51 protein-coding genes, 1 tRNA gene and 6 pseudogenes (1 of these 58 only partly in view) are annotated in these 57060 nt (G+C 68.2%); 39 read left to right on the forward strand and 19 right to left on the reverse strand.

Annotated features, from left to right (window positions below; genetic code table 11):
* On the forward strand, positions 1–263 hold a 263-nt coding region (locus MKL01_RS30925; protein ID WP_243909011.1), incomplete at its 5' end, for a hypothetical protein.
* A gap of 903 nt (positions 264–1166) precedes the next feature.
* Here MKL01_RS30925 and MKL01_RS30930 read toward each other — a convergent pair.
* From MKL01_RS30930 to MKL01_RS30940, 3 genes are read right to left on the reverse strand one after another with little or no spacing between them, the layout of a single operon-like run.
* Positions 1167–1775: a restriction endonuclease gene (locus MKL01_RS30930; RefSeq protein ID WP_243909012.1), complete on the reverse strand. Its 609-nt coding sequence runs from the start codon at positions 1773–1775 to the stop codon at positions 1167–1169.
* An 18-nt stretch (positions 1776–1793) separates the two neighbouring features.
* On the reverse strand, positions 1794–2339 hold the full coding sequence (locus MKL01_RS30935) for a hypothetical protein (protein WP_243909013.1): 546 nt from the start codon (positions 2337–2339) through the stop codon (positions 1794–1796).
* Positions 2340–2371: 32 nt separating this feature from the next.
* Positions 2372–2887: a hypothetical protein gene (locus MKL01_RS30940; RefSeq protein WP_243909014.1), complete on the reverse strand. Its 516-nt coding sequence runs from the start codon at positions 2885–2887 to the stop codon at positions 2372–2374.
* 103 nt (positions 2888–2990) lie between these two features.
* Here MKL01_RS30940 and MKL01_RS36045 point away from each other — a divergent pair, with 103 nt between their 5' ends.
* The 13 genes and pseudogenes from MKL01_RS36045 to MKL01_RS31005 form a co-directional block, all read left to right on the forward strand.
* Complete coding sequence (locus tag MKL01_RS36045) at positions 2991–4586, forward strand: restriction endonuclease (protein WP_243909015.1); 1596 nt, start codon at positions 2991–2993, stop codon at positions 4584–4586.
* Positions 4587–5007: 421 nt separating this feature from the next.
* Complete coding sequence (locus MKL01_RS30950) at positions 5008–6492, forward strand: PAS domain S-box protein (RefSeq protein ID WP_243909016.1); 1485 nt, start codon at positions 5008–5010, stop codon at positions 6490–6492.
* Between the two features lie 180 nt (positions 6493–6672).
* Positions 6673–6837, forward strand: a complete 165-nt coding sequence (locus MKL01_RS30955) for a hypothetical protein (protein ID WP_243909017.1) — start codon at positions 6673–6675, stop codon at positions 6835–6837.
* Positions 6838–6945: 108 nt separating this feature from the next.
* Positions 6946–7201 (forward strand): annotated as a pseudogene (locus MKL01_RS30960) (GlsB/YeaQ/YmgE family stress response membrane protein).
* 66 nt (positions 7202–7267) lie between these two features.
* On the forward strand, positions 7268–8224 hold the full coding sequence (locus MKL01_RS30965) for a PhnA-like protein (RefSeq protein ID WP_243909018.1): 957 nt from the start codon (positions 7268–7270) through the stop codon (positions 8222–8224).
* A gap of 2 nt (positions 8225–8226) precedes the next feature.
* On the forward strand, positions 8227–8727 hold the full coding sequence (locus MKL01_RS30970) for a YsnF/AvaK domain-containing protein (protein WP_243909019.1): 501 nt from the start codon (positions 8227–8229) through the stop codon (positions 8725–8727).
* Positions 8724–9632 carry a YsnF/AvaK domain-containing protein gene (locus MKL01_RS30975; RefSeq protein WP_243909020.1) on the forward strand — a complete coding sequence of 303 codons (909 nt, stop codon included), beginning with the start codon at positions 8724–8726 and terminating at the stop codon, positions 9630–9632. The genes MKL01_RS30970 and MKL01_RS30975 overlap by 4 nt, the downstream gene beginning before the upstream one ends.
* A gap of 111 nt (positions 9633–9743) precedes the next feature.
* A complete protein-coding gene (locus MKL01_RS30980) occupies positions 9744–10130 on the forward strand; it encodes a hypothetical protein (protein WP_243909021.1) in 387 nt (128 codons plus the stop codon).
* A gap of 48 nt (positions 10131–10178) precedes the next feature.
* Positions 10179–10874: a general stress protein gene (locus tag MKL01_RS30985; RefSeq protein WP_243909022.1), complete on the forward strand. Its 696-nt coding sequence runs from the start codon at positions 10179–10181 to the stop codon at positions 10872–10874.
* Positions 10875–10954: 80 nt separating this feature from the next.
* Positions 10955–11443 carry a YidB family protein gene (locus MKL01_RS30990; protein ID WP_243909023.1) on the forward strand — a complete coding sequence of 163 codons (489 nt, stop codon included), beginning with the start codon at positions 10955–10957 and terminating at the stop codon, positions 11441–11443.
* Positions 11444–11824: 381 nt separating this feature from the next.
* On the forward strand, positions 11825–12019 hold the full coding sequence (locus tag MKL01_RS30995; RefSeq protein ID WP_243909024.1) for a hypothetical protein: 195 nt from the start codon (positions 11825–11827) through the stop codon (positions 12017–12019).
* 105 nt (positions 12020–12124) lie between these two features.
* Positions 12125–12475, forward strand: coding sequence for a DUF3618 domain-containing protein (locus tag MKL01_RS31000; RefSeq protein WP_243909025.1), 351 nt, complete (start codon positions 12125–12127; stop codon positions 12473–12475).
* Between the two features lie 839 nt (positions 12476–13314).
* Positions 13315–13902, forward strand: a pseudogene (locus tag MKL01_RS31005) (transposase); the annotation flags it as partial.
* Between the two features lie 260 nt (positions 13903–14162).
* Here MKL01_RS31005 and MKL01_RS31010 read toward each other — a convergent pair.
* The 4 genes from MKL01_RS31010 to MKL01_RS36315 all read right to left on the reverse strand — a co-directional run bounded on the left by MKL01_RS31010 (position 14163) and on the right by MKL01_RS36315 (position 16233).
* Positions 14163–14720 (reverse strand): hypothetical protein, encoded by a 558-nt coding sequence (locus tag MKL01_RS31010; protein WP_243909060.1) that lies wholly within the window; start codon positions 14718–14720, stop codon positions 14163–14165.
* A 132-nt stretch (positions 14721–14852) separates the two neighbouring features.
* Positions 14853–15038: a hypothetical protein gene (locus tag MKL01_RS31015; protein WP_243909026.1), complete on the reverse strand. Its 186-nt coding sequence runs from the start codon at positions 15036–15038 to the stop codon at positions 14853–14855.
* The gene (locus MKL01_RS31020) at positions 15039–15230 is read right to left on the reverse strand and encodes a response regulator (protein ID WP_243909027.1); all 192 of its coding nucleotides are present in this window, start codon (positions 15228–15230) and stop codon (positions 15039–15041) included.
* Between the two features lie 691 nt (positions 15231–15921).
* The gene (locus MKL01_RS36315; RefSeq protein ID WP_409566385.1) at positions 15922–16233 is read right to left on the reverse strand and encodes a PilZ domain-containing protein; all 312 of its coding nucleotides are present in this window, start codon (positions 16231–16233) and stop codon (positions 15922–15924) included.
* Between the two features lie 507 nt (positions 16234–16740).
* Here MKL01_RS36315 and MKL01_RS31025 point away from each other — a divergent pair.
* From MKL01_RS31025 to MKL01_RS31065, 9 genes are all read left to right on the forward strand, one after another.
* A complete protein-coding gene (locus MKL01_RS31025) occupies positions 16741–19221 on the forward strand; it encodes an ATP-binding protein (protein WP_409566386.1) in 2481 nt (826 codons plus the stop codon).
* The gene (locus tag MKL01_RS31030; RefSeq protein WP_243909029.1) at positions 19221–19895 is read left to right on the forward strand and encodes a LuxR C-terminal-related transcriptional regulator; all 675 of its coding nucleotides are present in this window, start codon (positions 19221–19223) and stop codon (positions 19893–19895) included. Before MKL01_RS31025 ends, MKL01_RS31030 begins: the two co-directional genes overlap by 1 nt.
* A 231-nt stretch (positions 19896–20126) precedes the next feature.
* A complete protein-coding gene (gene bcsS, locus MKL01_RS31035) occupies positions 20127–20870 on the forward strand; it encodes a cellulose biosynthesis protein BcsS (RefSeq protein ID WP_243909030.1) in 744 nt (247 codons plus the stop codon).
* A gap of 92 nt (positions 20871–20962) precedes the next feature.
* The gene (bcsA, locus tag MKL01_RS31040) at positions 20963–23692 is read left to right on the forward strand and encodes a UDP-forming cellulose synthase catalytic subunit (protein WP_243909058.1); all 2730 of its coding nucleotides are present in this window, start codon (positions 20963–20965) and stop codon (positions 23690–23692) included.
* A gap of 7 nt (positions 23693–23699) precedes the next feature.
* Positions 23700–26009: a cellulose biosynthesis cyclic di-GMP-binding regulatory protein BcsB gene (locus tag MKL01_RS31045; protein ID WP_243909031.1), complete on the forward strand. Its 2310-nt coding sequence runs from the start codon at positions 23700–23702 to the stop codon at positions 26007–26009.
* A gap of 32 nt (positions 26010–26041) precedes the next feature.
* Positions 26042–27118: a glycosyl hydrolase family 8 gene (locus MKL01_RS31050; protein WP_409566387.1), complete on the forward strand. Its 1077-nt coding sequence runs from the start codon at positions 26042–26044 to the stop codon at positions 27116–27118.
* On the forward strand, positions 27103–28983 hold the full coding sequence (locus tag MKL01_RS31055; protein WP_243909033.1) for a hypothetical protein: 1881 nt from the start codon (positions 27103–27105) through the stop codon (positions 28981–28983). The genes MKL01_RS31050 and MKL01_RS31055 overlap by 16 nt, the downstream gene beginning before the upstream one ends.
* On the forward strand, positions 28980–29990 hold the full coding sequence (gene bcsN, locus MKL01_RS31060; protein ID WP_243909034.1) for a cellulose biosynthesis protein BcsN: 1011 nt from the start codon (positions 28980–28982) through the stop codon (positions 29988–29990). The genes MKL01_RS31055 and bcsN overlap by 4 nt, the downstream gene beginning before the upstream one ends.
* A 7-nt stretch (positions 29991–29997) precedes the next feature.
* Positions 29998–31356 (forward strand): response regulator, encoded by a 1359-nt coding sequence (locus tag MKL01_RS31065; RefSeq protein WP_243909035.1) that lies wholly within the window; start codon positions 29998–30000, stop codon positions 31354–31356.
* A gap of 389 nt (positions 31357–31745) precedes the next feature.
* Here the strand turns inward: MKL01_RS31065 and MKL01_RS31070 are convergent, their stop codons facing one another.
* Positions 31746–32012: a hypothetical protein gene (locus MKL01_RS31070; RefSeq protein WP_243909036.1), complete on the reverse strand. Its 267-nt coding sequence runs from the start codon at positions 32010–32012 to the stop codon at positions 31746–31748.
* Between the two features lie 581 nt (positions 32013–32593).
* Complete coding sequence (locus MKL01_RS31075; RefSeq protein ID WP_243909037.1) at positions 32594–33085, reverse strand: helix-turn-helix domain-containing protein; 492 nt, start codon at positions 33083–33085, stop codon at positions 32594–32596.
* Positions 33086–33614: 529 nt separating this feature from the next.
* Between MKL01_RS31075 and MKL01_RS31080 the strand changes: the two genes are divergently transcribed.
* From MKL01_RS31080 to MKL01_RS31120, 9 genes and pseudogenes are all read left to right on the forward strand, one after another.
* Positions 33615–34271, forward strand: a complete 657-nt coding sequence (locus tag MKL01_RS31080; protein WP_243909038.1) for a hypothetical protein — start codon at positions 33615–33617, stop codon at positions 34269–34271.
* 244 nt (positions 34272–34515) lie between these two features.
* Entirely contained in the window at positions 34516–34671 is a 156-nt protein-coding gene (locus MKL01_RS31085; protein ID WP_243909039.1) for a hypothetical protein, read from the forward strand.
* A 454-nt stretch (positions 34672–35125) separates the two neighbouring features.
* Complete coding sequence (locus MKL01_RS31090; protein ID WP_243909040.1) at positions 35126–36094, forward strand: hypothetical protein; 969 nt, start codon at positions 35126–35128, stop codon at positions 36092–36094.
* A 77-nt stretch (positions 36095–36171) separates the two neighbouring features.
* Positions 36172–36591, forward strand: a complete 420-nt coding sequence (locus MKL01_RS31095) for a hypothetical protein (protein ID WP_243909041.1) — start codon at positions 36172–36174, stop codon at positions 36589–36591.
* 44 nt (positions 36592–36635) lie between these two features.
* Positions 36636–37142 (forward strand): annotated as a pseudogene (locus MKL01_RS31100) (metallophosphoesterase); the annotation flags it as partial.
* A gap of 94 nt (positions 37143–37236) precedes the next feature.
* Positions 37237–37428, forward strand: coding sequence for a hypothetical protein (locus MKL01_RS31105; RefSeq protein WP_243909061.1), 192 nt, complete (start codon positions 37237–37239; stop codon positions 37426–37428).
* A 66-nt stretch (positions 37429–37494) separates the two neighbouring features.
* Positions 37495–39441: an AAA family ATPase gene (locus MKL01_RS31110; RefSeq protein WP_243909042.1), complete on the forward strand. Its 1947-nt coding sequence runs from the start codon at positions 37495–37497 to the stop codon at positions 39439–39441.
* Positions 39438–40406: a hypothetical protein gene (locus MKL01_RS31115; protein ID WP_243909043.1), complete on the forward strand. Its 969-nt coding sequence runs from the start codon at positions 39438–39440 to the stop codon at positions 40404–40406. Before MKL01_RS31110 ends, MKL01_RS31115 begins: the two co-directional genes overlap by 4 nt.
* Positions 40407–40423: 17 nt before the next feature.
* Positions 40424–41335 (forward strand): 3'-5' exonuclease, encoded by a 912-nt coding sequence (locus MKL01_RS31120; RefSeq protein WP_243909044.1) that lies wholly within the window; start codon positions 40424–40426, stop codon positions 41333–41335.
* A 148-nt stretch (positions 41336–41483) separates the two neighbouring features.
* Here MKL01_RS31120 and MKL01_RS31125 read toward each other — a convergent pair.
* Positions 41484–41559: transfer RNA gene (locus MKL01_RS31125), tRNA-Ala, on the reverse strand.
* Positions 41560–41680: 121 nt separating this feature from the next.
* On the opposite strand from MKL01_RS31125, the gene MKL01_RS31130 reads away from it, so the two are divergent.
* From MKL01_RS31130 to MKL01_RS31140, 3 genes are read left to right on the forward strand one after another with little or no spacing between them, the layout of a single operon-like run.
* Positions 41681–41971, forward strand: a complete 291-nt coding sequence (locus tag MKL01_RS31130; RefSeq protein WP_243909045.1) for a YggT family protein — start codon at positions 41681–41683, stop codon at positions 41969–41971.
* A gap of 47 nt (positions 41972–42018) precedes the next feature.
* Positions 42019–43062 (forward strand): MaoC family dehydratase, encoded by a 1044-nt coding sequence (locus tag MKL01_RS31135; protein WP_243909046.1) that lies wholly within the window; start codon positions 42019–42021, stop codon positions 43060–43062.
* 35 nt (positions 43063–43097) lie between these two features.
* A complete protein-coding gene (locus MKL01_RS31140) occupies positions 43098–43727 on the forward strand; it encodes a GNAT family N-acetyltransferase (protein ID WP_243909047.1) in 630 nt (209 codons plus the stop codon).
* Between the two features lie 38 nt (positions 43728–43765).
* On the opposite strand, the gene MKL01_RS31145 is transcribed toward MKL01_RS31140, so the two are convergent.
* The 4 genes and pseudogenes from MKL01_RS31145 to MKL01_RS31160 all read right to left on the reverse strand — a co-directional run bounded on the left by MKL01_RS31145 (position 43766) and on the right by MKL01_RS31160 (position 46090).
* The gene (locus MKL01_RS31145) at positions 43766–44398 is read right to left on the reverse strand and encodes an outer membrane protein (RefSeq protein ID WP_243909048.1); all 633 of its coding nucleotides are present in this window, start codon (positions 44396–44398) and stop codon (positions 43766–43768) included.
* A 248-nt stretch (positions 44399–44646) separates the two neighbouring features.
* A pseudogene (locus MKL01_RS31150) lies at positions 44647–44896 on the reverse strand (IS3 family transposase); the annotation flags it as partial.
* 197 nt (positions 44897–45093) lie between these two features.
* Positions 45094–45681: pseudogene (locus MKL01_RS31155) on the reverse strand (aminotransferase class V-fold PLP-dependent enzyme); the annotation flags it as partial.
* 136 nt (positions 45682–45817) lie between these two features.
* Positions 45818–46090: a hypothetical protein gene (locus MKL01_RS31160; RefSeq protein WP_243909049.1), complete on the reverse strand. Its 273-nt coding sequence runs from the start codon at positions 46088–46090 to the stop codon at positions 45818–45820.
* Positions 46091–46857: 767 nt separating this feature from the next.
* Here MKL01_RS31160 and MKL01_RS31170 point away from each other — a divergent pair.
* Positions 46858–49023, forward strand: coding sequence for an ATP-binding protein (locus tag MKL01_RS31170; protein ID WP_243909050.1), 2166 nt, complete (start codon positions 46858–46860; stop codon positions 49021–49023).
* 252 nt (positions 49024–49275) lie between these two features.
* Here the strand turns inward: MKL01_RS31170 and MKL01_RS31175 are convergent, their stop codons facing one another.
* The 4 genes from MKL01_RS31175 to MKL01_RS31190 all read right to left on the reverse strand — a co-directional run bounded on the left by MKL01_RS31175 (position 49276) and on the right by MKL01_RS31190 (position 54437).
* The gene (locus tag MKL01_RS31175; RefSeq protein WP_243909051.1) at positions 49276–50460 is read right to left on the reverse strand and encodes a cupin domain-containing protein; all 1185 of its coding nucleotides are present in this window, start codon (positions 50458–50460) and stop codon (positions 49276–49278) included.
* 470 nt (positions 50461–50930) lie between these two features.
* Complete coding sequence (locus MKL01_RS31180; protein WP_243909052.1) at positions 50931–52694, reverse strand: GMC family oxidoreductase; 1764 nt, start codon at positions 52692–52694, stop codon at positions 50931–50933.
* A gap of 17 nt (positions 52695–52711) precedes the next feature.
* Entirely contained in the window at positions 52712–53473 is a 762-nt protein-coding gene (locus MKL01_RS31185; protein ID WP_243909053.1) for a gluconate 2-dehydrogenase subunit 3 family protein, read from the reverse strand.
* 679 nt (positions 53474–54152) lie between these two features.
* A complete protein-coding gene (locus MKL01_RS31190) occupies positions 54153–54437 on the reverse strand; it encodes a hypothetical protein (protein ID WP_243909054.1) in 285 nt (94 codons plus the stop codon).
* Here MKL01_RS31190 and MKL01_RS31195 point away from each other — a divergent pair.
* The gene (locus MKL01_RS31195; RefSeq protein WP_243909055.1) at positions 54436–54915 is read left to right on the forward strand and encodes a GlcG/HbpS family heme-binding protein; all 480 of its coding nucleotides are present in this window, start codon (positions 54436–54438) and stop codon (positions 54913–54915) included. The two genes, MKL01_RS31190 and MKL01_RS31195, sit on opposite strands and share 2 nt — an antisense overlap.
* Before the next feature lie 61 nt (positions 54916–54976).
* Here the strand turns inward: MKL01_RS31195 and MKL01_RS31200 are convergent.
* Positions 54977–55258 (reverse strand): annotated as a pseudogene (locus MKL01_RS31200) (DDE-type integrase/transposase/recombinase); the annotation flags it as partial.
* Positions 55259–55535: 277 nt separating this feature from the next.
* Between MKL01_RS31200 and MKL01_RS31205 the strand changes: the two are divergent.
* Both MKL01_RS31205 and MKL01_RS31210 read left to right on the forward strand, forming a co-directional pair.
* Entirely contained in the window at positions 55536–56330 is a 795-nt protein-coding gene (locus MKL01_RS31205) for a DUF4239 domain-containing protein (protein WP_243909056.1), read from the forward strand.
* 357 nt (positions 56331–56687) lie between these two features.
* Positions 56688–57060, forward strand: the 5' portion of a protein-coding gene (locus MKL01_RS31210; protein ID WP_243909059.1) for a metal ABC transporter permease. It continues 296 nt past the right edge of the window; the window shows 373 of its 669 coding nt (coding positions 1–373); it begins with the start codon at positions 56688–56690; the stop codon falls past the right edge of the window.

Here is a 57060-nt window from a genome sequence, read left to right on the forward strand (position 1 = left end):
TGTGCCGTCTGCACCTCGATCTGGCGCAGCTTCAGCACCACCTGCTCCGCGCTCGTCTTCTGACCTCGCCGCATGTCCGACTCCTTCGATCCTGGCTGATCCTCTCAATCAGCCCGGTCCAAAGCCAGCCGGTCAGGTCAACCCGGTCGCCGGGCATTCCAGTCAGACACACGCGATCGGTCGGTTACGCTCAAGTTCAACGTGCGAGCCTGTCGATAAACGTGGGTCGTCGCGGTGACCTCATCCACTACTTCGACGAATGACAGCACGGCGTCCATACTGTCCGCATGGGCTGTGATCGGCGCAACGACGGTCGCGAGGAGTAGGATAAATCGTGCGATACGCGATTTTGAAACCGGGCCCATGCGAGTGGTCCACCATTACGACCGTCAAGGTATCGCAGTCGATGCTGTCAATCGGGATAAATCTGCCGCTACATATTGCTCTATATATGCCGGAATAAATTAAGAATGAGGATTATAAGATTCACATTCAGCATCAGGACGATCGCGCCAGAACACGCAACTCTGAGCCAAAAACTGGATCGGTTGCCGGGAACGTTCGACGGCGGGCCAGCCTGTTCGAACACCGGCTGGAAAGGCGCCGCGACGCAAGTATACGAGAAGGTACTTCACCACCCACCACGATAGGCACACCCCTATGGCCGCCATCGGGACGTAAACGACTAGGCCCGCGGGTTGGTCGCTCGAATGCACCATTCGCGTCCGATACCAAGCCTGACTTGACCGGCTCCTAACGGGCGGGAGCGGGCGATAGGGCAACGTCCGCTTGATTAGAGTTTACCCTCCAAAGCGGACTGGCGGAAATCCACCCATCTCGGTCGCAAGCGACAGCCAGCCGAGTTGCCCGTGAGCGGACATTCCGAGGGTCAGCGAAGGGTCGAAAGCGGCTGCGACTGCGAGTGCAGGCTGGAGATCAGCGGTATAGTCCCTCCGCATGGAGGCGCCTGAGCAGCGCGCAGGTTTGCTCCTGGGCTGCAACGCCGCCCTCTCGCTTCTCGAAGCCATACTTACACATCGGTATCAGCTTCCGCGTCGCCCGATCCATCGCCGAGCCCTCCTAGAGGATCAGAACCTAGCGGTCGGTGAGATCCTTGAAGAAGCACCAGAGCGCTCGCGCATCATCCATGGTCGGCTCCTTGCCTGTCACCGTAGCTTAAATTCAGCGATCAGGTCGGGGCGCGCGGCCAGCACTCGCTCCAGCCGGCTCTCCGGCCACATCTCGATGCGGGGCAAGGCTCCGCCCGCATTGTGTCGTTCGATCCATTGCACAGCCTGTTGGCTGAACCGGCCCGTGGTCGCGATGATGAGCATGTCGACCCTCGGGTCGGTCCAGAGGCACATCTGATCCTTGGCAGCGCCGATGTCGGCGACCGGCACGCTCTTCGAGAGCCAGTGCTTGCATTGGATGATCACGCGCTCCCGCCGTGTGTCCGCGAGTGCGTCGGGGATGATGCGCGTAACCGACAGGTCGCGACCGCAATCGGGCGCGTTCGTCCGCATCAGCCATTCGGGGTTCTCGTACCCGGGCTGATCGCTGAGCAGCGTGTAGATCAGGCGCTCGAAGCCCTCCGCATCGAGCTTGGCCCAGTCGAGCTTGGTCAAGATCGGCCCGCGCGGCTTCGCGGCCACCAGCTCACCGAGGTCGGCGGCGGCGACTGGCACCGGCTCGTTGGCGCCGTACAGTCCCTTGTGGAGGCTGGCCTTCACCGCCGGCCAGTCGGCCTTCCTAATGTCATTCAGGTCGCCGACCATGCCGAAGCCCAGGTGTCGTCAGAGGATGGGCCATGCAGGCGGCTTCTGCACGCTACTACCGAGCAGGACCTCGATCTGGTTGGCAAGCTCGCGCATACGCTGCCATGCTGGCCGCGCTTTTAACTCCGTGTAGGTCGGCAGATCCGTATCGACCGGCTCGACGCTCTGCAGGCATGTATCGAACTCGTCCATCGCGCCGAGAAGCACGTCGCGGATCAGGGCGCGGCGCTTCTGATCGAGGCGGAAGCGGTACTCGCCGATCTGCCGCCCCTCAGACCATAGAGCCGCCTCGAACCGCGCTGTCTCCAGCGGCTCGTCCAGCTCCAAGAGGTCGATACGGGTAGCGGCAACGCCGTCGAGGTCGGGTGGACACAGATTGGGCTTCCAGCCGTCGATCGCCGGAAGCGCCCACAGCACGCTGTCGAAAGAGCGGGCGCGGTCCTCATACTCGGGATTGTGGTCGAGTGACACGGCCGCGGGAAAGAGCGCCTTCAGCTCGTCCCAGAGCCGCTGCAGCTTGAGGAGGTTGGCCTCGGTCGCCTCGAACTGCTTGAGGGCCTCCATGATTGGACTCAAGGCGTCCTCCCTTCTGGATCTTACGGCCTAACTGGCCATACCTGCAGCCCGAACAACGACGTTGGGTGCAACGCGATCACGGGGCGTTGGGCGAGGTGCCAAGCCGTCCGTGTGCGGGCATTGGCGAGGTAGCGCCGGACGGCCCTCGCCTCATCCTCCCCGACTTCTACCTCGATGGAGCGCCCGAGCACGTCGACACGGCGCCCGGCGTAGCCTGTGTCGTCGGGGTGGTAGCCAAGCGCTGAAGGGCCGAAATCGCACGTCTTCCGCCAGCGGACGGGGAAGCGCCCGCGTGGGTGTGATCGGAAGAAGCCCCACACGTCGAGATCCTTTACCTCATGGTGGCCGTCCACCCAGTGCTGCGCCGCGCCCTGGCAAAGGGCAAGCAACAGGAGCCGGCCCCGGTAGCGACCGGAGGTGTCCGGGCGGCGGTCGAACAGACCTTCGAACACGGGTAGTGCGAGCTGCACGAGGCGGCGCAGGTGCTCTTCGGCGATGGGCTCGCAGCAGCGCGAGACGCCGTCACACGGCATCATTTAGTTACAACGCAACATCCGAGTTCTGAAAATAGAATTCTCCTCCCTCTCGACAACCCTAGCTTGAGGGTTGCATCCTCTAACCAACAATCGGAGGATCGCAGTGGCCCGGAGCTTCATCAGCACCGTCAGTAGGATGGCGAGGGAAGCCGATCGAGCCCGCCGAAACCAGGAACGTGCCAAGGCGCGCTATGTGCACGCCGCCGCGCAGGAAGCGAGACTACAGGAACGAGTCGCTGCTCAGACGGCCCGACAGTTGGATAAGCTGGAGCGCCAAGCCTATCTCGAAGCGCGTCACGAAGAGGTCCAGTTCGAGAACGATCTTCTCACTCATCAGATCGAGGAGTTGAACGGTATCTTGGAAGCCGCGTTGTCGACTGATCTGACGGTAGACTTCGACGCTTTGCTAAAGCACGTCTCTGACGGGGACTTGAATAGCGATCTGTCGTTACGACTGACGCCCGTCCCACCCTTGGATACGCTGCTACCTGCGCCGCTCGGTTTCTTCGCACGGCTGATGCCGGGCGCGCAGGGCCGCCATCGACACTTGGTGGAACAGGCTCAGACGTCCCACGAAGCACTTCTGGCTGATCTCGAAGCGGTCCGGCAGCGACGTGGTGCGGCGCTCGCCGATCTGCAGGCCAAGGCGGAGCGCCACAACGTCGAGATCTCGGCGCTACGAGACGCCTATCGTGCTGGCGATGCGGAAGCGGTCGTCTCCTACTTCGAAGCCGTGTTCCAGCGATCCGAGTACCCCGACAGCTTCCCGCAGGACCACAGCATCGCCTTTGCGCCAGAGTCCAAGCAACTCGTCGTCGACTACGAAATCCCCGCGATGGACGAGGTGGTCCCCACTGTCGAGAAATATCGCTACGTCCGGGCCAACGATGAGATCGTCGAGACCAAGCGCAGCGAGAAGGCTCGGCAGGCCCTCTACGCTCAGGCGCTGGCGCAGACCGCCTTGCGCCTCCTGCACGAGGCCTTCGACTCGGACGAAGCCCAGGTGGTCGAGAGCGCGGTGGTGAGCGTGTTCGTCTCGACGATCGATCGCGCGACAGGCCGGCCGATCCGCCCCTGCCTCGTCTCCGTGCGCGTCTCGGCCGAGCAGTTCGCGCAGCTCAACCTCGACCGCGTTGAGCCGGCCACATGCCTGAAACAGCTCCGCGCCCACGTCTCGGGACACCCCTCCGAACTCGTACCGGTGAAGCCAATCGTCGACATAAACATGGTCGATCACCGCTTCATCCAGGAGGCGGACGTGCTGTCGACCCTCGACAGTCGGCCGAACCTGATGGAGCTGACGCCCAGCGAGTTCGAGTCGCTGATCACCAACCTGTTCGAGCGCATGGGCCTCGAAGCGCGCCTGACGCAGGCATCGCGCGATGGCGGCGTGGATTGTGTGGCCTTCGACCAACGCCCGATCTTCGGCGGCAAGGTCGTGATCCAGGCCAAGCGCTACAAGCACACGGTCGGGGTCAGCGCCGTTCGCGACCTTTACGGCACGGTGATGAACGAAGGTGCATCGAAGGGCATCCTCGTCAGCACCAGCGGCTACGGCAAGGCGGCGTTCGAGTTCGCCAATGGCAAGCCACTTGAGCTGATTAGCGGCCCGAACCTTCTCTCGCTTCTGGCGGAACACGCCGGTATCGAGGCGAAGATACAGGCTCCAGAGGGGTGGATCGATGGCGCCGTCGTGTAGGCGGCCTTCGGCCCGCTTAGTGTGACAGGTACGGCGCAGATATGCGGACGGCAAGGCTGAGTTCCAGCTGCACCGTTCCACAATGCTTGCCCTATTGGAACGCCGCACTCCGCGTCCTGCTGCACGGCCCGGACCATCTGATCATTGGCCGACCAAAGATCCTGCATCTCGTCGAGATAGACCTCTTTCAGGCTGTTGGGTGCCGACATCGTTTCCTCCGTTCGGTTGTCGATACCTCGCAAACCGAAGGGACATCACGCCGTTCCGGCAATCGGCATCGCCGTTCGTTCCGCTTGGGGTCTCAGAGTACGATGCAGCTGGAAACCCTCGGCTGCCGTCGAAGATTTTCCTCCAGCCACCGTCGTTCGCATCGGGGCTTTCCATGCGTGCGAACGTTGGCGTTTCGCAAGGAGAGACGCCGATGGCGGATGAGACGCGCCACACGCAGATGCGGCAGATCGTGGCCGGTCTGTCCGAGGGCGTGATCCTGATCGAGCTGGATCAGACCATCGCCTATGCGAACGATGCCGCCGTGATGATGCATGGGGTTGCGGATGCCGGCGATCTCGGCGCCACCGTGTCCGAGTACCGCGCGAACTTCACGCTGCACTACCGCAATCATCGAGAGATCGGCCCGCTGCAGCATCCGCTCGACCGGGTGCTCGCCGGCGAGGTGTTCCGCGACATCGTGGTCGAGTTGGTCCCCAAGCGGGATCCGTCCCATAGGTGGATGCACCGCATCCGCAGCTTAGTGACTATCGACGCCGATGGCACACCGAACGGCCTCGCCCTGGTGATGCAGGATGTGAGCGAGCGCTACCAGGCCGAGGCCCGGTTCGAGCGGATGTTTAACGCCAACCCGGCCCCGGCGATCATCTGCCGGATCGCCGATCTGCGCTTCGTGCGGGTCAACCACGGCTTTCTCGACCTGACCGGTTACCATCGCGACGATGTGCTCGGCCGGAGCTTCTGCGAGATCGATTTGCTGCGCGAGGCCGAGCGGCGGGAGATGGCTATCCATCGCCTGCACGAGGGCCGCACCATCCCGCAGATGGAGGCTCGGCTCGCGACCCCGTGTGGGAAGGGCCGCTACGTGATCGTGGCCGGGCACGCCATCGAGATGCCCGGCCCGGGCGGCATCGAACCGTGCATGCTGTTCACCTTCGCCGACCTTGAGGATCGCCGGAAGGCGGAGATGGCCCTGCGCCACAGCGAGGAGCGCTTCGCCAAGGCGTTCGACCTCTCGCCGGTGCCGGGCGCGTTGCTGGACGCGGACGGACTGGAGATCACCAGCGTCAACCAGGCCTTCTCCACGACGTTCGGGCACATTCCCGAGGCCGTGGGCGGCCAGTCGCTCGCCGACCTCGCGCTATGGATCGACCGGGCCGAGCAGCGCAAGTTCTCCCGCGACTTGAGGCGGCTCGGCAGCGTCCGAGACTTCGAGGCCGTGCTGCAGGATGCCGCCGGCGCCGAGATCGACTGCCTCGTCTCGGCCGAGCGGGTGAGCATCAATGATGAGGCCTGTGTGCTGTGCGTCCTGCAGGACATCACCGCCCGCAAGCGCTCGGAGCGCGAACTGATCTCCGCCATCGAGGCGGTGATGGCGGACGCGTCGTGGTTCAGCCACGGGGTGATCGACAAGCTGGCGACCCTGCGTCACCCGTCGCGCTCTGCCCGGCCGTCGCTCGGTGTCGAGAACCTGACGATCCGCGAACAGGACATGCTCACGCGGATCTGCCAGGGCGCCACCGACCAGGAGATCGGGGCCGAGTTGAAGCTGTCGCCGAACACGGTGCGCAATCACGTCTCCGGGCTGTACCGCAAGCTCGGGGTCAACCGCCGCAGCGCCGTGGTGGTGTGGGCGCAGGAGCGCGGGATCGGGCCGAACACGCGGCAGCAGCGCTGAAGCAGGCGGAAACCGTGACAGAACTACCAAGCCAGTTTGGTACAAATGTACTTTATGTAAATCGTCGGAACTTCGAGTAGATCACCTGATTACGCAGTGGTAGCTCTGCTCACGCGAGCATCTCGGAAGATCATCCCGGCGGGTTGATACGAGGAGATCCGTTTGGTGGGGCGTCGGAAGGTGCTCTCGCCCGACCATATCCGGGCTCTGATCAAGGAAGCCATCAGCATCATCGAGGGCGACCGCGCGATCCAGGCGGAAGCGGCCGCCGAGATCGCCGCTATCGAAGCCGCGCACACGTCGTTGAAACCCGAGCCGAGACCAAAGCGCGCGACCCGCACTTGATGCCGGGTCGCGAGCGGACACGGGGCTGCAGCCGCGGCTTCTGCGCGCCTTCAGCAAACCTGCAGACGGACGCACTCCAACCCACACCGAGAGAAGTGGAGCCGGACCATGTCACTCCTCGCCTGGATCGTGCTCGGCCTCGTGGCCGGCTTCATCGGCAGCAAGGTCGTGAACAACACCGGCCAGGGCCTGCTCGTCGACATCCTGCTCGGTGTGGTCGGCGCTGTCGTCGGCGGCTTCCTGTTCAACCAGTTCGGCGAGCCCGGCGGGGCTGAACCTCTACAGCCTGCTCGTCGCAGTCGTCGGCGCGGTGGTCGTGCTGTGGCTCTACCACGCCCTGGTCAGCCGTCGCCGGGTGTTCTGACCCTAGCCAACCCGCTTTCGCCGCTCCCGGCCGAAGATCGAACCATCTGACTTGAGAGTACCGACCATGGCGTTGACACCCGACACCACCCGTCCGGCCTATGACCGCGACCTCCCCACCACCAGCTTGGTCTCCCCCGCGGAGGACATGCGCACGATGGCGCTGCACTCCATCTCCTGGGGCGCCGTGTTCGCCGGCGCGGCGATCGCGCTCGTCGCCCAGGTCATCCTCAACATGGTCGGGCTCGGCATCGGGCTCTCGACCGTCGATCCGGCGGGCAACGGCACCCCGACCGCCGGCAGCCTGTCCTCGGGCGCAGGGATCTGGTTCGTGATCTCCGGCATCCTCGCTTCCGCCGCCGGCGGCTGGCTCGCCGGGCGCCTCTCCGGCAAGCCGGCCAATACCACCACCGCCTATCACGGCCTGATCGCCTGGGCGGTCTCGACGCTGGTCGTCGTGTACCTGCTGTCCTCGGCGGTCGGCGGCGTCGTCAGCGGCGCGTCGAGCGCTGTGTCGAGCACGCTCGGCGGGGCCGGCAACCTGATCGGCAGCTCGGTGAAGACCGCCGCACAGGCTGCTGCCCCGTCGCTGCCGGGCATGGATAACCCGTTCTCGAACATCGAGAGCCAAGTCCGTAACGGCACCGGCAACGATCCGGAGGCCCTGAAGAACGCCGCCGTCAGCGCGATGCGCGCCGCGGTGACCGGTGATGCCGCGCAGCAGAAGGATTCGCAGGAGAAGGCGGCCCAGGCCCTGGCGAAGGCGCAGAACATCCCGGTCGAGCAGGCCCGGACCCAGGTCGCCCAGTACGTGCAGCAGTTCAACGACGCGACGGCCAAGGTCAAGGAGCAGGCCAAGCAGGCAGCCGACGCCGCCGCCCGTGTCGGCTCGCAGGGCGCCCTCTACGGCGCCCTGGCGCTGATCCTCGGCGCGCTGGCGGCCTTCTTCGCGGGTCGTGGCGCCGCCGTCGACCCGGTGGTGAGCCGTACCGGCGTTGCTACCACAACCCAGCGTCGGATCTGACCATGAGCGATCCCGCCGCCGGCCAGCCGAAGCCCTCACGGACGCATGGCGCAGAGGCGGCGGAGGTCGCCGTCGGTGAGGAGGCGGTCCTCCCGCTGATCGAGGAGACCGCCCGCATCGAGAAGCAGGTGGTCGAGACCGGGCGGGTGCGGGTCTCGACCCGGACCGAGACTGTCGATCAGGTCCTGCGCGAGAGCCTGCGCAGCGAGACGGTCGAGGTCACCCGCGTGCCGGTCGACCGGACGTTGTCTGAAGGCGAGGTGCCCCCGGCGGTCCGCGTGGAGGACGGGGTGACGATCATCCCCGTGCTCGAAGAGATCCTCGTCGTCGAGAAGCGCCTCGTCCTTAAGGAGGAGCTGCACATCCGTCGAAGCTCAGCGGATGAGGACGTCGAGGTCCCGGTGACGCTGCGCAAGCAGCGCGCCGTGGTGGAACGCGTGAGCCTGGATGGTCACGCCAGCGAGCAGATCAATTCCCCTTCAGCCCAGGAGACAACATCATGACGCAGACGATCACCGCACTGTTCGATCGCCCGACCGAGGCGCAGGCCGCCCAAGCCAAGCTCGTCGCCGCCGGCATCCCGCAATCGGCGATCAAGCTCGTCCAGGGAGCTCAGACGGCGCGCACGAGCGGCTCGTACGACTACCGCAAGGACGAGGGTGGCTTCTGGGGCTCGCTGAAGGACTTCTTCATGCCCGAGGAGGATCGCTACGCCTACAGTGAGGGCCTGAGCCGCGGCGGCACGCTGCTGACCGCGAGCGTCGAGCCGGCGCAGACCGAGACGGCCTACGACATCCTGGAGCAGCACGGCTCGGTCGATCTCGACCAGCGCGAGACCACGTGGCGCAAGGAAGGCTGGAGCGGATACTCGGCGACGGGCGGCACGACCGCGGCTGGCTCGACCACGGGGACGACGGCAACCGGAACGGCAGCTACTGACGCCGCGGCCCTGAAGGGCGCCGGCACGACCGCGGGCGAGACGGACTACATCCCGGTCGTGGAGGAGCGCCTCAGCGTCGGTAAGCGTGTGGCGGAGGCCGGCCGCGTTCAGGTTCGCTCCTACGTCATCGAGAAGCCAGTCGAGGAGCAGGTCACCCTACGCGACGAGACCGTGCACGTCGACCGGCGCGCGGTCGACCGGCCGGTGACGGCGGCTGACGAGGCTCTGTTCGAGAGCAAGACCATCGAGGCGACTGAGCTGCGCGAGCAGGCGGTGGTGTCGAAGGAGGCCCGCGTGGTTGAGGAGGTCGGCATCCGCAAGGACGCGGGTCAGCGCACCGAGACGGTCACCGACAAGGTGCGGCACACCGAGGTCGAGGTCGAGGACGAGCGCGGCAACGTCAGCCGCACCGGCACGGCCGGCACCACGACGACTGGGACCACGCCGGGCACGCGCAAGCCGGTCTGATCACCTGAGCGCCGCTGCCCGGAGCTTCGATGCGCTGGGCAGCGCACCATGCCGAGATCCGAGTTCGGATCGGCTCGTCTCACCACTGAAGCCAGACAAATAGGCCCTGCCATGTCCCTGAACCGCTCGATCCTTCTCGTGTTGCCGTTGCTCGCAGCAGCGCCCGCATCGGCGCAGACGACCGTCACGGGGCAGCCTGCGATGGGTGGCGCCTCCAGCGCGACCTCCGGCGGGCAGAACGCCGTGACGCGGCCGAACACCGATCACGCTCGCGATGGCAAGGCAGCGGCCACCGGCACAGGGACGAACGTCAAGCTGGAGCGGGGCGCCAACAGCTTCACCGAGGGTGAGGTCCGCCGGCGCTTGGAGAAGGCCGGCTACCACGAGGTCAAGGACCTCAAGAAAGACGGCGATGGCATCTGGCACGCCAGCGCGATGGCGGACGGCAAGCCCGCCAGCGTCGGCCTCGACTTCAAGGGCAACGTCGCGGTCCAGTAGCTGGCCCCTCGCTCGATCAGTCCCACTCGAACGTTTCGGAGTCCTCCCATGCCCACACAGACCCTCTCAGCCCTGTACGACCGCTACGACGACGCTGCGGCGGCCGTGACGAAGTTGGAGGCGGCCGGCGTGCCGCACTCCGACATCAGCCTCGTCAGCAACAAGGCGGAGACCAGCACCTCCGGAACGGGCGACACGGCCGACCACGCCGCCACCGGCGCCGGTACCGGTGCGACCCTCGGCACGATCCTGGGCGGTGGCGCGGGCCTCCTCGCCGGCCTCGGGCTGATGGCCATCCCGGGCGTCGGTCCGGTCGTGGCCGCGGGCTGGCTCGTGGCAACGCTGACCGGTGCGGGTATCGGTGCCGCGGCGGGTGGTTTGACCGGCTCGTTGACCGGGGCCGGTGTGAGCGAGTCCGACGCGCATGCCTATGCCGAGGGCGTGCGTCGCGGCGGCTCGCTGCTGACTGTGAGGGCGGATGAAGCTCATGCCGGCGTGGCCACGCGCATCCTGGAGGAACACGGTGCTGTCGATCTCGACGCGCGTGCGCAGGGTTGGGAGAGCGAGGGCTGGAGCAGCGAGACGGCTGGCGAGGCGCGAAGCGACACCTCGACCCTAATCGGCTCGGACGCAGCCGCCGGCTCGCTCGTGCGCGAGAACGATGCGGTCAGCGCTCCCGTGGTTGGCACGGACACGCAGACGTCCGGTGCCCGCCGAGTGCGGGTTTACAATCACCCTGTCTGATCGCCGCGATCCATGCGTCCGCGCGACCTCATCGTCGACCCGTACGATCACCCGGCCCGTGGGCCACAGGAGGACAGATCATGGGCCTACTCGACAGCATCATCGGCAGTGTGGTCGGTGGCAACGCCGGTCAACAGCAGGGTGCCGGCGCCAACCCCCTCGTCGGCGTCCTGATGAGCCTGCTTGCTGCGCGGGCCGGGGGCGGTGGCCTCGGCGGCATGCTGGGTAACCCAAGCGGCGGCGGTCTCGGCAGCGGCCAGGGTGGGCTCGGTAGTCTGCTCGGAGGCAGCGGTGGAGCCGGGGGGCTCGGTGCCCTGGTCGAGCAGTTCACCCAGGCCGGCCACGGCGGGGCGATCAACTCGTGGATCGGCCAGGGGCAGAACCAACCGATCGCGCCGCATGATCTCGGCGCGGCGCTCGGTCCGGAGACTGTGGGGCAACTCTCGCAGCAGACCGGGATGGGCAGTTCCGACCTGCTGTCGCAGCTCTCGCAACTGCTGCCCGGTGTGGTCGACCAACTCAGTCCGCAGGGCCGGATGCCGACCGAGCAGGAGCACGCCCACTGGTAGCGTGCGTTGCGCGGCGCCCATGGAAATGCCGAGCGTCGCCCTCCAAGCTAAACCGCCACAGACGTGCCCATTGACGGATGCTGGCTTCGGTACTCGCCTCCACGACGGCCAGCGATGCCCCAGACCGCCTGCTTTCAGCGGTTGGTTCGAATTAGCTCGACAGCCGTTCGAGGCGGACCGCCTCTCAAGCGCCTTTCCCGGCTCTCACGAGAGCCGCTCTCGGCGGTGGACCGCAACATCGCCGAGGGCAGGCCGCCCGCGCACTCAAGCAGGGCGGACCTGAGGTCACACCGCACGCCAGGTAGGACCTGCCCCACTTGGACGCGCCGGTCGATCCGATCGCAACGAGCACCGTGACGGTGCCGAACGAGGAACATAGCCATGGCCCAGAACGCACACCACGAGGCGGCCAAGCACCATGAGGCCGCCGCCAAGTCGCACAAGACCGCAGCCGAGCACCACGAGAAGGGCGACGAGACCACCGCAGCCAAGCACTCGAAGGAGGCGCACGGCCACTCCGAGAAGGCGCACGAGAGCTCGACGAAAGCGCACGGCAAGAGCAGCGCCAAGAAGTAATCGGCGCGATCGAGCCACGGCTGGGCGCGCGGTCCCGTGCGCCCGGTCACCTCACTCAGGAGACTGCTTTAGGCGGCGGCGGCGTAACGTGCGGTGAGTTTGGATATGAACGCGACAGTGAACGAGATCGAGCGGGAGATCGAAGCTGGGCGGGCGCGGCTCGAAGGTGTGCTCAACCAGCTCCAGGATCGCCTCCACCCCGTTGCGTTCGTCGAGGACATGCTTGGCGCGGCAAGGAGCAGGGGTGCGGGTAGCGACCTCTACGACCTGTCCCTGAATGCAGTGCGGCGCTACCCGATACCGGTTTTGCTGATCTGCGCTGGCGTGAGCATGCTTCTGGGGCGAGGCAAACGACCTGCGAAGCTGTCAGCCGGCAACCTGCCATCGGCTCGGATGCATGGAGAAGGGTGTCCCCAACCAGGAAGGCGTGCGCGGGTCTACCCGGAACCGACCTGAACTCGGGGCAAAGCCGCGATCGTGGCTAACCCCCTGATGGGTGGTGTCGCTGGCGAACTTTGCATCCTTCTGGTGTTTAAGACGCTGACGCGTCACGCAGATGCTTTCGAATTTTTGAGACAGAATTGGCGGAGGACCTCAAACTAATCAGGGGGTGCTGCGACGCTAGCTCGTTTCAATAGAGCCAGCCCTACTGGAACGGTCCGTGCCTCGGATCATAAGCGTTCCATTGGGTGGTCTCTGAATTTGAAACGCAAAATCGCGAACGTCAGAGATTCGTGTGGAACTCGGCGGGACGGCCGCGGGACAGACACGGTGAAACACTGTTCGGCCATGGCAGCGGCCGCTTCCGTACCATTGGTTCGTCCCATAGGCCGCCCTCCGAACGTTGACAGTAGCGTCCGCTTACGGGGAATCGTGACAGCTCACTGAATGACCGGGATGGGATGGGCGCCAAGCCGAACGTCTGATTCTGCGCGCGCTTCCGAATTGGCGTGACGGACTCTGGCCGTAAGAAGCAGGTCCGCTCCGGAGAAGTGCCGCTGCAAAAGCGGACGGGCTCATACCGACCGACGCTGTGTCAAAACGCGGAGGCGGTAGAAGGACCTTCTCTCGAACTCCCTGCCCGATATCGAAAAGAGCACCCTACTGGCCTCGGGGCCGCCATTTGGAGGGCGGGAATTTCTCGTGCAGAGAAGATTGTTCTGCAACTTCGGAACGCGCCTGCGTTTTTACACACCCTCGACCCATGTCAGCCGTACCGACAGCCGTCGGCGCTTCTTAAAAGCGTCCGTTCGCTGACCGTCCCGCAACTCCGGCTCGGGGTGAGAAGCCGACTTCAGAACGCCATGGCGCTCTGGCGCGAGATCCGCGATCAGGGCTTTGCTGGAACTCATCGGCAGGTGCACCGCTACGTCGCCGAGCGGCGCACGGTGCCGGCGCCGCGCACCGCCCACAAGTAGCTGTCGCGAACCGAAGCGCCGAGCGCGGAGGCTCCCAAAGCAGAACCGATCGCCTCTCCGAAGCAACTGGCCTGGACCCTGGTTCAGCCGATCAAGACGTTGCCGCCCCGTGCCGCGGCCGACCTCGCTCGCATCCGGCACGACGCCGAGGCAGCACGCGTCGCCGATCTGGCGCGGCGGTTCACGATGTTGGTGCGCGCCTGCGGCCTAGATGGCGACCGACCGGTGGATGCGGCCGGCGAACTCGACAGATGGCTCCTCGAGACGCGCACCTGCGGCGTGGCGGCATTGGAGACCTTCGCGGCGGGCTTGGCGCAGGACGGGCCGGCGGTTCGGGCGGCGCTGACGACGCCCTGGAGCAACGCGCAGGCCGAAGGGCAGATCAGTCGGCTGAAGATGCTCAAGCGTACCATGTACGGCCGCGCCAGCTTCGCACTCCGCCGCCGCCGCGTGCTCCTCGCTGCCTTATCCACGCAAAGTGCGGGAGAACCGCGAAATCGGGTGAGGATCAGGAGAACCTGTCCCATAGCGCGTCCATCAGTCGTACCACCACACAGCGGGACCAAACATCTAGTGGCGACGTTAGGTCACCCCGGCCGGCGCATAGATCGATCGGAAGCGCACGGCGCAGGACCGACGCGCCGGTGCCTCGATGCGCTGGTGCTGGATCAATGCGGGCCCGCCGCCTCCGGACGATGCACCACCATTCTTTTCACGAGCAGCACTTACGTGTTCACGTCGAGAACCCGCGTGCCCACGATTGTTGCTGAGGCAGCGGAGCCGGTGCTGCCGTACCCCGATCTGGAGACCTGCGTGCTCTGCAGGTTCTTGATGAACGCCGCTAACACGGCGCCAGAGTCTTGCACACCTCCTACGCCTTGCGAAGATAATTCGGCTGTTGAAGGCTCCGCTTTTGTGGGTCCTTTGGGTTGCGGGACAGTCTCAGGCGTTGTCGCAACAGCGCTGAATTCGTCCGAGGCAGTGGAACCTTGATTCAGGACCCTCTTGAGCACATCGCCTTGCGAGTCCGTCAGCTTTCCGGATGAAACCTGCGCATCGATGAGCGAACCGAGACGGTCCTGGACCTGCGAGACATCGAGTTCGGTAGAGGCAGCGGAACCGACGTTGTTAGTTTGAACCGACGCGAGCTTAAGACTCGATCCAGCCGTGTCCGCCGGTTGAGCCTTGGCGCCGTTGGTGTTCGTACCCTGTGCGTCCGACCTGGCTTCACGATCTCGGAAGTACTGCAGGAGCGCCGCTGTGGAGCTGGAGACTGAGGTCATATAGGGCCCGCCGATACGCACGAGGCTACCGACAAGCATTAATGGACCGGCAAGGTTAACGCTCGCTTGTTTGCGAGTGCCGCAGATCCGCTTTTCACATGCGGCTTCTAACCTGTTGCGAAAACGTGAGGGTCACTGAGCCATCATCCGGCTGATCGCAGCGAGCACCTTCGCCTCGCCGTAGGGCTTCGGCACGAAACGAGCATTCCTCGGCACGTCACCAGGCAGAGGCTTCACCTTGCCCGATGTCATGACAATGCTGATGCCTGGCCAGCCCAAGTCCACGCAGGCGGCCAACTTGATACCATCGATGCCCATCTACATGTCGATGTCGGTCAGGATCACACGGATTCCCGGGACCCGCATAAGCTCCTGAACAGCAGACGAGCCACTATCTGCTTCCACCACCTCATACCCGGCGCTATCAAGCATGGCCATGGCTGCCATGCGGGTGACAGCATCGTCTTCGACAACAAGGACCAACGGTTTGCCGCCCAGTGCCCTGCCCATGGTGCTGCTCCAGAGATTTCTTGATTAGTCCGAAACTCCCGCGGTCGACGGCTGCCGCTTACAACCAGTAGGTGTGTGAGTTGCTAATGTCGAGTTAACGGGCCGCGAATTCAAACTAACTACATCTAGCAAAGAACAGCTAACATACCATCTACGTCAACGTGTCCGGATGTCGAGATGGATCGAGGTTTTAGGACGCCCTTGCTAAGGGCCAGCCAGCATGCGCTTCAAAGCGAACCAAGATCCAGTGCGCCGGGGCCCTGGTGGAAGTTCCGCGAGCGCATCGCGCCATGGCACGCTGAACAATGCCTCGGCGAAAGCGTTTGGCGCCTCGACGACATCGACCTGCCGCCACGCGCCGCTCAAGCGGGGCTCTCACTTTCCTGCACGGAGCGACGGCAGAGAACCACACTTATGTACCCCAAAGCACGAATGATTTAGGTTATTTAGGCCCTGTATGCGTATCTTTCCTGTTGTGACTTGAGCGCAGCTTCTGTATGTGCTTCGGCGGATGCGGCGCGCGACCTAAGTCAGGACGCCTGATATAGCTGAAGTCTCAGCGGCTCCGCCAATCGGATTGCATCCATCCATACAGGTGTAGGTTCGTGTAAATTATCTACAGTATCGACAGCATGCGGAACTTTCTTCTTGTGATCTATAGATTAATCAACTTCAACACCTGAGGTCCTCGCTACCAAGACTGAACAATTCTAGACACCCTTCGAACGGCGAGACCATATGCATCTGCATCCGAGTCGATGCGGAGATGGACGCCGCGCTCGCTGGTCGCAACAACGCGCACGCGCACGGTGCCGATCATCGCCACCTCAATCTCAAGTCGGGTACCGGGATCAGCCACAAAGTCTTTCGGCACTATCATCAGAAGTCCACCCGTGCTTACATCGAGAATCGCCGTTCGATAGGTGCGCGCTGCATCTCGGACCCGAGCCGAGAGGGTCACCAAGAATCGGGGCGCTTCGCGCCGGTCACCGCCATCGCACATATCGTTATTGTGATCCGGGCAAATTCAACTCGACACTGGCAGTCTGAAGATAATCCCTTAGAAATCTTCATAGCCCGCATTAGGGTAAAGAGACGGTTAACCTTACGAGACGAGACTGCGCGCACTTTTGTAACCCAGCGCCCGCGCCGTATCGCAGCCGATGACCGCAGAACAGGCCTTTTCTCATCCCGCTTTCACCTCAACTTGCCAACGCCCGTGGAGCGCCACTGGTCGTCGGGCCTTTCGGCGATGACCGACCTGCGCCACGTGTCGCCCGGCTCCAAGGCTGAGGCGCTGCGCCAGGTCGTTGACGCCGTCGCCGGGCTGATCCTGCGCCTCGATCCTGCGGGGCGGGTGACCTTCGCATCCGCGGGCGGGCAGGCATTCCTCGGCGAGGTAGCCACTTCCCTTGTAGGCCGGTTCTTGCACGAAGCCGTTCACCCGGAGGACGAGGTCGCCCTCGCTACTACCGCACAACCGTCCGGCTCCGACACAGCTGTTGTGCGAATGCGCGATGCGGGCGCGCGCTGGGTCGCGACGGTGCTGGTCGTCCGGAACGTCCCCGGCACCGGTGACCGCATCGTCACTATCCGCGAGGCATCCGAGCATGAGCGGACTCATGCGGACCTGCGCGCGAGCCGCGACCATTACCGGGCGCTCGTAGATACGCTGCCGCAACTGGTCTGGATGGAACGCGCCGACACGGGCGAGACGGTCTACGTCAACCAAGCCTTCGAAACCTACTGTGGGCCGATTCCTACCACCCGCGCCGCCCGCACCGACCGGTTCCACCCTGACGACGCCGGCCAGATCGGCGACGCCTACGCCAAGGCGCGCGTGCACGGCCGGTTATGCGAGGTCCAGGGTCGCGTCCGCGACCGGAACGGCCGCTTCCGCTGGCACCAGTTTGTGTTCCGGCCCCTGCACATGGGCAGCGACCTGATCGGCTGGCTCGGGTCTGCCCTCGACATCGACGAGGTCGTGAGTGCGCGGGAGGCGCTGGCGGAGAAGGGCGAACTCCTGCGCCTTGCTCAGGAAGCGGCGGGGGCCGGGCTGTTCGCCATCGACCTCGCGACTGGCGAGATGATCCTCTCGCCTGAAAGCGCATGTCGGCTCGGGTTACCAGAGGATCGCCCTGCGGTGGTAGACGTCGCCGATTGGATGCGCCGGGTCGTCCCGGATGATCGCGCGACGACCCTACGGGCGGTGCGGGAGGCCTCTTCGGGTCGCAGGACCTTCGACGTCGCGTTTCGTGTCCCCATAGCCGGAGGCGATCGCCGATGGATCCAGGCGATCGGACGCCCACAACTCGACCGGGACGGCGTCGCGGTGCGAATCGTTGGCCTGACTCTCGACATCACCACCCGGAAGGACGGCGAGCGTGCGCTGATCGAGGCCAAGGCGGCGGCCGAGGCCGCACGGATCGAGGCAGAGTGCGCCAACGCAGCCAAGACTGAGTTCCTCTCCGCCATGAGCCACGAAATCCGCACGCCGCTCAATGCGGTGATCGGCTTCGCCGGTTTGCTTGCGGAATCCGAGCGTCTCGACGGCGATCTCAAACGTTACGCGGAGCTCGCCGCGACGGCAGGCTCGAACCTACGCACCATCGTCGACGACATCCTAGACTTCGCGTCCGTTGAGGCCGGCGCAGTTAGCCTGGACTCCGCGCCGTTCGCGGTTCGCCAACTGGTCGATGCCTGCGTAGGCATCGTCGGAACGTCAGCGGCTGCAAAGGGCCTCGACCTCGTCGTGCGGATCGATGACGTCGTTCCAGGCTCCCTCGTGGGTGATTCCGGGCGACTGCGGCAGATCCTCCTGAACCTCCTCAACAACGCCGTGAAGTTCACGCCTCGAGGCAGCGTCACCGTCAGCCTGCGCCACGAAGGGATGAGTCTGGCTGGCGACCTGATCCGATTCAGCGTGACGGACACGGGTATCGGCATCTCGCCTGACCGTCAGGAGCGGTTATTCCGGCGCTTCTCGCAGGCCGACAGCTCGATCCGTCGCGATTACGGCGGCACCGGTCTCGGCTTGGCGATCAGCCGCCGGCTGGTCGAGCTGATGGGCGGCACGATCGGCCTCGTATCAGAGGCGGGCAGAGGCTCGACCTTCTGGTTCACGCTTGCGCTACCCCTGGCGTCCGCCGTCGCTGCGGCCATCCCGTCCCGTTCGTCGCGTCGGGGCAGAGCCGGACGCATCCTCTTGGTGGAGGATGTGGAGATCAACCGCGAGTTGGCCTGCACCGTGCTCAGGGCTGCTGGCCACACCGTCGACTTCGCCACGGATGGTATCGACGCGGTGCGCGCCGTGGAGGCGGCCAACTACGACCTCGTGCTGATGGACGTCCAGATGCCACGCCTCGACGGCATGATGGCTACCCGACTGATTCGCTGCTTGCCAGGTTCAGTTGCCCAGGTGCCTGTGGTCGCGCTGAGCGCCAATGTCCTGCCGGATCAGGTGGAGGCATTCAGAGCTGCCGGGATGGATGATCACTTCGGTAAGCCGTTCCAGCCTCAGGAGCTCTGTGACGCGGTGGCACGATGGCTCGACAGGTCGGCCGGCGCAATTCCGGATGCAGAACCGACGCTCGACCGTGAGCGCCACGCGGACAACATGGCGCTGATCGCTCCAGACACGCTGACCCGGCTGCTGGGACAATTCCAGGAACGCGCCGAGCATGCGTTCGCGAACCCTGACGCAGGCTTCAACGCAGATCCTGCTCGCGCCGCTGCGCTTGACCCGCCTGGTACGGCGGCCGAGCGTGCGGTCCTGCGCGCGGAGGCGCACGCCCTGGCAGCGGCAAGCGGCCTTCTGGGCTTCATGCCGCTCAGCCGAGCCTGCTTGGCCCTGGAGCGGGCGACCGAGGACGTTGCGTTCGACGAGCTCCTGGTCAGAACCCAGGCCCTCGCTGTCGCGGCCGCCGCCGAGACGCGGGCGATGCTGGCGTGCGGCCTTGTCCCGGCCCGGACCGCGTCGGGAGCGCGGTGATGGCGACGGCAGAACCGGATGGAGTGACCCGTGGCCGCGTCGCGATCCTGGCGGACGACGATGAGTTCTTCCGCCTCGCCATGACCTCCCTGCTCACCCGGCAGCTCGGCTTCGCCCGGGTGATTGAGACCGCGAGTCTAGACGAGGCGATCGCCGCTCTATCCGGGACACCTGAGACGGCACTGGCCCTGTTCGACTTACAGATGCCTGGCATGGCGGGCGCAGGCTCGGTGGCGGCCGTGCGCGAGTGCTATCCCGCGGTCAAGGCCGCCATCGTCTCGGCCTCCAACGCACGTGCCGATGTGCTGACCGCGCTGGCTGCCGGCTGCCACGGCTACGTGCCCAAGACGCTGGGTACCGCGGAGGTGCTGCGCGCCGTCTCGGCTATCCTCGACGGGGCGATCTACGTGCCTCCCTTCATGGCCGAGCCACCGCCCAGCGCGTCCGCGCCGCCTGCCGGCGAGGTGGTGCTGACCCGCCGTCAACGGGAGGTGCTGGAACTCATCGTGGCCGGCCGATCCAACAAGGAGATCGCCCGGAGCCTCGATCTCGGTGAGGGCACCGTGAAGGTGCACGTGGCGGCGCTCCTGCGCACCCTCGGCGTTGCCAACCGGGCGGCTGCCGCGGCGGCCGGTCCACGGATCCTCGCGGCCGGACTAGGCCAGTCGGCCTAGTCTCAAATCGCCCATCCACAGGCTGCGCGTGCAAGCATGGTCCGCACGGATGTACGCCAGTGCTTCAAGGGCGGAGCGAGATCTCGGACCTCGTCTTCCGAAGACTACATGTTTAGGCGCCTATAGCGGCTTAGTCCGTCTTTTCTCTGCATCCTAACCGCTTCAGCAAGGACCGATTAAGGCTGCTGGCCAGATCCTAAAGGCGTCCTGCAAGTCACGTAGCGTATCGATATGCACCGTAGCCTCATCGGGTGCGCCGCGGCCCTGGCCATGGCGGGTTGCCCCGTCGCCCAGGCCGCCGACTGGTATACAGGGGCCGAGCCGCCGTCCGGCCCCGACGCCTGGATTGTGGCCGTCGACACCTCGGCCTCCATCGCGTCGCAAGGGTCGCAATTCGCCAGCGCCACCGTGACGGCAGCGCCCGCAGGGGACCTGCTCACCAGCGGTATCCGCGTGCGGGTCGATGGCCTGATCGGCTCATACCGGGCTGAGAGCCCCGGCGCGGCCCACGCCGTCGGCCAGCAGACCGATGTCGCCGCGATGGCCGGCTACGCGCTCGTCGGTCCGGACAGCGTGCTCACCGGCTTCGTTGGGCTGAACGCCCGCCACGACGAGGTCGCGCAGTCCGGGGCGAGCGAGACCACCACGCGCACCGGCGTCGGCCTGAAGACGGCCCTGGACTACTATGCCCGGCCGACCGCCTTCACAATGTTCCAAGCGACCGGCTCCTACGCCACGACGTTCAACGCCTATTACGGCCGCGTTCGCTTCGGCATCGCGGCGCTCGCCGGCGGGTATGTCGGGCCGGAATTCACCGCGCTCGGTGACGACTACTACCGGCAATGGCGGGTCGGTGGCCACCTGAGTGGCATGCAGATCGGTGCGGTGCAGCTCGGACTGTCGGCCGGCTACGTCTACGACCACGTCCGCAAGGGCGGTCTCTACACCTCTCTCGATCTGCGGACGGGCTTCTGATGGGCACCACGACGCTGGACAGCCCGGTGACGGGGGACGTCGTGACCGTCGGGACGGCGGCCTCCGCCAGGGCCGCGCGACCGCGCATCCTGATGGGGCTGCTCTGGGCGACCTGGGCGCTGTGCGCCGCGCTCGCCCTCGGATTTCTGGTGCAGCCTGTCAGCCCGACGGCTCAGCTCGCGCTGTGCGGCGCGGCCGGCGGTGGCATGGTCGTACTCTGGCTGCTGTTTCCGCGCCGGGGCCTTGCTCGGATGTTATTCCTGGCGCTCGGCACGACCGTGGTCATCCGCTACGTCTACTGGCGGCTCACCGGCACGCTGCCGGCGCTCGACGATCCCGTCAGCTTTGGGCTCGGCGTCGTGCTGGCACTCGCCGAGCTCTACTGTGTGCTGATCCTTACGGTCAGCCTGATCATCAACGTCGAGCCGCTGGCCCGTGGCGCGGCGCCGACGCTGCCCGAGGCGGAACTCCCCACCGTCGACATCTTCATCCCCTCCTACAATGAGTCTGTGGAAATCCTGGGCGTTACCTTGGCGGCGGCGCGCAACCTCGACTACCCGGCCGGGCGCGCCTGCGTGTGGCTGCTCGACGACGGCGGCACCGATCAGAAATGCGCTGATGCCGACCCCGCCAGGGCCGAGACGGCCCGGTCGCGCCGGGCCGAGTTGCAGGCGCTCTGCGCCGCGCTGGGCGCCCGTTATCTCACCCGGGCGCGCAATGAGCACGCCAAGGCCGGCAATCTCAACAACGGGCTGACGCAGGCGCGCGCCGACCTCATCCTGGTGCTCGACGCCGACCACGCGCCGTTCCGGCCGTTCCTGCGCGAGACCGTCGGCCTGTTCGCGCAGGACCCCAAGCTGTTTCTGGTGCAGACGCCGCACGTCTTCATCAACCCGGACCCGCTGGAACGGAACCTGCGCACATTCACGAAGATGCCGTCCGAGAACGAGATGTTCTACGGCGTCACGCAGGCCGGCCTCGACAAATGGAACGGCTCGTTCTTCTGCGGTTCTGCGGCGCTGCTCCGGCGAGCCGCGCTCGACGCGGTCGGCGGCTTCTCGGGCATCACCATCACGGAGGATTGCGAGACCGCATTCGAACTCCACGCCCGCGGCTGGACCAGCGCCTATGTCGACCGGCCGCTGATCGCCGGCCTCCAGCCGGAGACCTTCGCGGACTTCATCGGCCAGCGGGCGCGCTGGTGCCAGGGCATGTTTCAGATCATGCTCCTGAAGAACCCGCTGCTGAAGCGCGGCCTCAAGCCGATCCAGAGGCTCTGCTACCTGTCCAGTATGACCTTCTGGTTCTTTCCGCTGCCGCGGCTGATCTTCATGCTGGCACCGCTTCTGCACATCTTCTTCGACGTGAAGATCTTCGTCTCGTCGATCGATGAGGCGCTGGCCTTTACGGCGACCTACGTGGCCGCCAACATGATGATGCAGAATTACCTCTACGGCCGCGTGCGCTGGCCCTGGATATCCGAACTCTACGAATACGTGCAGGGCGTCTATCTCGCCCGCTCAATCGTCTCGGTGATGCTGTCGCCGCGCAAGCCGAGCTTCAACGTCACCAACAAGGGCGCTGGCCTCGACCACGACCACCTGTCGAGCTTGGCTTGGCCGTTCTTCGCGATCTTCGGCGCGCTGGTGGCGGGCTGCGCGACAGCCGCGTGGCGCTACCTCTTCGAGCCCGGGGTGACCAGCCTGATGCTTGTGGTCGGGCTCTGGTGCCTGTTCAACCTCGTGATCGCGGGCGCGGCGCTGGGCGTCGTGGCCGAGCGCCGGCAGCCGGAACGCAGCCATAGCCTGCCGGTGACGCGGCGCGCCGTCGCGTCGGTCGGTGGCGCGGTGTTCGAGGTGATGGTGGAGCGGGCCTCGGCCGAGGGCTGCCGCCTGCACCGCTGCGACGGCTCGGCGTGGCCGGTCTCGGCCGGGGCGGGAAGCGTGGGCCGGATCGTCCTCGCCGAGGCGGCCTGCGGGCCCCTCACGTTCCGTCAGGGCAGCGGCCTGTCGGGCGAGACCTGGGACGTGACCTTCACAGATTCCGGCCCCGCCATGTTCCGCAGCCTCGCCGAGCTGATGTACGGCGACGTGTCGGCCTTGCGAGCGTTCCTCTCTGGCCGACACCGGCACGAGAACCTGCTCTCCGGAAGTCTGCGCTTCCTCGTCTGGGGCGTCACGGAGCCGGTGCGAGCCATCACATACGCCGTCCGCGACCGCCGCAGCGTCCCGCCCGTCGCGCAACCGCTGACCGCTCCGGCTGTGGCCGTGCCAGCCCGCCCGACCCCGACGGAGATTCCCTCCGCATCGGCAGGGTCAATCCGCGCGTATGCGGCGGAGGAGCCGTCAACGCTGATCGCTTCCCCGGTCGTTGCTCCGGCCATCGCCCCGGATGCCGCGCCCCTGGCCGCTAGGGCGGCCGCCGCGATGCTTCCACCTCTGGCGACGGTGCCCGTGCCGCTGATCGTCCCGGCAAGTGCGGAGACGCCCATCCAGGCGCGACGCGCGGCCCCGCCGGCTCAAGCGCTGGAGGCACGCGCTTCCGTCAGCATGCCGCTCACGGACGCAGCCTGGAGACGCGCGGTCGCCGAACTCGCCGCCGCCGAGGCTTCCGCCGCGCTCACCGTCGCGACTCCGGCTGCAGCCTCCATCGGGGCCGCCGCCGAGACGCGGCTCGACCCTGCGGCCTGGCTCGCCGAGATCTTCGCCCTCGCCGGGGTCGAACGCGCCGAAGCCAATCGCGCGGACCTCGTCCGCGGGCCTGATTTTCGTGCGCTCGGCCGCGAGCCGGTCGCTCCCGCCACCATCCGCTCCGCCGCCTGAGAATCCTATGCGCAACGGTCTCCGCCCGGCTCTCGCGGCCACCCTTCTCACCTGCGCGGCGGGGGCCTCGGCCCAATCCTTCTCGGGGGCCGGACCGGCCCCGGTTCTGATGCTGCCCTCGACCGAACGGGCGGCGACCGTCACCCCGGTCGAGCTGGCTGCCGCCGCGCGGCCGGTTCCGGCCGGCGCAGCCGAGACCGGCCCGACCCTCCGCCGGCTGCCCGCGATCGCGGCGCCGATGCGGCTCTGGGGCGAGAACGGCCGCCTGAGCTTCCCACTCTACGTCACCGAGGCGGAGGCGCGGGCCGGTGGCCGGTTCCAGGTCGGCTACGTGGCCGCGGTCTCGATCCTACCTGAGACCGCGCGGCTGACGTTCAGTCTCAACGGCATCGAACTGGGGAGCGCCGCCATTGACGGAGCCAAGGGTGCCCGCAGCCTCGGCTTCGACGTGCCGCCGGGGGTGATGTCCCGGGGCTTCAACCGAATCGACATCGCGGTGGCGCAGCGCCACCGCGTCGACTGCTCCATTCCGGCGACCTACGAGCTATGGACACAGATCGATCCCGCGACGACTGGCCTGCTGGCGAAGTCCGAAGGGCCGTCCGATCCCGCCGACCTCCCGGCGATCCGGGGCGGACCCGACGGGGCAGTGCCAATCCGCCTGATCCAGACCGGTGAGAAGCTGAGCCTGCGCACCGTTGAGCGGGGACTCGCTGCGCTTCAGGCCACCGTCCTGGCCGGCCGGTTCATTCAGCCGGTGGCGGATTTCGGCCCGACCGCCGAGGATGGCGACGGACTGGTGCTCGCGGTCGGTCGCGTGGCCGAACTCGCCGGGAGTGTTGATCTGGCGTCGCTCGGCCCTGTGACCGGGCCGCGCCTTGCGCTCCTGCCACGGACGGCGGAGCGCCGCCCCGTCCTGGTTTTGACCGGGCCGGAAGATGCCGATGTGACCGCCGCGCTTGCGCAGCTCAAGGAGCTGTCGCGGGCGGACCCACTCGGGACGCCACGAGGCCTGCGAGCGCTCGCCGATGCCGGCGGCCGCAGGGTCTCGGATGGGGAGACCCTCACCTTCGCGGAGCTCGGCATCCCCGACACGCACGTGGCCGCGCGCACCCATCGGATCGCCTTCGACCTCGCCCTGCCGCACGACTTCATGCCGGCGGACTACGACAAGCTGATCCTGGACCTGGACGCAGACTACCCGGCCGGCCTCGCGCCTGGCGCCCAGATCGTCGTGGAGATCAACGGCGCGAACGCGGCGAGCGCGCCACTGGGTCGCCCGGGCGGAGAGGCGATGAACCGCCGCGCGGTGTTCCTGCCGCTGCGGCTGCTCCGTCCGGGTTTCAATCGGATCGCGATCCGCGCCGAGTTGCCGCGCACCGATGACTTGGCCTGCGCGGACGAGACGGGGGTCCCCACGGAGCGACTGTTCCTCGCCGGCTCGAGCCGCTTGACCATCCCGCCGCTGGCGCGGGTCGGCCGGCAGCCCGAGATCGCCGAGACCGTCGCCGAGGCCTTCCCCTACGCCGGCTCGGCCCGACGCCCGACCCTCGTCGTCCCGGCCCCGGATCGCGACACCATGGCGGCCGCGGCGACGCTCGTGGCACGACTCGGTCTCGCCGCCGGCCGGGTGCTGCCCTTCGCGTTCGCCGCCGGCCGCGCCGCCATAACCGGACCGACCGTCTTCGTGTCAACTGCTAGGACCCTGGACGGAACCGTTCTGACCGCAGCAGGCCTCGATCCGCAAGCCTTGCTGGACGCCTGGGCCGACCATGAGGCAGCACCGTCACGGGAGAGCGGCCCCGCGTTGCGGCGCCGCGTGCTGCGCACCGACGGCATCGCGGCCTGCAGCTCGCTAGTGCCCCCGCTACCCGAGGGCGTGGCCGAGGCTGCCGCCAAGCCAGACGGGAAGCGGGGGGTGCGGACGGGCGGTCCAGTCCTGGCGGAGGCCGCCGCCCTCATCGCGCAGGGTATCACCGGGCCCGCCGAGGACGATCTGCTGACCCTGGTGACGGCCCCCACCGCCGCCAGCTTGCGGGAGGCGGTTGCGTGCCTCGTCCATCCACGGGTTTGGAAGCGGCCAGAGGGCCGCCTCACCGCGCTCTCGTCCATCGACGGCTCCGTGATCATCGAGGCTGCGGCGGAGCCCCGATACGTTGCCACGCTGCCACCCGCACCAGCCAATCTCCGCCGCGTCGCGTCGGGCTGGCTCTCTCTGCATGCCGGTCTCTACGGCCTGTTCGGCCTGCTGCTGGCGGGCGGTCTTGCTGGCTCAACTCAACTGCTCGTGCTCAACCTCGGTCGGAGATCGGAATGAGCGTCTTCGTGCGCGGCGGCGACATCCTGAGGATGGTCATGAGCATCCTGGCCATGACGTTCCTGGCCGTGAGCTTGGCCGAAGCAGCGACGGCCGGCCCCGCGCCGCCTCTCGCCGGGGCTCTCGGCAGCGGCGAGGCGTGGCGCGCCTACAAGGCCCGATTCATCACCGAGCAGGGCCGCGTGGTGGATACCGCCAACGGCGGCATCAGCCACAGCGAGGGCCAGGGCTACGGCATGCTGCTCGCCGTGGCGGCGGGCGACCGCGAGACGTTTGAGCGGATCTGGACTTGGACGCGGGCGAACCTGATGGTCCGCGACGACCAGCTCCTGGCGTGGCGCTGGGAGCCGGACAAGCGCCCCGCGGTCGCCGACATGAACGACGCCTCCGACGGCGACCTGCTCGTCGCTTGGGCGCTCACGGAGGCGACCGAGGCGTGGCACGATCCCTCGCACCGGGTTGCCGGCCGTCGGATCGCCGTCGAACTCGGGCGCAAGCTGATCCTACCGCGCACCCCGCAAGGCCCGCTGATCCTGCCGGCGGTGGCAGGCTTCTCCGCCGAGGAGCGTCCCGACGGTCCGGTGGTCAACCTATCGTACTGGATCTTCCCGGCCTTCGATCGCGTCTCGCTGCTCGCGCCTGAATTCGACTGGAGCGCGCTGGCGCGCAGCGGGCGCCGCCTGCTCGCGGCCGCACGCTTCGGAGCCGGCCGGCTGCCGGTTGAGTGGGTCTCGCTGTCCGGGTCCGCGCCCCGGCCCGCGGCCGGGTTCCCGGTTGAGTTCGGCTACAACGCCCTGCGCATCCCGCTCTACCTCGCGATGGCGGGCGTCACCGATCCGGACCTTTACGCGCCGTTTCTCGCCCTGTGGCAGAAGCCCGACACCGGCCTGACCCTGATCGAGACGGATACGGGCCGGATCGCGGCGCGGCTCACCGAGACCGGGTACGCCGCCATCCCGGCGCTCGCCGCCTGCGCGAGCCGCGGGGCGCCATTTCCGTCGGCTCTGATGCGCGTGCGAACCGACAGTGAGAACTACTACCCCGTCACCCTGCACCTGCTGGCCCTTGCGGCCCTGCGTTCGAGGTATCCGACATGCGCGCCGCGCTGATCCTCGCGGTCGCCTTGTTGGCCGGCGCGCCCGCCATCGCCGGGACCGCCGACGCCGCCAAGCCGGACGAGACCGCCCTGCGCTACTACGCGAGCCAGCATCAGCGCGCGCGGGTGGAGGCGGAGACCGAGCGGCTGCGACGGCGCTATCCGGGCTGGCAGCCGCCGGCCGATCTCTGGACCGCGCGCGCCGGTGGCGAGGATGAGGACGGGCTCTGGGACCTTCTCGCGGCCGGCCGCGATGCGGATCTCGGGACTGCGCTCGTCACCCGGGCCAAGGCTGAGCCGGGCTGGAAGCCATCGGCCGCGCTGCAGGCCGCCGTGGCTGCGCGCGCCCTGCGGCAGTCCTGTCTGTCCCTCGCCAGGACTAGCCGCTGGGCCGAACTCGCAATCTTCGCGGCGGGCCGCCGGTCCGAGATCGAGGCAGCCGACGCGGAGGTGGTCTGGGCCGCCGCCGAGGCTTACGGCCGGACGGAGCGCCAGGGACTGGCCCTTGACCTGCTCCGCGCCGTGCTCACCGCCGGCCGCTTCGGCCCAGAGGAGCGGCGGGTCAGTCTCCTGCGGGCGATGCAGATCCTGCCAATGTCCGACGTCGACCAACTCGCCGCGCTCGGGCCCTCTCGGGACCTCGACGCGATCCGCGTGGACCTCGTCCGCGGACGCATCGGCGCGGTGCTCCACGACGAGGCCGGCCAGTCCGTACCGCCCGAGGACCTCGCCGTTTTCCAGGCTTACGCGGAGACCGCGCCCGACCCCGATCAAGCGGCGCTCGTGGCTTGGCTCGCCTTCAAGCGGCACGACCTGCCCACCGCCCTCACCTGGTTCAAGCGCGCCATCGCCCGTGGCGGCGACGCCATGGTGGCGCACGGCCTGGCGCATACTCTGCGTCTCCTAGGCTTGCGCCGTGACGCGGAGGACGTAGCCTATGCGTGGCGCGAACCGCTGGTGAACAACACCCTGCTGTTCATCGATCTTCTCGAGGCGGATCTCACGCAGGAGGACCCGCCCGCTATCGAACCGGAACGCCTGAAGCGTTACGCCGAGGTCACCCTTGCCACGGCGTCGGGAGAGGGTGCGCAGGCGCTCGCCTGGTACGCTTACAACCGCTGCCAGTTCGACACGGCGCTCAGCTGGTTCCGGCGTGCCGTGGCGTGGTTCCCCAAGGAGGCTACGGTCTACGGCTACGCCCTGTCGCTGCGTCGGATGCATCAGGAGCGCACGTTTCTGGACGTCGTCAATCGTTACGACGGATTGTTCCCGCGGGTCGTCGGCCTCCTGTTTCAGTCAGCGGTCGGCCGACCGATGTCCTGCGAGACCGCCCCGACCCGGGTCGCCAGGACCGTCACAGGCCCGGTATCCGGCTATCTCGACCTCGCATCCCCGGTCGAAGCGGCGAAGAGCGGGCGCGTGCCGCAGCCCGACGAGGTCATCGCCAACCGTGCGTCGGCAGCCCCCGTGATCCGGCGCAGCGACTTTCCGGTCGCCGTGCTCATGGAGAACGACCTGCGCGCCGCGCCCACCAACAGTCCGGTCGCCGACGCTCACTGGTCCGACCGACCGCGGGGCAGGCCCCCGACTGTCGCCCGGCGCGTGCCCGGCATCGGGGTGATGCCTTACGAGCGCTACGGCTTCTCGCTGCTGCCGGCCTGGAACGGAGCCGAGCAAGCCAGTCAGCCCAGCGCCGCAGAGAGCCCTGCGCCACGCGGGACGCTCTGGGCGGACGAACGTGCCGCCCAGGCCGACGAGCCGGCGCGCGGCCAAGTACAGGCTCCTACAATCCCGGAGCGAGGCGCCCCGACGGCGACCGGTTCAATCGGCGCGCCGCAAGTGATGCGTAACCAGATCGTGCGAGAGAAGGCCCCGTGACGCTCACCATCCGCACATCCCTGGCCCTGGCGTTGACCGCCCTCGCCCTCGGCGCCTGTACGGCCCGCGACGAGGTGCGCTCCTCATCAGGCGGTGCACGCTATGCCAGCCTGGACGCAATCGCGGACGGGCGGCAACACTCCGCGCGGGCGACCGCACCGGCACGGCCAGCCACGCCGGTCGTCGTCCTGCCAGACTGGATCGGTCGCCCGGTGCGCCTGCAGGAGCGCGACGCCGCGGACGAGTTCGAGCAATCCGTGTCGCTAAGCCTCGCGCAGCGCGGCGGAACACGGGAGAACCTCGTGCTGCTGCGCATGTTTCACACGGAAGCCGGCGCCGAGGTGTTGAGTGGGGATCTCGTTCCCGGCGGACGGCCGACCGAGGCCGGGATTCGCGCAGAATTGGCGGCGGCCTTCCCGGGCACGGTGATGCACGTCGTGACGCACCCCGCCGCGAATGCCTACGGACCCTACGGGCTCGCGGTTGGACGGACAGCGGGGGGCGCCCGCTGCCTGTATGCCTGGCAATGGATCGCGGCGGCGCCGGAACTCGACCCGGCGTCCAGAGGGTCCGCCTCGCTATCGCTTCGGGTCAGGCTTTGTCGCGACGACATCCCGCTTGACGCGATGGCGGCGGCAGTGAACCAGATCAAGCTCGTGACGCGTTACGAGGGGTCCCCCATGATCGGGACACCGGCTCCTCGCGCCCCCTCGGCGGCGCGCTGGCACGCGCGACCCCGCACCGTCGTCGGGTCGCCGGACCCGGCATCAGTCGGGACCGCCGGGCAGGCCGCCACCCTGCCGGCGGGCCGGCGCTACCTGGGTATACCCGACGCGGCCGCAACTCCGGACGATGGGCGAGCCCTCCGGGATGCCGGACCCGGCCCGGCGGCGCTGAGCCGGGCCTTCGTCGGCGCCCAGCCCCCCGCTCCGGCCGAGGCGATCGTCGCGGACCTGCCGCCGGAGGCGCTCCGCGGCCCGGTCGCTCGTGCCGCGGCCCGCCCATGAGGACCGCATGACCGACCGAATCCTGCTGGTCGAGGACGACCCCGGTTCGCGCGACCTGATCGGCACCTTGCTCACGGCCCGAGGCTACGCGCTCGACAGCGCGGCCGACGGCTTCCTGGGGCTGCGCCAGTTGAGTGAGCGCCGCCACGGCATCGTGTTGATCGACTATCACCTGCCCGAGATGGATGGCTACGCCCTCGCGCGACTGATGCGCGAGATCATGGGCGCGCATGGCCACGTCCGCCTCGTGGGGATCACGGCCGACCGCCACGGGCTCGCCTCCCGCCGCGGCGCGGACGCGCTGTTCGACGCGATCCTGGTCAAACCGATCGAGCCCGAGCTGCTCTACGCCACCCTCGACCGCCTGCGAGAACAAGATGAGCCGCCAGCGGCGCCGGTCGCCGTGGAGTTGCCGGCCGAGGCGCTCTGGCGCCGACGCGGAATGGCTGGACGACCGCGGGCCGTCCTGTACCCGGATCTCGGCGCCGAGGCCATCGCCGCCGTGAGCCACGCCTTTGTCGTCGGCCCCGTTGAGGACGCCGAGGTTATCCTGATTGGCGCAGAAGACGGCCTCGCGCAGCTCCGAGCCCTCCCAGCCTGCAGCCCCGGACATCTTCTGCCCGCCATCGACCTCACCGATCGTTTCGAGCGAGGCTGCGACGCGACTTTCCGGGTGAACGACCCGAAGGCGTGGACTGGGCTGGCAGAGATCTGTCGCGCCTTTGGCGAGCGCCGCACGGGGCTCGCCGCGACCATCCGGAGTAGCGATGCAGCCGCCTGCCAGTTACTCGCCTGGCTTTATGTCGGTGAGCGCAGCCTACCCTTGTCCGCCAATAGAGTGCCGGCAACCATCCTGGCGGCCGGGCTCGCACACAGCGCGGCGATGGCGGCTATACTGTCTCTGAAAGAGCAAGATCTGGTGGCGTGCGAACCGGCCGAGGGGGGACTTTTGGTACGACTAACCTCAGCCGGGCTATCTGCCGCGACGGCTGGCATGCCCGCCGCCGCGACCCTGTTGCCAGATTCCAACCCGGACCCAATCCGCAACCAGGAACGGGTCCAACGCCTCCGGGAGGCGATCGGCGCGGCTGAGGTAGAGCGCCTGACCAGTGAGCTATGCGTGCGGATCGAATCTGCGTTCCCGACCGAGGCGACACGCCCGCTTATCGCGCAGGAAGCGCACGCACTGATCGCCATGGCCGGCAGCCTCGGCTATACGCGCTTGGCAACAGCGTGCCGGACCCTCGAAGCTGCCGCCTCGTCGGGAGCGGACGAGACGGCAGCCCTTCGACAAGCTAAGCTGGCGATTGCTGATGTTCTCCGGATGCGATCCGCCGCGCGAACCTCTGAACTCGCTGCGCCATGAACTGCATCTATGCGAATGGTCGGTTGCAGCTGGTAACGTCCGCTTACGGAACAACGTCACAGCCAGCTGAATGACCGCGATGGGCGCTAAGCCGAAGGTCTGCTTCCAGGCGCTGATCCAACTACCGTTCGCGACCCGACGCAGTCGTTCGCGATCAACCCAGCTGACCCTATAAGCGGACGTAGCAGAGCCCTGGAGGCCCGCATGCTCGTTGTGCTCGGCGGACTACCCGGCATAGGCAAGACGACCCTGGCGAAGGCCCTCGCGCGTCCGGCGCCGTGCCGTGTGGATCTTCTGCGGCACGGCGTAGTCCACGTCCGCCCCGAACGCCCCCTCCACCACGTTCAGGTAAGCTGCCGCTTCGGGACGGCTCCCGACCGAGCCATGCTTCAACGGTCGGACGCACGCGTCCCGGCGTATTCCTCGGTCAGGGCGGCAAGGGTGGTGATCAATTGACCCGCCGTATCCTCCAGCCGCGGATCCGGATCATGGGCCGTCCTCAGGAAGGCCGCGAACTCGCCTAGGTCGAGCACGCCCTTCTGCCCCAGGAAATCGACGAGGGCGCCGACCAACTGCGGAACAGCCTGATCGACCGCGATCTCCAGACCGTCGAGCCGCAGGTCCGATCCCGCTACGTGCGCTTGCCTCTCTGCCATGATCCCGTGCTCCTGTCCGGTGAATCCGATGCGTACGTCGATGGCCGCGCAAGCAGGATTCGGCCAAGCCTCGCATATGACAAGCGGGCCGCCTCCGAGTTCGGGATCGTGCCCTTTCGCCTCTCGCTATCCGAATGGAAGCGAGGGTAGCGGGCGGTCGGGAGGGGCCGTGCAACCCCGGCGACCGCCATGATCCTTCCCGGGTCGGATGCGATCCGAGTTATCGGGACGGGCATGGCGCGAAGAATGTTGCCGGCGCGAATTCCGGGGCCTCCCACCCCTTCGCAGCCCGGCCCTGGCGGAATGCGAGCGTGGCCGGTGGCGGCCCTCGAAGCGACGCAACGCGGCCCGCCCATTCATCGGAAACCCGCGTCAACGGTCCGCGAAATCGCGGATTGGCCCGCTGGCCCCTGCGAACGCGATGGCTCGCGAGCGAGTGCGTTCGGACTGACGCACGGTCGCGACCGCCGACGCTCGCGAGACGTCGAACCCGCGACCGGGTTATCCGAGACCCGCGCGGCCAGGCTCGCCCGCCGGCGAAGGCGGCGGCCTTCCGCGGCCGGACGGCGACGGTCGAGCGATCACGCCCGTGACCTGACGGCGTTCCGCGGACGCCCCCTGGGGCGACGCTCGGACGTCCCAGGCGCGTCGTGCGTTCCCTCGCCCTCCGAGATCCTGTCGGAACCCCGGGATTGGCGCTCCCTGCGCCGACGGATCCTGTCTTCCGCCTCCGAGCGCGTCGAGCGAACGACGACGCCGACGAAACGGGGGCCCGCCACGAAGCGCACGCCGGCTTCGCGAAGCGCGACAGCCATCCGGTTAACCAGCGATGCCTTGATGTCGACCGCACCATTCTCGTAGTCGTTGATGGATTTTTTCGAGACGTTGGCCAGCTCATGAAGCTCTTGTTGGGAAAAACCCAACAACATTCGGGCCGCCTGGCAAAGATATCCAGGGACTTTCTGTTCGACCGGAAAGTCCTCGGCATCCGCGATATCCGCGTTCGACGGCGGCTGTGACGACGCATGGAAGATCCTGATTCCGAGAACGCCGTTCCAATCGAAGTCAGACATAGCCTTTTCCGCCGAGCGGCCCGAGCGTGGCATGAAGCCGTCCGCCGTCGGCGGATACGCCGCGGTCGGCGAGCGTCCCATCACTATCCGATTCGGGCCGGCGTGCGACCCCTCGAGATGTCGCGCTCGTGCCGTTCCGGGCACGCGATGGCCGGCGACGGGCAGGGCCGTGGATCGGCGATATGCATCCGGCCCCAATGACCCGGACGCCCGCAGGGTCAACCCAGCAGTTCTCCACCGCGCGACGGGCTGGACAAACTTATATCATTGGTATAATAAAGACCCGGTCAGCGTGGGGGCGTCCCGGGAGGTCCGAAGGATGAGAGTGGGTGTCTTCTCCGACGATGCCGCAGGTCCTGCCACGGCAGCCGCGGTCGCGTCCGGCATGGCGTCCGTCCGCAGCCGGGTCGAGCTCGTTCCGAACCCGGCTCCGTCAAGCCCCGGTTGCGGACGGCCCGCGTTCCTGCCAGCCGCACGTCCCTGCCACGGCGGGGGAGCGGCGGCCGGCCGGGAAGACGAAGGCGACACCGTGTTCGTCCTGCCGCTGGAGCGTCTCGAGGACCGGGACCTGCGCGCCACGCTGGACGTCGTGCTGACCGTCGGTCAGGAGCGGGAGGCGGCGACCCGAGCCCTGCGAGCGGCCCGTTACGATGCGGGAACGCCTGCCGGCGCACTTGCCGGCGGCGAGCATTCGCACGCTGTCCCGCCGTGGTTCCTGCCCTGGTCCGGCCAGGTCGACCTCAGGACGAAGGCGACGCTGTCCGCGTCCAGGACGCTGCGTCTCCCGTTCGCGACGCGCACCGTGCCGTTCACGATGCCCCGACCGGATCGTGCCGGGCATCCGGTCCCGGCCGGCGGCGCGATGCCGCCAACCTCGCCGCGTACGGCTGTCCTCCTCGCCTCGCTCGTGACGGCGATCGCCGCCGATCCCCATGCGGCCAGGATCGACGCCGGGACCCTCGGTGAGTTGATGGCCGCGCGCGATTTCGAGCGCGAACGTCGAATCAGCGACCGACTTCGCGCGCTCTGCGTCGAGTTCGAGCGCCTCGACGCCGTCGCCGCGATGCCGCGAGGGATGCCCGTGCCACCGGGGAGAACGGCCATCCCGAGGCCGACGCGCCTTCGCGGACCCTCGCGACGGTGCGTGGATGATCCGCCCAGGGCGAGGTCCCCCGTTTTTCAGTGAGATTCGCCCGCCCGATCCATCGCACCCGAGAGGCCACGGTCCCATGGTTGCCAAGACGATGCCGAATCCCGCCGGCCGGCGGCCTCGCCGGAAAACGCGAGCCTATGAGCCGCCATTTCCCGGATCCCGTATCGGGTCTGAGCGGCGGAGGCGCCGGGAGAGGGCCGGCCAGCGTCGGCGGATCCCGGGGGCGGTCGACCGTGGGGCCGCCTCGCCGCCGGCCCGGACGCAGGAGGAGGTCGACATGGAACTCCTCGATGGCCGCTTCGACGAGATCCTGGATGTCGACTTCGACGATGCGCACGTGGAGGTGCAGCAATACACGGAAAACGGATCTGCTTACCTGAGGGAGAGGTCGTCGGTGCTTGGATCTTTGTCCGAGGACGGCGGGACGATCTAGGATGAGGCGAGCTCGACGCGCCCGCCCAGTTTCCCGACCCCGGGCGAGCGGCGGTCGGAGGATCCTCGGGACCGGCGCCGCGCCGGGTCGCGCGTGCCAGGCACGTGCATCCCGCAGATAGCGGGAACGCGAGAGACGACCCCACGGTACCGGGCGCCGAGTGGGCTCGCGGCGCATGTGCTCGGACCGACATGCCGGATCGAGGATACGGAGCCGCTCGACGAGCCTCGATCCCGGATCGATCGCGCGCGGTGATCCATGGGAGGCGGATTGCCGGGCGACGCGCGACATCGGTCGCGCCCTCTGACCTCCTGGTCCCGACGTCGAAGCCCGGTCTTCCGCTTGCGCGGCCTGCGCCCGCTCGCCGCTTTCACCCTCGATATGGAGACGGCCCCTGATCACCGCATTCTTCGGCTCGGCCGACCGCATCCAGGCCACGTACGCCGCACTCCTCATGGCCGACGGCTACGGCATCGTCGGGGAGCCCGTAACGCTGCTGCGGATCACGCTTCCCGGCGAACCGCCGCTGCCGCGACGGCGGATCACGGAGAGCGGGTTGAGCGTCCTGGAACTCGAGGCCCGGGACGAGGGCTCGCTGGCCGAACTCGTTCTCGGGCAGGCCGCGGCCGCCGAGGACGACTTGGTCCTCGACCTGCCTGGGCTCGCCCTGGGATACCCCTCGCTGCGGGAGCGGGTCGACGCGCCCGTCATGCCCGTCGGGGCGACGCCGCTGCACGAGTACCTCGCCGCGGTGGCCATCGCCACCGCAAGCCCGGCGGCGCACGACGGTCCCGCGATGGGCGTGCCGTGGCTTCTCGGGTGCGGGCGCAGCGGCGGGGTTTCCGCGGCCGACGCCTTCGCGCGGGCGATGCGCAGGCACGCGGACCTCGCGCCGCGACCGGAGCGCGTGCGCACGCTGCCCATGACGGTGCCGGCCCTCAGCCGCGGCGAGGCCGAACGCATCCTGGAGGGCGACCGCACCGCGCGGAGCCTGACGATCTCGCTCGCGCTCCTCGCGGTGTTGAGGGTCGCGGGCGCGCTCGGGAGCGCCGCTACGGTCGACCTGGCCGCCTACGCGAAAGCGTTGGGTGAGGACGCCGAGAGGGCGACGGCCCCCGACACGCGGGAGGCGGGCGAGCGCCTGCTCGACCTCGCGGACGCGCTCAACGGCATCCAGGACCGCGTCAGCCCGACCCTGGAGGACCTCGAGGCCGCACCCCGGTTGGAGCGTTGGTCGGTGGCGACCCGGCAGGTCCGCGTCCTTACCGGCGAGGTCTACGGGCATCCAAATTTCGCGAACGGTCGACGCATCTCGACGAGCGACCTCTACGCCACCGACGGCAAGACCTGGGCCCGCTCGCTGTCGCGCTGGTTCGCCCTGGGCGAGCCGGCTCGGAAGGGTGCCGGGTCGGCGTTCCACTGACCGAGGCGGACGCGTTCGGCGAACCCGGGATGCCGCGAGGTGACGGGACGGCCCGACCGAAGAGGCTTGGAGGCATCATGCGCAGCAGCGACCGTGACGACCCGACCGCGGGGACGGCGGCCCATCCGTCGCGGCAGCACGACCCGCTGACCCTGTGGCGGACCGTGCGCCTGCACGACATCGCGGCCGTCTCGCTCGCGGAGGTCCGGCGCGCTCTCTCGGGCGCCGTACTCGTCCACCATCGGGCCTGGCCGGCGGCCCGCCGCGGCGACGCCGCGGCCGCGATCGCGGTGACGCTCGACCTGACGCGGGGGCTCAAGCCTTCCGCCGCCGTCGTCGATCTCGCGCTCTCGTCCGTGCTCGTGCCCGCCTGGCTGGGCGATCCCGCGGCCGAGGCCGTCCTCGCCCACGTGCTCGCCGCCCTGCCGCCGCTGCGCGCGCGGCCGGGAGGTGCGGGACGCCGCCGACCGACCCGGCCCCGGCCGCCGCGGCGGTGACCCCGATCCCCGTACCGCCCGTCCACGCCCGGGAGCCCGACGCGATGAAGATCTGGATCCTCAGCGACCTGCACCGCGACGTCTCGCGATCGCCCTGGAACCCGGCCCGCATCCCCGATGCCGACGTGGCGGTCGTTGCGGGCGACGTCGGGAGCGGGCTGGTCGAGACGATCGCGTGGCTGGGCCGGACTGTCCGGCCGGCGATGCCCGTCGTCGTCGTCCCGGGCAACCACGAGTTCTATGGCAGCTCCATCGAGGACGAGCGCGCGCGAGGACGGTCGGCCGCCGGGCAGTTCGGCGTGACGCTGCTCGATGACGATACGGTCGAGCTGGCCGCCGCGACGTTCTCCGGCGGGACGCTCTGGACCGACTACGCCCTCGACGGCGCCGGGCGTCGGCCCGGCGCGATGCTGGCCGCCCGGATCGGCCTCAACGACCACCGCCGCATCGCCATCTCGAACCGTCCCGCACGCGTCCCGTTCGGTCCCGAGGACGCGGCCACCCTGCACTGGATCACCCGGCGGCACCTCGATCTCGCGCTCGGGGTCGCGGACCCGCCGGAGCGCCGCGTCCGCCCCCACGTCGTCGTGACGCACCACGCCCCCGAGCCGAGGATCGCTCGACCCGCGCTTCGTCGGCAGCGCGTTGAACCCGGCGTTCGCGTCCGACCTCGCCGGGCTCATCGACGCCGGGCGGCCGGACCTCTGGATTCACGGCCACGTCCATGCCTGCACCGACCACCGCGTCGGCGCGACCCGCATACTGTGCAACCCGCGCGGCTACGACCGGGAGAACGGTCGTTTCGACCCGGCCCTCGTCGTCGAGGTGCCGTCGTAGCCCCGCCCGTCGGCCCTTCCCCGACCCTTCGCCCACGCCCGACGTCCATCCACCGACAGGATCCCCATGTCGTCACTCGCCTTCCTAAGGGACGATTTCCTCGATCTTGAGACCGGCGAGTCCGGCTACGACGTTCGCCGACCGTCCACCGAGACCTTGGCGGCGTTCGCCTTGGAGGAGGCCCTGTCGGTCGCCGAGCGCCGCCGCATCGCCCGGGACACCTACTTCGCCCTAGTGATCCAGGTCCCGTCGGAGGCCTGGGTCGAGCCCGTATGCGACGCCTGTCGTCGGCTGACCGAATGGTCCCACGTCGTGGCCCGGGCCGGCTCGCCACGCGGCGGGCTCAGGCCCGACCTCGGCAACGAGACGGTCGCCGAGAGGCTCTCCCAGGGCGGTCGCGTGCTCGGCGTTTCGCAAGCGCCCGACCGGTACCTGCCCTCCGCCCTCGTCGGCGCGGCGGATCTACGCGTGCGGCTGGTCGGTGCGACGGACACGGTCGTCGCGCGCGCCGTCCGCGCCGCCACCGGCAGATGCCCTCGCATCGTCCCGCCCGGCGCAGCGCGAGGTCTGGACTACTTCGAGGTCGCCGCCGCACTCCGCGGCCGGACCGCGCGGGAGTGCCTCGGGCGCCTCGCCGCTGCCGTGCGGGCCAAGGCGACCGTCGACCCGTCCGTCGCCGAGGCGCCCGCGTTCGCCACCCTGACGGGCTTCGGGGAGGCGCACGCGTGGGGTTCGCGCTTCCTGCGCGAACTGGAAACGTGGAGGGAGACCGGCGCACCCGCGTTCCAGCGGATCGAGCGACACCTGGCCCTGGGATCCGCGCCGGGTTTGGGCAAGTCCACCTTCGTGCGGGCGCTCGCGAAGGCGGCGGACCTGCGGCTCGTCCAGACCTCCGTCGGATCCTGGTTCAGCGCGTCGGACGGCTATCTCGGGGGCGTCCTGCGCGCCTGGGAGACCACTTACGCGAGCGCATGCGCAGCCGCACCTAGTATTTTATTCCTCGACGAGGCGGATGCGCTTCCGAGCAGGGAATCGCTCACCGACCGCGGAAGGGATTTTTGGACCCCCGTGTGCACGAGCGTGCTGCTCGGTATCGATGGCCTGAACGCACCCGGCAGCCCGGAGGTGTGCGTGATCGCCGCCACCAACTTCTCCGAGCGGCTCGATCCCGCGCTCGTCAGGCCGGGGCGGCTGGGACGCGTGATCCGCATCCATCCTCCTTCCGCACCCGAACTGGCGGCCATCATGCGCCAGCACCTCGACGACGGCGAGCTTCCCGGTCAGGACCTGACCCCGGTCGGCGAATTGGCGCTTGGCGGAACCGGCGCCCAGGTCGTCGGATGGATCTCGCAGGCGCGGGCCGCGGCGCGGGCCGCCGGACGCCCGATGCAGGTCGCCGATCTCGCGTACCGGATCGCCCCGCCCGACCGCTCGACGACGGCCGAGCGCCGCCTCAGGGCGGTCCACGAGGCGGGGCACGCCATCGGGTTCGAGCTCCGCGGCGCCGCGTACGTCAAGCAGGTCGATCTCGTCCCGCGACCCGACTCGTCGGGCGCCACGAGCATCAACAACCGGCTCGGGACCTCGCCGACCCGGACGGAGATCGAGAACCTCGTCGTGGCGCTTCTGTGTGGCCGCGCGGCGGAGACCGTCCTCATCGGCGAGCCGAGCGCCGGGGCGGGCGGCGATGCCCAATCCGACCTCGCGCGGGCCACGGCCCTGGTCGCCGGGTGCCACGGCACATACGGGCTCGGCGAGGCAGTGGCCTACCGCGGCCCGATCCACGAGGTGACGAGTCGTCTCGCCCTCGACCCCGTCCTGCTGGCCGCGGTGGAGGTCGATCTCGCGCGACTGAACGGCGAGGCGCTGCGTCTCATCGAGGCGCACCGAACCCTCGTCGAGACCGTGGCGGAGCGGCTGCTCGCGGAGCGCGTCCTATCCGGTGACGCCCTGCGCGCGATCATGAACGCCGTGCCGCCGTCCGTCGCCGCCCGGTCCGGGGGCGCGGCATGACACGGCATGTCTTTCCGACGCGGCAGGCCTTTCCGCTTCCGGCCGCCGAGGCCACTCCGGATGAAGCCGTCCGCCTCGAAACTCGGCACCCCACGCAGCCCATGCCGCTGCGGCTCTGGGTCCTGTCGGATCTGCGGGTCGACCTCAACCCCTTCGAACTGGACGCCGCACCGCCCCGTTTCGACGCCGCCGTCGTCGCCGGCGGGATCTGCCCGGGTCTCTGCGACGCGGTGCTCTGGCTGGCCCGCGCGCTCGACGGCCGCCGGGACGACCGCCCCGTCATCCTGGTGCCGGGGCCGGTCGAGTTCTGCGACGGCGTTCCGGTCGGCGAGGCGCTCGCGCGAGCCGTCCCGCTCGCCCGGGAACTCGGCATCACGCTGCTGCACGACACGTCCATTCGCCTCGGGGATCCGGAGACGAGCGGCGTCCATATCCTTGGCGCGACGCTGTGGCCGGATTTCGCCGTCGACGGGACGGCGAACAGTAGGGAGGCCCGCGCCCACGCGCGCCATCGCTGGTCGATCAAGGACCTCGCGAGCAGCGCGCCCGGCATTCCCTTCCTCCCGCACGACGCCGCGGGTGCCCATCATCGGTCGCGTGCGTACATCGAGGACGCGCTCTCCGCCGTCGTCGTCGGTTCGGGAGGCTACGGCAGCGTGGCCGCTTCGGTGATCCCGAGCATCCTCACCGGCGACCGGGTCGTTGTCGCGACGGCGTATCCGCCGTCGCGGTCGTGTCTGCCGCCGGATTTGGCGGAGCCCCTCCTCGATCCGTGGCGGGTCAACTGGCACGCCTCGGATCTCGACGCGGTGATGCAGGCGTGGGGCGCCCCGGCGGTCTGGGTCCACGGCAACGTGCCGGCGGTCCTCGACAGGCGCATCGGGCGCACCCGCGTGGTCAGCAATCCTCGGAACCGCGGGGACCCGACCTCGGGCTTCGAGCCCTTTCGGACCATTCTCGTCTGACTTCGGAGAGCCGACGCATGCAACAGACCCAGCCCGTCCTGCCACTCCTGCCGCCGCCAGGCGCATCTGCCGTTTCCCGTCGCCCGATGGTGGGGAAGGGCGCCAGGCGCACCGCGTCCCACGGGTACCCGGAACCGGCGCCGGGCCAGGATGCGGTCCTGGCGGTCGACATCGAGACCGTGCCGGACGAGACGCTGATGCCGCCGGAGGCGGACTGGCCCCGCGACAAGTTCGCCAAAGCCGCCTGGCACAAGGTGGTGGCGGTCAGCTTCGTGCAGGCGGACATCCTGCGAGACCCCGACACCGGCCTGGAGGAGTACCGCGTTACGGCCTGCCGCAGCGGCGGCGAGGACGACTGGGACGAGGCACGCCTTCTGAACGGGTTCTGGCGCCACTTCGCCTCCCGCCGGTTCCGATGCGTCACCTGGAACGGTCGCGCCTTCGACATGCCGGTGATGCTCCAGCGCTCGATGGTGCACGGCATCGCCGCGGCGACCTGGTACCGTGGCGGCACCCGCTGGTCCGGATACGAATCGCGCTTCTCCGGCGACTGGCACGCCGACGTGATGGACGCGGTCTCCGGCTACGGGGCGTGCAGCCGCCTCACCCTCGAGGAGGCGGCCGCAATGCTGGGGCTGCCGGGCAAGCTCGGCGAGCACGGGGCGAACGTCGCCGAGCTCGTCGCCGCCGGCCAGCTCGGACGCGTCCGGGCGTACTGCGAGACGGACACGCTGAATACTTTCCTCGTCTACCTGCGCCACGCCTACTTGGCGGGCCGCACCGACGCGGACGCGCATGACCGCGCGGTCGCCGGCCTCATGGATTACCTATCGCGCGAGCGTCCGACGCGACCGCATCTCGGGCGGTTCCTCGACGCGTGGCGGCGAAACTCGAACGTTCGCCCGGCCTTCGTCACGGGACGGCGATGACGTCATTCACGGGCGGCGCCGGGTTACCTGACGCTGAAAATTCCAGGGGCTTACGCCGTTGGTCCCCAGGGACTTACGGGGACTTACTCGGGGGCGTATCCAAGCTAAGTCTCTGACGAACCACACAGAATTCCTGCGGAGAGGAACCTGGTGGAGCTGAGGGGAATCGAACCCCTGACCTCCGCAGTGCGATTGCGGCGCTCTCCCATCTGAGCTACAGCCCCGTCGAGGCGCCGGCCTTGTAGGCGCGGGCGGCTCAGCCTGTCAATTCCTGTCGCCCGTCTTTCATGCGCCGCCCCGCGACGGGCATCGGCACCGCGCAGACCTGAGGATTCGACGCCGCGTATGTACGCCTTGCTCTGGCTCATCAACACCGTCATCCAGCTTTTCATCTACGTGCTGATCGCGAGCGCCGTCTTGAGCTGGCTCGTCGCCTTCAACGTCGTGAACGTGCGCAACCCCGTCGTCGCGCAGATCGGCGAGGTTCTCTACCGCCTGACCGAACCCGCCCTGCGCCCGATCCGGAATCTCCTGCCCAATCTCGGCGGTGTGGACATCTCCCCCATCATCTTGATCCTGCTGCTGCTGTTTGTGCAGAGGCTCATCACCGTCGATCTTGTGCACTTCCTGATCTGAGCGACCGATCCCGGCCAGCGGGATCCGTCGGAAGGGGACGCCTGCCCGTGAAGACCAATCCCGGCCGTTTCTTCGAGGATTTCCGCCTCGGCGAGACCATCCGCCATGCCACCCCGCGCACGGTCACGGCGGGCGACGCGGCGCTCTACACGGGGCTCTACGGGCCCCGCTTCGCCGTGCAATCGTCGGACGCCTTCGCGCGCGCCTTCGGCTATCCGAAGAGCCCGCTCGACGACCTGCTGACCTTCCACATGGTGTTCGGCAAGACCGTGCCGGACGTGTCCCTCAACGCGCTGGCCAATCTGGGCTACGCCGAGGGCGGGTTCCGGCGTCCGGTCTATCCGGGCGAGACCCTGTCGACCGTCTCCGAGGTGATCGGCCTCAAGGAGAGTTCGAACCGCCAGACCGGCGTGGTCTACGTGCGTTCGGTGGGCTCCGACGAGGCCGGCGCGACCGTGCTGAGCTATTGCCGCTGGGTGCTGGTGCGCAAGCGCGACCCGCAGGCCGCGATCGCCGAGGAGCACGTGCCGGCCCTCGCCAAGGTGGTCGATCCGCGCGATCTCGCGGGCGCCCTGCCGCGGCTCTCGGCCGCCGCCTACGATTCGGAGCTCGCCGGCAGCCCGCACCGCTTCGCCGACTACGCGGTGGGCGAGCGGATCGACCACGTCGACGGCATGACCGTCGAGGAGGCCGAGCACCAGATCGCCACGCGCCTGTTCCAGAACACCGCCAAGGTCCATTTCGACGGCCTGGCCGCCAAGGACACCCGGTTCGGCCGCCGGCTGATCTATGGCGGGCACGTGATCTCGCTCGCCCGGGCGCTCAGCTTCAACGGCCTCGCCAACGCCTTCGCGCTCGCCGGCATCAATGCCGGCCGCCACGTCGCGCCGCTGTTTGCCGGCGACACGGTCTATGCCTGGAGCGAGGTGCTGGAATCGGCCGATGTCGGCCGGGACGATGTCGGGCTGCTGCGCCTGCGCACGGTCGCCACCAAGAACCAGCCCTGCGGCGCCTTCCCGGACCGCGCCGGGGAGGGCTACGATCCGGCGGTGATCCTCGATCTCGACTACTGGGCGTTCGTGCCGAAATAGCGGGGGCGCGAGGCCTGGCGATCGGACCTTTGCCTATGGCCGTGACCAGCATCCGCAAGGCAGGGACCGTGGCCGTGAGGCCCGCGGAGCCGGAGGACGCGGCCGCGATCGCGGCGATCCACGTGACCGCATGGCACGAGGCCTATGCCGGCCTCCTGCCGGACGAGATGATCGCCGCCCTCACGGTCGAGGTGCGGCAGGCGTGGTGGGCGCAGGTTCTCAGCAAACCCGCGCCGGGCCCCCACGAGGCGGTCTACCTGGTCGAGGTCGAGGGACGGCTGGCCGGGTTCGGCGTGGGCAACGCCCAGCGCTCGGACACGCTGGCGGCGGGCTTCGACGGCGAGATCCGGGGGCCCTACGTCGTGCGGGCCGCCCAGCGGCGCGGCGCGGGCCGGGCGCTCGTCGCCGCGACGGCCGCGGGTCTCGAGCAGGTCGGGCATCGCGCCGTCGGTGCCTGGGTGCTGCGCACGAACGTGCCGGGCCGGCGCTTCCTCGAAGGTCTCGGCGGCACCCTGATCAACGGGCCCGAGGCGGTACGCGGGCACGGGCGTCTGACGGAGGTCGCCTACGGGTGGCACGATGTCGCCCGGCTCGTCGCGGCGGCGGCTCCCGCCCCCCGAGACGGCGACGGCAGGGCGGCGCCCCCGCCGCCCCGGACGGGTTAGAGGCGTTTCCGCCCACGGGGAGGCCGGCCCCCGGCCCCTCAGCGGATCCCGCCGCCGACCACCCCCGCCTCCACCGCCAGCGACAGCCGATCCGTGACCGCCCACTCGACCCCGACGCCCGCCACCGGCCGGACCGCGATGTCCTGGCGGCTGAACGGCAGGGAGCCCGGCGTCGGCCCGACGCGCAGGGTCTCGTGCAGGGCCACCGCCCCGGTCTTGGCGTAGACCAGGACGTCCGGCGACAGCAGCGTCCCGACCTTCACCTCGAGGGCGCCGGCGAAGTCGCGGCCGTAGGCGAGCCGCCCGTAGCCGGGCGTCAGGGTGCCACCGAGCCCGGCGAGAGAATCGAAGCTGCCGCTGATCCCGTAGAGGATCGGGCCCTCCTGCCACATCCGGCCGGCCTCGAAGCCGATGGTGGGGCCGGAATAGCTGCCGACGTGGCGCGAACTCGTCACCGCGTAGCCGGTCGACAGGCGGGCATAGGAGCCGGTCCAGCGACCGGCCGCGTCCTCGATCCGCTCGGGCCACGCGAAGGACGGCAGGGGGGCGAAGCCGATCGACGGCCACAGGAGGGCCTGGGCGGCGACGGGCCCTGCCGGCAGGCAGCCGGCCCCGAGCACGAGGCCGGCCGCGAGCCGGCGGAACGGACGGGATCCGGCGCATCGAATCATGCCGACAGCTTAGCCGAAGGCGCCGGGCCGCGACAGGGCGGAGCGGGCCCTTCCGGTCATGGGCGTGCGCGGGACGGTTGTCGGCAGAGTCTCCGCTAAGCCATTGATGTCGCTGAACCTCGCTCGATGGTGCGCGCAGCGGGATTGTCGGCCTTGGGGGGCGACGCGTGCCGGCTGGGGCAAAAACACCCCCGTGCATGCTTCAAGGGCACCTGAGGGCGCGTGAGCGGGAGGCCGCCCGCAGGCCAGACCTCATCAGCCATGGCAGCTCGCGCCGGGTGAACGGCCAGCCGTGATTTGCGGGCGCCCGGGCGTCCTTGGGCCGACCGTAGGCGATGCCCTCGCGCCGGACAGCTCGGCGATGCTGTCCTCGCCGCACAGGCGCTCCTGCACGATGCGGATCGTCTCCGCGGACGGGACCCGCCGGCGCGGGGTCCGACGGATGTCCTTGATCACGGTCGCCGCCGGCTTCCGTGCCGGCCCGGACGTCTGTTTCATCCTCGCTCCTGAGGAGCCGGCCATCCTCCGTTCGTGAGGATCTCATGCCAGCGGCCCATGGGGCCGACGCCACCTCGGCGCATCAGTCGGCCCGTACAGGGAGCGCTCCGGCTTGGCAGCCGTCCGCACGAGCCTCGGCACGTCGCGCGTCGTGTACAGTCTCGCGCCGGCTCTTGCGGGCCGGCGCGTGTCGTTCGGTGCCGCGGCAGGGTGTGCAACGCCCGGAGGAACACATCCACGTCGTCGCGGGTGTTGTAGAACGCGAGCGAGGCCCGCACCGCCTGGTCGACACCGAAACGGCGCAGGGCCGGGAGGGCGCAGTGGTGGCCCGAGCGCACGGCGATGCCGTGGGCGTCGAGGTGGTGGGCGACCGCCTCGTCCTCCTGCCCCTCGACCGTGAAGGACATCACGCTCGCCTTCTCGTGCGCCGTGCCGATCAGGCGCAGACCCTTCACCTCGGCGAGGCCGGCTTGCGCGTAGTGCAGCAGGTCGTGCTCGTAGGCGGCGATGGCCGGCAGGCCGATGCCTTGCAGGTAGTCGAGGGCCGCGCCGAGGCCGACCGCCCCGGCGATGTCCGGCGTGCCCGCCTCGAACTTCTCCGGCGCGCCCTTGTAGACCGTCTTGGCGAAGGTGACGTCCTCGATCATGTGGCCGCCGCCCTGCCAGGGGGGCATCGCCTCCAGCAGGGCGGTCTTGCCGTAGGGGGCTCCGATCCCCGTCGGCCCGAAGACCTTGTGGCCGGAGAAGACCAGGAAGTCGGCGTCCAGCGCCTGCACGTCGAGCGGCGTCCGAAGGCCGCGCACCTGAGTATTTCAGGCCGAGAAATGAAGTATCCAATCGTTTCTCGGCGCAATCGTCAGCACCATCCCCGCCAGAAGGCAAAATCTGCCCGCTTGTCGGCTCTGATATGCTCGGGTCTCATTAAAGGAAAATTCGAAGACATCGTGCTCTGCTCGCCCTTCGAGGGGTGACGCGAGGGCAAACCATGTCGATCAGCTCGATATCGTCTACAAACCAGCAACAAAACCTCATCGGCGCGACGCGGCAGGCCGCGACCTCGGCGGCGACCCAGTTCGTCGATGCCGTCTCGGCGGATACATCGGGGCAGACTTCTTCCACGACATCGAGCTCGAGCGCGATGAGCCCGGCCGCTTCGACGGGCGTCGCCCCAACGTCCACCTTGTCGAGCGACATGCTGTCCTCCCTGCTGCAGCTCCAGTCGACCGCCACCTCGAACGGATCAACCGCCTCATCCTCGTCGGGGACCGGTTCGGACCCGAGCAGCTCCTCCCAACCGGCGCCCGTTCATCACCATCACGGCGGCCATCACGGCGCGCCGCCCGCGACGAATTCCAGCGGGCCGGACCCCTCGCAAACGAGCAGCGCCACTGCGGAGCCGAGCGCCACCCCGACGGCGACGGCGGCCACTACCACCGCCGATCGTCCGCTGGCGGCATAGAGGCCCGCCGCAAGAGCGGCGCGCCGGCCGGTGCATCCCTGCGAGGCCGGTCAGCGCCACGCCTCCCGCGGCGACGGCGGTGCCGCGCACGCGCCGCGGTACGACTACCCGCCCCATCACGACCGCCGTCGGCGCGGGCGTGTCGCGAACCGGCGCGCGGGCCGCAGGCGGGCGATCGCGGTTCCGCCTCCCTGCGTCGGTCCCGGCTGGGCATTGGACGCCGCGCGCCAGCACCCGGTTCTGCTCGCGCACGGTCCCCGCCCCTGAGAGGCCGCTGCGCGCGTGCAGCCGCGGCATGGCTTCGAACCCCTGGATTGCGATTGATTGCGAGGGGTGGGAAAGAGCATATCCGCCCTCGGGCATGCTGCCGGTCGGGGCCGCCCCGTGTGCGACCAGGTCTGGAGGCGCGCGGGTCTCCCGGCCGGGCTCGTCGACGTCGCGTGCCGATCGCGGACCACGCTCCTGTCGGAGAGCCCTCCGCGCAACTGCGAGAGGCGTCGGAGTGACCGTCAGTACCGTGCCGATCAGTGCCTCCGCCTACCCGTTCGGAGCGGGTGGTGGCGACGTGGGAAACCTGGTGCGGACCCTCGACTGGGCGGCCACGTCCCTGGGGGCCATCGAGACCTGGCCGCAGAGCCTCCGCACCGCCGTCGGGATCGTGCTGCACTCGCCGGTGCCCATCGTCCTCCTGTGGGGCGAGGACGGCATCATGATCTACAACGATGCCTATTCGGTTTTCGCAGGCGGCCGTCATCCGCGCCTGCTCGGCTCGAAGGTCCGCGAGGGGTGGTCGGAGATCGCCGACTTCAACGACAACGTCATGCGGGTCGGGCTGGCGGGTGGCACGCTGGCCTACAAGGACCAGGAACTCACCCTCGACCGCTTCGGCGCACCGGAGCGGGTCTGGATGAACCTCGATTACTCGCCGGTGCTGGACGACGCCGGACGGCCGGCCGGCGTCGTCGCCATCGTGGTCGAAACCACCGAACGCGTGCTCGCCGAGCGGCGCCTGCGGGAGAGCGAGGCGATCGCGCGGGAGAACGTCGAGCGCGTCCATCTCGCTCTCGCGGCCGGTGCGATCATCGGCACCTGGGTCTGGGAGTTGCCGACCAATCGATTCACCGTCGACGAGGGTTTCGCCCGCAACTTCGGCCTCGACCCCGCCCTGGGCCGCGAGGGCTTCAGCCTGCAACAGGTGGTCGAGACGGTCCATCCCGACGACAAGCCCGGGCTGATCAAGGCCATCGAGACGGTGGTCGCGCAGGGCGGAGCCTACGCGCACCAGTACCGCGTGCGGCGCGACGACGGGAGCTACCACTGGATCGAGGCCAACGGCCGCGTCGATTACGCACCGGACGGGACGCCGCTGCGGTTCCCCGGGGTTCTCCTCGATGTGGACGAGCGACGCGCGGTGGAGGCGGAGCGCGACCGGGCGAACGCGGATCTCCGGGCACTCACCCAGACCCTGGAGCAGCGGGTCACGGAGCGCTCGGCGGAGCTGATGATCGCCGAGGAAGCCTTGCGGCAGTCGCAGAAGATGGAGGCCGTCGGCCAGCTCACCGGTGGCTTGGCGCACGACTTCAACAACCTGCTCACCGGCATCTCCGGCAGCCTCGAACTGCTCCAGACCCGGATGAGCCAGGGCCGGCTCACGGAGCTCGACCGCTACATCAACGCCGCCCAGGGCGCCTCGAAGCGGGCGGCCGCGCTCACCCATCGCCTGCTCGCGTTTTCACGCCGCCAGACCCTCGACCCGAAGCCGACCGACGTGAACCGCCTCATCGCCGGCATGGAGGAACTCATCCGACGCACCATCGGGCCCGAGATCACGCTGGAGGTGGTCGGGGCGTCGGGCCTTTGGTCGGCCCTGGTCGATCCGAGCCAGCTTGAGAACGCGCTGCTGAACCTCTGCATCAACGCGCGCGACGCGATGCCGAACGGCGGTCGCATCACCATCGAGACCGCCAACAAGTGGCTCGACGACCGTGCCGCCAAAGAACGGGACCTCGAACCCGGCCAGTACCTCTCGCTGTGCGTGACGGATACCGGCACGGGCATGCCTCCGGATGTCATCGCCAAGGCGTTCGAGCCGTTCTTCACGACCAAGCCGATCGGTCAGGGCACCGGCCTCGGCCTGTCGATGATCTACGGGTTCGTCCGCCAGTCGGGCGGACAGGTCCGGATCTACTCGGAGGTCGGCGACGGCACCACGATGTGCCTCTACCTGCCGAGGCATTACGGTCCGGCGGAGAAGGCCGACGCGGTGCCCGACCTGTCGGGGGCACCGCGTGCCGAGCAGGGGCAGACCGTGCTCATCGTCGACGACGAGCCCACCGTACGCATGCTGGTGACGGAGGTCCTGGAGGATCTCGGCTACACCGCCATCGAGGCGGCCGACGGGGCAACCGGCCTGAAGGTGCTCCGCTCGGACGTGCGCATCGACCTGCTGGTCACGGACGTCGGGCTCCCCGGCGGCATGAATGGGCGCCAGATGGCCGATGCCGGCCGTGTGGTCCGACCGGGGCTGAAGGTGATGTTCATCACCGGCTATGCCGAGAACGCCATCGTCGGGAACGGACACCTCGAACCCGGCATGGCCGTCCTGACCAAGCCCTTCGTGATGGAAGCGCTGGCCTCCCGGATCAAGGACCTGATCGCCGATCCGTAGGTGCATGCGATCGGGCGCAAGATCCAGCGACGCGGTGAGACCAAGGTCCACGGGCGGCCAAGCCCGCGCCGCCGGGAAACGATCGATCCGGGTCGGGGATGCGCAGGATTGCCGGCCGCCTGTGCGCAAGCTGCAGCGGGCAGAACGCAGGCGAACATCCCGTTGGAGGCGAGGCCCGCAGTGGCACGGGCCTCTCCAACGCAGCTCCGGGTCGAACCCGCGCCTTTCGCCGAGGACAAGCAGGCCTAAGCCTCAGCTCTGCTTCAGCTTGGCGATCGTCTCGGATGGCACCCCGGCGAAGTTGTTCGCCACCAGATAGTTCGGGCTGGCCTTGATCCAGGCGTCGAGGTCGATCTCCTCGAACTTGCCGTTGTCCCAGGTCTGGACGATCTCCAGATCCCCGTCACCGACGTTCTTGATCGCGTGGCCGAAGCCCATCGGGATGTAGGCCACGTCACCCGGGCTGAAGTCGGCGACCTTGCCCCGGCCCCCCGATCCGAACAGCGGCACCTGTCCCTTCCCCTTCAGGTAGAAGTGCCACTCGTTGGCGTTTACGTTCCAGTGCAACTTGCGCATCCGGCCGGGCCGGATGGTCATGACGCCGCCCGACATAGACTTGGACACCGGCCACTCATCCACCGTCGCGAGCCGGAACGTGCCGCCCTCGAATTCCCGCACCGCCCGCGGATCCTTGAGGAGCCGGAACTTGTGGGTGGAGTCCTTCGGCCACGGCGCGTCGAGCGCCTGGGAGAGCGGGATGGCTGGGCCGGCCTGGATGTAGGTCTCGCCCTTCGGGAAGGCGTCGAACGCCTCCTTCGGGAGGCCGAAATTCTGGGCCAGCATGTCCTTCGGCGTGACGTCGATCCAGTCGGTGATCGAAAAGGTGCCGTGCTCGGAGAAGGCGCCGTTGTCGAACGACAGGATGAAATGGCACGGCTTGTCGCCGATCGTCTGGATCGAATGGCCGTGCCCCCTCGGGAAGAACCAGAGATCGCCCGGTTCGTAGTTGTTGATCTCGCTCGCCCCCGAGGGGTCCAGCACGACGGTCTGACATCGGCCGTCGATCACGTAAGCCCATTCGGCTGCGATGGCGTGCCAGTGCAGCTCGCGCGAGGCGCCGGGATCGAGGAACATGTGCACGCCCGCGATACCCTTGCTGATGGGGAACTGGTGGACGGTGGCTTCCTTGGCCCAGCCCCCCGACGTGATCTTCGGGACGCTGCCGTCGAGGGAGAAGCGGAAATCGGGCATCGCGCCGACATCCTTCGGATCATGGTAGGCGACCTGGGCTCCCGACGGGAGCTGCTGCACGTCGCGGCCGAAGCCGCCCTGACCTGGGTCGCCGTGGTCGTGCTCCAGCGCCCGCGCTTGGTCCGCCATCATCCCGCCAACGCCGAGGGCTGCGGCTCCGAGAAACACGCGTCTGTTGGCGTCCATGGGGTACCTCCTGAACGTGTGACCTCAAGTCTTTCGCGGGACGCGGTCTATGGACGTGGCGTGCCGGAATTCGCGTGCGGCAAAGCATGGCGACACGCCTGTGCGTCCCTGAATGTGTAACCGAACCCTCCGCAAACACGCCTCGCCACAGGTCAGATCCGGGTTTTCCCTCAGATCGCGAGCGTCGGACTCTGGCTGCTCCGTCAGGACCAGAACAATCGGGACGGGCGAGGAGCGATATTGTTCACTCGGCATGTTCGTTGCCCAGAAACGTACGAAGGACATCACTCGCGACAGGGTCTTCGCTCAGGCCGACGGCGCCCCTCCAACGGATTGGCGCCATCCGCACCGGGATCGGAAAGACGTTGTCGCGGATCCGTCGGCCGGCCGGTCCGACCGGTGCTCGCTGTGCTCCTTCCAGATCGCGCGGCTCCATCGCTGCCGGGATCGATCGATTCATAGACCCAGCGTCAAATGAGCGTGCCCGGATTTTGTAGATACTTAGACTTGATTGCCTCAATCGAGCGGTAGCTCAGGGCTGCCAGCGTGTTCGTGGGGTTGTACCCCGCATTCTGCGGAAAGGCGCTGGCTCCGTGCACGAAGACGTTCGGCACATCCCAGCTTTGCAGGTGGGTCGTTACCGCCGAGGTGTTGCGGTCCACGCCCATGATCGCCCCTCCGACGATGTGCGTGGTCTGATAGGGCACAATGCTGAATGGGACGGGGGGCAGAGAAACCTTGAGGTGATCAGGCCGCATCGCCTTGGCGATCTCAACACTCTTGTCGACCAGGAACTGCCGCATCTTGAGGTCGTTCTGCGGGAAATCGAACGTGATGCGGGCCAGTGGAACGCCGAAAGCATCTCGATAGGTCGGGTCGAGGTCGATGTAGTTCGCGCGATGCGCGGTGCTGCCGCCATGGGCCTGGATCGTGAAGGACCGGTCGTACCAATCGTGCAGGGCTCGCTTCCAGCCGGATCCCCAGCTCGGCGAGCCGTCAGGAAGCGTGCTTTGCTGGATCGGGCGCGCACCGGTGGTCTGTGCGAGGATGTAACCGCCGCCGATGAAGCCGTGGGGGCCGTGATCGAAGTTGTCGCCGTTGAACTCGTCCAACGTCATTCCCATGGCGCCGGCTCCCGCATAGCCGTTCATCCGTTTATTCGCGAAGAACGGATAGGTGTAGGCTATCGTCTGGTAGGTGAAGTTCTTGCCGACCGTGCCTTTGGCGGTCCGTGGGTCGTAGCCCGGGCCGATCCCTGAGGCGAGCATCAACCGCACGTTGTGAAACTGGAAGGCGCAGAGCAGGACGAGGTCGGCCGGCTGGAACAGCGCCTGCCCCGCGGCATCCACGTACGTGACGCCGCGGGCCGACTTCCTGTCCGGGGTGAGTTCGACGCGGGTCACATGACTGTCGCAGCGCAACTCGAAATTCGGGTTCTTCAGAGCGATCGGCAGAACCGTATTGAAGGGGCTGGCCTTCGACCAGTTGTAGCACCCGAACCGCTCGCAGAAGCCGCAATAGGTGCACGGCCCCATCTGCACGCCGTCGGGATTGGTGTAGGAATCCTGGCTCATATTCGAGGCGGGCTGCGGGAACGGCTTGTAGCCCATGCCGCGTGCTGTCTCGGCGAACTGCCGAGGCCCGTAGCTCTGCTTGAGCGGTGGGCAGGGATACTCCCGGCTGCGCGGGCCCTCGAAGGGGTTGCCGCCCTCCCGGATCGCACCCTTCAGGTTTCCGGCTTGGCCTGATGTGCCACAGACGTATTCGAATTTATCGTAGTACGGTTCGAGCTCGTCGTACGTGACACCCCAATCCTGGATGGTGAGCTCCGGGTCGATCGCCTTCTTCCCGTAGCGGGCCTCGTTGTGGCTTCGCATCTGGAAATCGGTCGGAAGGAAGCGCCAGTGCTGCCCATTCCAGTGCACCCCGGCTCCCCCGAGGCCTTCACCTGGCAGGAAGGCGCCAAGGCGGCGCATCGGAAGGGCCGTCTGCTTGAGGTGATTGCGGAACGTCACCGTCTCGCGGGACAGATTCTGGAACATCTCGCCACGCACGCTCCAGCGCAGCTCGTCCATCGTGTTCGGGACGGCGAAGTTCGGGATCGTGTCGCGATAAGGCCCGCGTTCGAGTCCCACGATCCGCAAGCCGGTGTCGGCCAGTTCTCGCGCGGCAATCGCGCCCGTCCAGCCCATCCCGACTATGACGACATCGACGTGCGGCATGTGGCGCGGCATGCGACCCTCCCGAGTCGTCAGGCACCGATGGAGACGGGGTCGATCCGGTAGACCTCACCGTTCAGGGCGACGGCCTCGGTCAGAGCGGGGTTGGTGCCCGGGAAGTTGAGCAGCCGCCACCCCGCCATGCCGCGGTTGCCGTCGTAGACCGGGTCGGCGAGATAACCTTCGACCACGTTCTGCCAAACCAATTGGAAGAAGGCTGCCGAGGAGACGCCGTCCAGGTCGATCTTGCCCTGCTCCAGGAGCGTGAGCACCGCGTCCTGATCGGCAGGGCCAAGGTCAACGAACCGCTTGCCGTTCACGCCGAGGCACCACCGGTCGAGAGCCAGGAAGCCGATGCGGTAGATTTGAGCCGGCGTCAGAGCGAGCTGCCATCCTTGTGAAGGGGCGCCCTCGGCCCAGGGGCCGGCCATGTACCATCGCGCTGCTGCGCCGAACTGTCCGCCGAGCTCACGGTCGATGAACGTCACCACACCGGCCTCGACGGCGCCGGGGCCAAGATCATCGGCCGGGATTAGACGGTCCGCCATGGCCGTCAGGGTCTCGACCTCTGGATTTGTCAGGAAGCGGTAGCCCTGCGGGCCGCGTGTCGGGACTTGCCCCGGCTGCGGAGGGCAACCCGGCGGGACGACGGCGTCCGGCCGCTGCGGGGCGACCGACGTCGCCTGCTGCGCCTCGACCGTTCCCGCATCGAGAGCCAGCGCACTGGCTGCCCCACCGATCAGAAATCCGCGGCGTGAGGCGCGTCCCGCGGGATGGTCGGGATCGCGCGTCACGGCCGTCCTCCCCCCTCGCCATCGGTCTTCCGGTCCTTGCCGGCCACAGTGGACGTGTCTGCCCCAGCCGGGCGGCCCGAGCCAGCGGTCGGGCCGGAGGCGCCTTCACCCGGACGCGCCTTCGAGCCGGAGGACACACCCGCAGCGCCCGGTGCTGCGGCAGCACCGCCGGTGCCGGCCGCCGGCGAGGACCGCGGTCCCGAATACGACGGCGCCTGCTCGGCCGAACGTTCGCCTCTCCCTGCCTCTGGCGCGGCGGTCTGGCGTGCGCGCTGGTGTGCCCTCGCGTCCCCCGATCCCCCGTGCGCGCGCGCGCTCGTATCTCGGACGGCCTTCCCCCCGCGCGGATCGGGCGACGTCACACGTGGCGATGCAGCTGGCCGTGAGGGCTGGTTGGGTTGGGCCGGCGGCGCGTCGGCCCGGGGTGTCGAGAGCTGCAGCGCGGGAAGTTCGGGCAAGTTCAGGAGTATCAGCGCCTGGCGGGTCAATGCTTCGCAGCCGACAGCGTCGTGCGCTCGCGCTTTGGCTTCGGCCTCGCTCGCCAAGGATGCTGCCCGGTTCCGAACGTCAGGATTCATCCTCGCGGCTGTGAGCGCGATGCGTGTCAGATCCTCAGCACATCGCGCATGGGCTGTGCCGAGGCCGCCGACGCCGAGCAAGCCACAGAGGAGGAGCTTGATCATCTGCATCCGTCCTCTCCGACGAGGCTCGGCCTGCGCACGCGCGCGTGGTCATGCGCCCCTTGGAAAAGCGATCCGCGACCAAGAAAGTTCCCAATAATGCCAAGCTCATAATCTTTAATCCGGCTCACACTTAAGCTTTCAATAAAGACGATCTTTTGGATACGAGATCGACCTTGAACTTCGCCGCCATATGCACGGTTGTTATATTGAGCCGCGCATTGCTGTTTTAGCTGAGCAGCACTGCCGACCGTCGATCCGACTGAAGTCCTGCAGGTCAGCATGCAGTGTCTCGTCCTCGCATTCCTGTCTGGTATGTCAGTGCTCGTTACGGCAGGGGCCGGACATGCCCAGCTGGCCGACAAGAAGGTCCTGACGCTTGAGGCAGCGCGGAGATTGGTCGCGGCCGCGGAGGCTGAAGCTGAGCGGATCCACGCACCCGCGGTCGTGGCCGTGGTTGACGACGGTGGTTGGCTGATCGCCCTTGAGCGGATGGACCGCGCGCCAATGCTTGCCAGTGTCGAGCTGGCACCCGGTAAAGCGCGGGCCGCCGCCGCCTTCCGAAAGCCAACCCAAGCCCTGGAGAGTTCGATTAACGCCGGCCGGACCGCCCAAGTAACCGCGCCCGGCTTCGTGCAGATGCAGGGCGGCGTGCCGATTGTGATCGACGGCCGCGTGGTCGGCGCGATCGGCATCTCAGCGGATACACCTGCTCACGATCAGCAGATCGCCGACACCGCCGCACGGAGCCTCGGACCGTAGAGATGAGGGGCTTGTGGCAAACGGGTTTGCAAGCCGCAGATGAGCCCCTCCCGCGTCATCTTCAGGCGTTGTTCGCGACCGGGAGCCCGAAGCCGTGTGGGAGCAGCTGGTTCTGCTCGCGGACGGTCCACATGGCGGCAAGGCCGAAGCCCTTGCGCAGCCACGGCATCGCCTCGAAGCCGCAGATCGTGCGGCGGGCGGTGTTGAAGGAGCGGAAGCCGCCTACCCGTGGCATCGCCTGCTTGACCAGAAAGTGGTCGCTCGCGATCCCTGTCTGCGGGCGCTCGGTCACGTCGTGCGTCGATGCTCGTGGCGGCAGACCCTCCGCCCGGCCCTCGGCAATGGTCTGACGACGTCATGCTCAACTACCATACCGAAGAGACTGTGTGCCAAGGCCAAAGCCGCCGATCCCTTGATCGGCTGCTCCTTCGGCACCGAGCATCAGACCGACTACAACTTTCGTGGGGTGTCGCAGTCTAGGGCGTGAACCGACCCATGGTGTTGGGGCGGCAACGAGGCAGCAAGCGACAGACCGGGGACCCGCGGCCAGACTATCCGGCGGTTTGCGTCGCACCGCGCCGTTCCTCATAGTCCGATGAGGACTGAACAGGGTGGCGGACATGGCCTTGTCACTGCTTGCCACCCAGCCGCTGTGGCTGTCCGCCCTGATCCTGATCGGCGCGATGACGCTCATCGCCATGGTCGGGCCCATCCTTGTCCGCCGGTACGTCAGTCTCGATCAACTGCGCCTCAACAACGAGGTTGCCGGCTTCAAGTTTGCGACGGTCGGGGTGCTCTACGCCGTATTGCTGGCCTTCGCGGTGATCATCGCGTGGGAAAAATTCAGCGAGGCGGAGAGCGCGACCGCCCAGGAGGCCGGCGCCGTGGCGACCCTGTATCGCTTGGCTGATGGGATCGGGGGCGAGCCCGGCGGCGCGCTCCGCAACGGTGTCACGCACTATGTGAGGGCCACCATCGCCGAGGAATGGCCGGCGATGGAGCGCGGCAAGGCGAGCCCGGCCGTGACGCAAGCGCTGACCGACACCTACGCGGCGCTCTTGACGTTCAACCCTGGGGACGGCCGCGGAACGTCCCTGCTGGCCGAAGCCCTCCACCAGCTCGATCTCGTGACCCAGGCACGGCGGGTGAGACTCGTCCTGGCTCCCGGTGTCGTCCCCAAGGTACTCTGGCTGATCCTGTCGAGCGGGGCGTTCCTGACGATCGGGTTCACGCTCTTTTTCGGCACGGAAAATCTCCGCGTGCAGGCGATGATGACGGGGATCCTGTCCTTCCTGATCTTCTCCGGGCTGCTCGTCATCACCGCCATCGACCATCCCTTCGCGGGGGCGGTCAGGGTGCGGCCCGACGTGATCGCAGATGTGCTGGAGGGCTTCTCTGCATCGATCCGCCGATGACGGAGGCGCCCGTCGCGGAAACAGCCGGCGCCCGGGTCCGAGGCGTGTCCGGGACCGCGCGGCCGGGTTCTCCCGCCAAGCCCCGGCGACCGGTCGCCTCGGGGGATCGCCGTCCGTGCCGTCAGCGCGCCCCGGTCGGCGCCGGCATCCCCGATCGGGCCGGAGCGCAAGCCGGTTGCGCAGAAGCGTCGGGCGGCAGGACGGCGGCTCATCGCCATTGAGGCGATCCGGGGCAGGCATGGCGGGCCGAGCGCGCGCGACAGATGCGCATCGGATGCAAGGCGCCGGACCGGCACCCGGCGGATGCTGCGCTACATCTCCCCGGATGGAAGTTCGGAGGATCGCGTGAAGCTGTTCATGGTACCGGCCGTCGCCGGTTTGCTGGCTCTGCCCGGCGCGGCTCTGGCCGCACCGACGCCCGAGCGCATCAGGGGCACGGTCGAGGCGGTGGAGCCCGGCTCGATGACCATCCGCACGATCGACGGCGCCACCGCGACCCTCGCCTTGACCAAGACCACCAAGGTCATCGCCCTGGTCAGATCGAGCCTCAGCGCCATCACGGAGGGCTCGTTCGTCGGGACCGCCACCAAGGGCGACAATCCTCCGCAGGCCCTGGAGGTGCACATCTTCCCCGAGGCCATGCGCGGAACCGGCGAAGGGCACCGGGACTGGGACATGATCCCCGACACCCTTGCCGGCGGCGGCCGCGTGAAGAGCGCGATGACCAACG

This window comes from Methylobacterium sp. J-070 (assembly GCF_022829385.1).
Lineage (GTDB): Bacteria > Pseudomonadota > Alphaproteobacteria > Rhizobiales > Beijerinckiaceae > Methylobacterium.

Bases quoted from the DNA above. Each gene is read 5' to 3' on its own strand.
- MKL01_RS30930 (WP_243909012.1), bottom strand. From the start codon at position 1,775: ATGGTCGGCGACCTGAATGACATTAGGAAGGCCGACTGGCCGGCGGTG.
- MKL01_RS30935 (WP_243909013.1), bottom strand. From the start codon at position 2,339: ATGGAGGCCCTCAAGCAGTTCGAGGCGACCGAGGCCAACCTCCTCAAG.
- MKL01_RS30940 (WP_243909014.1), bottom strand. From the start codon at position 2,887: ATGATGCCGTGTGACGGCGTCTCGCGCTGCTGCGAGCCCATCGCCGAA.
- MKL01_RS30950 (WP_243909016.1), top strand. From the start codon at position 5,008: ATGGCGGATGAGACGCGCCACACGCAGATGCGGCAGATCGTGGCCGGT.
- MKL01_RS30965 (WP_243909018.1), top strand. From the start codon at position 7,268: ATGGCGTTGACACCCGACACCACCCGTCCGGCCTATGACCGCGACCTC.
- MKL01_RS30970 (WP_243909019.1), top strand. From the start codon at position 8,227: ATGAGCGATCCCGCCGCCGGCCAGCCGAAGCCCTCACGGACGCATGGC.
- MKL01_RS30975 (WP_243909020.1), top strand. From the start codon at position 8,724: ATGACGCAGACGATCACCGCACTGTTCGATCGCCCGACCGAGGCGCAG.
- MKL01_RS30980 (WP_243909021.1), top strand. From the start codon at position 9,744: ATGTCCCTGAACCGCTCGATCCTTCTCGTGTTGCCGTTGCTCGCAGCA.
- MKL01_RS30985 (WP_243909022.1), top strand. From the start codon at position 10,179: ATGCCCACACAGACCCTCTCAGCCCTGTACGACCGCTACGACGACGCT.
- MKL01_RS30990 (WP_243909023.1), top strand. From the start codon at position 10,955: ATGGGCCTACTCGACAGCATCATCGGCAGTGTGGTCGGTGGCAACGCC.
- MKL01_RS30995 (WP_243909024.1), top strand. From the start codon at position 11,825: ATGGCCCAGAACGCACACCACGAGGCGGCCAAGCACCATGAGGCCGCC.
- MKL01_RS31000 (WP_243909025.1), top strand. From the start codon at position 12,125: ATGAACGCGACAGTGAACGAGATCGAGCGGGAGATCGAAGCTGGGCGG.
- MKL01_RS31010 (WP_243909060.1), bottom strand. From the start codon at position 14,720: ATGACCTCAGTCTCCAGCTCCACAGCGGCGCTCCTGCAGTACTTCCGA.
- MKL01_RS31015 (WP_243909026.1), bottom strand. From the start codon at position 15,038: ATGGGCATCGATGGTATCAAGTTGGCCGCCTGCGTGGACTTGGGCTGG.
- MKL01_RS31020 (WP_243909027.1), bottom strand. From the start codon at position 15,230: ATGGGCAGGGCACTGGGCGGCAAACCGTTGGTCCTTGTTGTCGAAGAC.
- MKL01_RS36315 (WP_409566385.1), bottom strand. From the start codon at position 16,233: ATGTGCGATGGCGGTGACCGGCGCGAAGCGCCCCGATTCTTGGTGACC.
- MKL01_RS31025 (WP_409566386.1), top strand. From the start codon at position 16,741: ATGCGCGATGCGGGCGCGCGCTGGGTCGCGACGGTGCTGGTCGTCCGG.
- MKL01_RS31030 (WP_243909029.1), top strand. From the start codon at position 19,221: ATGGCGACGGCAGAACCGGATGGAGTGACCCGTGGCCGCGTCGCGATC.
- bcsS (WP_243909030.1), top strand. From the start codon at position 20,127: ATGCACCGTAGCCTCATCGGGTGCGCCGCGGCCCTGGCCATGGCGGGT.
- bcsA (WP_243909058.1), top strand. From the start codon at position 20,963: ATGGGGCTGCTCTGGGCGACCTGGGCGCTGTGCGCCGCGCTCGCCCTC.
- MKL01_RS31045 (WP_243909031.1), top strand. From the start codon at position 23,700: ATGCGCAACGGTCTCCGCCCGGCTCTCGCGGCCACCCTTCTCACCTGC.
- MKL01_RS31050 (WP_409566387.1), top strand. From the start codon at position 26,042: ATGGTCATGAGCATCCTGGCCATGACGTTCCTGGCCGTGAGCTTGGCC.
- MKL01_RS31055 (WP_243909033.1), top strand. From the start codon at position 27,103: ATGCGCGCCGCGCTGATCCTCGCGGTCGCCTTGTTGGCCGGCGCGCCC.
- MKL01_RS31065 (WP_243909035.1), top strand. From the start codon at position 29,998: ATGACCGACCGAATCCTGCTGGTCGAGGACGACCCCGGTTCGCGCGAC.
- MKL01_RS31070 (WP_243909036.1), bottom strand. From the start codon at position 32,012: ATGGCAGAGAGGCAAGCGCACGTAGCGGGATCGGACCTGCGGCTCGAC.
- MKL01_RS31075 (WP_243909037.1), bottom strand. From the start codon at position 33,085: ATGTCTGACTTCGATTGGAACGGCGTTCTCGGAATCAGGATCTTCCAT.
- MKL01_RS31085 (WP_243909039.1), top strand. From the start codon at position 34,516: ATGGAACTCCTCGATGGCCGCTTCGACGAGATCCTGGATGTCGACTTC.
- MKL01_RS31090 (WP_243909040.1), top strand. From the start codon at position 35,126: ATGGCCGACGGCTACGGCATCGTCGGGGAGCCCGTAACGCTGCTGCGG.
- MKL01_RS31095 (WP_243909041.1), top strand. From the start codon at position 36,172: ATGCGCAGCAGCGACCGTGACGACCCGACCGCGGGGACGGCGGCCCAT.
- MKL01_RS31110 (WP_243909042.1), top strand. From the start codon at position 37,495: ATGTCGTCACTCGCCTTCCTAAGGGACGATTTCCTCGATCTTGAGACC.
- MKL01_RS31115 (WP_243909043.1), top strand. From the start codon at position 39,438: ATGACACGGCATGTCTTTCCGACGCGGCAGGCCTTTCCGCTTCCGGCC.
- MKL01_RS31120 (WP_243909044.1), top strand. From the start codon at position 40,424: ATGCAACAGACCCAGCCCGTCCTGCCACTCCTGCCGCCGCCAGGCGCA.
- MKL01_RS31130 (WP_243909045.1), top strand. From the start codon at position 41,681: ATGTACGCCTTGCTCTGGCTCATCAACACCGTCATCCAGCTTTTCATC.
- MKL01_RS31140 (WP_243909047.1), top strand. From the start codon at position 43,098: ATGGCCGTGACCAGCATCCGCAAGGCAGGGACCGTGGCCGTGAGGCCC.
- MKL01_RS31145 (WP_243909048.1), bottom strand. From the start codon at position 44,398: ATGATTCGATGCGCCGGATCCCGTCCGTTCCGCCGGCTCGCGGCCGGC.
- MKL01_RS31160 (WP_243909049.1), bottom strand. From the start codon at position 46,090: ATGTCGCTCGACAAGGTGGACGTTGGGGCGACGCCCGTCGAAGCGGCC.
- MKL01_RS31175 (WP_243909051.1), bottom strand. From the start codon at position 50,460: ATGGACGCCAACAGACGCGTGTTTCTCGGAGCCGCAGCCCTCGGCGTT.
- MKL01_RS31180 (WP_243909052.1), bottom strand. From the start codon at position 52,694: ATGCCGCGCCACATGCCGCACGTCGATGTCGTCATAGTCGGGATGGGC.
- MKL01_RS31195 (WP_243909055.1), top strand. From the start codon at position 54,436: ATGCAGTGTCTCGTCCTCGCATTCCTGTCTGGTATGTCAGTGCTCGTT.
- MKL01_RS31190 (WP_243909054.1), bottom strand. From the start codon at position 54,437: ATGCTGACCTGCAGGACTTCAGTCGGATCGACGGTCGGCAGTGCTGCT.
- MKL01_RS31205 (WP_243909056.1), top strand. From the start codon at position 55,536: ATGGCCTTGTCACTGCTTGCCACCCAGCCGCTGTGGCTGTCCGCCCTG.